This window comes from Ignavibacteria bacterium (assembly GCA_017302895.1).
Lineage (GTDB): Bacteria > Bacteroidota > Ignavibacteria > Ignavibacteriales > Ignavibacteriaceae > UTCHB3.
This window is the reverse complement of the sequence record JAFLBV010000004.1, coordinates 115,343-173,013: the sequence shown is the minus strand read 5'-3', so window position 1 is coordinate 173,013 and position 57,671 is coordinate 115,343. Positions and strand designations below refer to the sequence as shown.

The window sequence follows — 57,671 nt, the reverse complement described above, 5'->3', positions numbered from 1 at the left end:
GAGGGGTTTGCACCAGAGTTTACACAACAACTCCGAAGAAACCAAACTCGGCATTACGCAAAGTTGCGAGAGTTAGATTAACTAACCACATAGAAGTCACAGCCTATATACCCGGCGAAGGCCACAATTTGCAAGAGCACTCGATCGTTTTGATCAGGGGCGGCAGGGTTAAAGACCTTCCCGGTGTCAGGTATCACATCATTAGAGGAACGCTCGATTCCAATGGTGTATCTGACAGAAAACAGGGAAGATCCAAGTACGGAGCCAAGAGGCCCAAACAACAAAAAGGCAAGTAATCAGTTATGAGAAAAAAGAGAGCACCAAAAAGATATATAAAACCAGATCCAAGATTCGGTGATCATTCGCTGGCTAAATTCATAAATGCAATTATGGAAGATGGTCATAAAGAAACCGCAAGAACTCTGGTATATGATGCTTTTACAATAGTTGAAGAAAAAACTTCGAAACCGGGAATTGAAATCTTCAAAAAGGCAATTCAAAATTGCCAGCCCGTAATTGAAGTGCGCAGCCGCAGAGTCGGTGGAGCTACCTATCAGGTTCCGATGGAAGTCCGCCCTGAAAGAAGAATGGCTCTTGCTATCAGATGGATAAAAAAATATGCAACTGACAGAAAAGACAAATCGATGGCAACAAAGCTCGCAAACGAGTTTATTGATGCTTCGAACAATCAGGGCAACGCAATAAAGAAAAAAGATGATACCCACAGAATGGCCGAAGCCAACAAGGCTTTTGCTCACTTCAAGTGGTAGTGATTAAAAAGTAACAGAATAGATAATGAGCAAAAAGACACCTATAGATAGAGTTCGTAATATCGGGATCATGGCACACATTGATGCCGGTAAGACGACAACGACTGAAAGGATACTGTATTATACAGGCCGTTTGCACCGGATCGGCGAAGTACATGATGGTGCTGCGACTATGGACTGGATGGAACAGGAAAAGGAAAGAGGCATTACCATTACAAGTGCTGCAACCACATGTTTATGGAATGACCACCAAATAAATATTATTGATACTCCCGGGCATGTCGACTTCACAGTTGAAGTTGAGAGATCGCTCAGAGTACTGGATGGAGCAATAGCTCTGTTTTGTGCGGTAGGCGGAGTTGAACCACAGTCTGAGACTGTGTGGAGACAAGCCGATAAATATGGTGTTCCAAGAATTGCATTCATCAACAAGATGGACAGAATTGGCGCCGACTTTTATAACGCACTCGAAATGATTCGTGAACGGCTCGGAGCAAATGCCATTCCTTTGGCTTTGCCTATCGGTGCCGGAGATATCTTCGCAGGGGTAATTGATCTTATTGAATTCAAAGCCATCATGTATCATGATGATTCTCTTGGAAAAGAATTCGATATCATCGAGATTCCAAAAGACCTTACTGAGCTTGCACAGAAATACAGAACCGAGATGCTTGAAGCTGTCTCTGATGTCGATGATACCCTTCTGGTTAAATACCTGGATGGAGAAGAGATATCAGCCGCTGAAATAAGAACGGTTCTCAGAAAAGCTACAATTGAAAATGTTATTATACCGGTATTGTGCGGTGCCTCCTTCAAGAATAAAGGCATTCAGATGCTTCTTGATTCGGTAATCGACTTCCTGCCTTCTCCAATAGATGCAGCCAAGATTGAAGCCCACCACATCGGAATTAATGACCAGGTAACAAGAAATGTTACCGAAGATGAGAAGTTTACAGCGCTTGCATTTAAGATCATGAACGATCCTTATGTAGGAAAGCTGACCTTCTTCAGAGTTTATACAGGTAAACTTGAAGCCGGATCGTATGTTTACAACTCCGTATCCGGGAAGAAAGAAAGAATCAGCCGTTTGTTGCAGATGCATGCCAACCACCGTGAGGAAATTACACAGGTAAGGGCCGGCGACATTGGAGCAGCAGTAGGGCTTAAGTTTACAAGAACAGGTGATACCCTTTGTAGTGAAGACGATCCTGTGGTTCTTGAAAGAATGGTGTTTCCTGAACCTGTAATTCAGATTGCCATTGAGCCCAAAACTAAAGCTGATCAGGATAGACTTTCTGAATCTCTTTCAAAACTTGCTGATGAAGATCCGACATTCAGAGTCCATGTTGACGAAGAAACAGGACAGACCATCATCGCGGGCATGGGTGAGCTCCATTTGGAGATCATCGTTGACCGTCTGAGAAGAGAATTCAAAGTTGACGCAAATGTAGGCAAGCCACAAGTGGCTTACAGAGAGACAATTACTGAAAGTGTTGAAGCTGAAGGTAAATTTGTTAAACAGTCCGGTGGTAGAGGTAAATTCGGTCATGTATGGCTTGAAGTCAGCCCCAACGAACCCGGAAAAGGTTTCGAATTTATCAACGGTATCGTCGGTGGAGTTGTTCCTAAAGAGTATATACCTGCTGTATCAGCCGGTGTTCAGGAAGCAATGCGTAATGGTGTTGTAGCCGGATATCCAATGGTAGATATAAAAGTAAGACTTTTTGACGGCTCATATCACGATGTCGATTCCGATGAAATATCATTCAAGGTAGCCGGTTCAATGGGCTTCCAGATTGCAGCTAAAAAAGCCAAACCTGTTATATTGGAGCCAATAGTAGCGGTTGAAGTGGTTTCTCCGGAAGAATATCTCGGAGATGTCATGGGCGATCTGAACTCGAGAAGGGGAAGAATCGAAGGATTCTCAGCCAGAAAAGATGCTCAGGTGATCAAGGCTAAAGTTCCTCTTTCGGAAATGTTCGGCTATGCAACTGTTCTCAGGTCGATGACCCAGGGACGCGCAATATACACTATGCAGTTCTCGCACTATTCTGATGTGCCTAAATCAATTGCTGAAGAGATATCGGAAAAATCTTCCGGTAGAAGATCAGCTTCAACTGTCTGATAATTAAACCAAGCAGAAAAATTAATAGGAGATAAGCAGATGGCCAAAGAAAAATTTGACAGGTCTAAACCGCATGTCAACATTGGAACCATCGGTCATGTTGACCACGGAAAAACAACTTTGACAGCCGCCATTACGATGGCATTAGCAAACAAAGGCTTGTCGCAGGTTAGAACATTCGATTCTATCGACAACGCCCCGGAAGAAAAAGCAAGAGGTATAACAATCGCTACTGCGCATGTTGAGTACTCGACAGAGAACAGACACTATGCGCATGTTGACTGCCCTGGTCACGCGGATTATGTAAAGAACATGATCACCGGTGCTGCTCAGATGGACGGTGCTATCCTCGTAGTTGCTGCAACTGACGGACCGATGCCACAGACCAGAGAGCACATCCTTCTCGCAAGACAAGTAGGTGTTCCCCGTATCGTAGTGTTCCTCAATAAAGTTGACATGATGGAAGATGAAGAACTTCTCGAGCTCGTTGAAATGGAACTTAGAGAACTTCTCCAGAAGAATGAATTTGATGGTGACAACACACCTATCGTTAGAGGATCAGCTCTCCAGGCTCTCGAAGCCGGCGCAAGCAACGCTCCAACAGATGATGAAAGATACAACTGTATCTGGAATTTGATGGCAGCAGTTGACGAGTGGATTCTTCTCCCTGAAAGAAGTGTTGACAAACCATTCCTTATGCCGGTAGAGGATGTTTTCTCGATCACAGGTCGTGGAACAGTTGCTACAGGTAGAGTTGAAAGAGGCGAAATCGAGCTTGGAAAAGAAATCGAACTCGTAGGCCTTGGCCAGCACAAGAAAACCGTTATCACCGGTATCGAGATGTTCAGAAAAGAACTTGATAAAGCTCAGGCTGGTGACAATGCCGGTATCCTTATGCGCGGTGTTGGTAAAGATGAAATCGAGAGAGGTATGGTACTTGCCAAACCAGGATCGATCACTCCTCACACCGAATTCGAGTGCCAGGTTTATGTACTTTCGAAAGAAGAAGGTGGCCGTCACAAACCATTCTCGAATGGCTACAGACCACAGTTCTATTTCAGAACAACAGATGTTACCGGCGTTGTAACACTTGAAAACGCTGACGACATCGTAATGCCTGGTGACAACAGGTCAATGAGAGTTAAACTGATCTCCGAGATCGCTATGGAAGAAGGACTCAGATTCGCTATCCGTGAGGGTGGAAGAACTGTGGGTGCCGGAACCGTAACCAAGATCATCGAGTAAGAGAATCTTTATTGCATCACAGACGGGGAGGGTATCCCTCCCCTTTTGTGTCTTAAAAAACGAGGAAAATCAAAGTGGCCGGTAAGAAAATTAGAATTAAGTTAAAATCGTACGATCATATACTTATAGATAAATCGACCGAAAAAATAATTAAAACAGTTAAAAGTACGGGAGCTTCGGTTTCCGGTCCGATACCGTTGCCTACCCGTAAAACGATATACACGGTATTACGATCACCTCATGTCGACAAAAAATCGCGTGAACAATTTGAGACCCGTACACACAAAAGAATTATAGATATCCATAATTCTAGCGCTAAAACAATCGATTCTTTAGGTAAACTAGATATCCCTGCCGGAGTTGACATAGAGATTAAACTCTAAGGGATTGCGGAGAATATATGTTAGGAATACTTGGTAAAAAAATTGGAATGTCTGCTATATTTGACGATAATGGCAACAGAATACCTGTGACCATCATCGAGGCAGGCCCCTGCACCGTAACTGATGTAAAAAGTGTTGAAAGCAACGGCTACAACGCTATTCAGTTAGGCTTTGGTCAGGTTAAAGAGAAAAATTTGACCAAACCGGTCTTAGGTCACTTCAAAAAGAACAACCTTGAGCCGGTGCGTCATCTCAGAGAATTCCGCGTAGATTCCGTGGCAGAGTATAAAGTGGGTGACAGCATTGATCTCGGTATCTTTACTGTTGGAGAGAAAATAAAAGTCTCCGGCAAAAGTAAAGGTAAAGGATTTCAGGGCGTTATGAGAAGGCACGGTTTCGGTGGAGTCGGCGGAACGACACACGGTCAGTCTGACAGGTTAAGAGCACCCGGTTCTATTGGTGCATCATCTTATCCATCCAGGGTTTTCCCGGGTCAGAGAATGGCAGGAAGAATGGGAAATGATAATGTCTCAGTAAGAAATCTTCAGGTCATAAGAATCATTGCAGAGAAAAACATAATTTTAGTTAAGGGCGCTGTTCCGGGTGCCATAAATTCAATTGTAGAGTTATACAAAAAATAGTTCAGGTTAGAAATGTTAGTCGATGTTTATAAAACAGACGGTACAGTCTCCGGACAGGTAGAATTGAATGATGGAGTTTTCTCGGTAGAACCCAATCATCATGTACTCTACCTCGCTTCCAAGGTGTATCTTGCCAATCAAAGACAAGGTACTCATAAAAGCAAAGAAAGAGGCGAAATTAGAGGCGGCGGCAAGAAGCCTTGGAGACAAAAAGGAAGAGGCGGAGCGCGTGCCGGTACAACCAGATCACCATTGTGGGTGGGTGGCGGAAGAATCTTCGGTCCAAAACCAAGAGACTACCGGTTAAAAGTACCGCGCAAAGTTGCGATGCTCGCAAAGAGATCTGCTCTTTCGCTCAAGAATTCTGAAGAAAGATTGGTTGTTGTAGAAAACTTCACATATGAAGCACCCAGAACTAAAGACTTTGTTTCTTTGCTCCAGGCTTTAAAGCTTGATGGTAAAAAGGTTCTTGTTCTTACTTCTGAACACAATGAGAATGTTTACAAATCAGGTAGAAATATCGAGAGAGTAAAAGTTCTAAGTGTAAACAGTGTTTCTACATACGACATATTGAATAGCCAGGTATTGCTCCTTCAGTCAGGAGCGGTAGAATATTTTAACAATACTTATTCTAAAGAAAAGGCAGCGGCTGAGTAGATGAAAGAAGTATTAGTAAAGCCACTATACACTGAAAAAAGCGTTAAGATGCTTTCTGCCCGCAAATACGGGTTTGAAGTAAGCTGGAGCTCGAACAAAATTGAGATAGCAAACGCGATTGAAAAAAAGTTCGGTGTGAATGTAATATCGGTAAACACAATTAAAAACAGAGGCAAGGTAAAGACATCTTTCAGGAAAACCGGAAGGTTCACCGGAAAAACGCCTCGGTTCAAGAAAGCCTATGTTACTCTTAAACAGGGCGATAAGATTGAATTATTTGAACAAGCTTAGAAGCAGACCGGAGTTTGAGCAATGGCAATAAGAAAATATAAGCCCACTACACCCGGGACGAGATTTAGATCGGTTTCAGATTTTGCTGAAATTACTAAATCGACACCGGAGAAGTCTTTACTTCTTCCGTTGGACAAGTCGGGCGGTAGAAACAATCATGGCCGCGTGACTTCAAGACACAAAGGCGGTGGGCACAAAAGACAATATAGAATAATTGACTTCAAGAGGAACAAATTTGGTGTACCCGCAAAAGTCTTTTCTATTGAATACGATCCAAACCGTACCTGCAGAATAGCACTGCTCCACTATGAAGACGGTGAGAAAAGATACATTCTTGCTCCCGCCGGTATCAAAGTTGGTCAGAAAGTAACCTCTGGTCCGGGATCTGAAATTAAAGTTGGAAACGCCCTCCCTCTCAGAGAGATCCCTGTGGGAAGTTTTATTCACAATGTTGAATTAAAACCGGGTAAAGGCGGACAGCTTGCAAGAAGTGCCGGATCATCCATACAGCTAATCGCAAGAGAAAAAGAGATGGCCACATTGAAACTCCCTTCGGGTGAGGTGAGAGTGGTAAGAGTCGAATGTATGGCTACCTATGGTACAGTCGGAAATTCAGATCATGAAAATATAAGTTTAGGAAAAGCCGGCCGCAACAGATGGCTTGGCAGAAGACCGTTAAGCAGAGGCGTTGCCAAGAATCCGGTCGATCACCCGATGGGTGGTGGAGAAGGAAAGACTTCAGGCGGTGGTCACCCTGTTTCACCATGGGGTCAGGCTGCTAAAGGTCTGAAGACCCGTAAACGGAAAAATCCTTCCAACAGATATATTGTTAAACGCAGAAAGTAGTAGAGAGTAAGTATGCCAAGATCCATAAAAAAAGGCCCATTTATTCACTATAAGCTATTGAAAAAAGTACAGTTGCTTAATGAATCAGGACAGAAGAAGATCATTAAGACCTGGTCGAGAGCTTCGATGATAACACCGGACTTTATAGGACACACAGTTGCAGTGCACAACGGTAACAAAATGATTCCTGTATATGTCACTGAGAATATGATCGGGCACAAATTCGGTGAATTTGCTCCCACAAGAATTTTCAGGGGACACCCGGGTACCAAAGCAGAAAAAGCCTCAAGAGCTAGATAGGACGAAAGAAAATGGAAGCAAAAGCAACATATAGATTTATCCCATCCTCGCCAAGGAAAATGAGACTCGTTGTAGATCTCGTAAGAGGCATGAATGCAGTGAAGGCTATGGAGTCGTTACAGTTCCAGCCTAAACACGCTTCAAAAGATGCTTTGAAAGTTATCAAATCAGCAGTTTCGAACTTGATAAACAACAACGAAGAAGCCAGAATTCAACCGGAAAATGTTTACATAAAAGAAATATTTGTGAACAATGGTCCTGCAATGAAGAGGGTACTACCGGCACCAATGGGTAGAGCTTACCGCGTAAGAAAAAGAATGTGCCACCTTACGGTAGTAGTATCATCAATCAATATTAAAGGACAGGAGGCTTAAATTGGGTCAGAAAACTCATCCAATTGGAATCAGAGTTGGAATTATCAGAGGTTGGGAATCGAACTGGTTTGAAAACAAGAGTTATGCTGTAAAGCTTAAAGAGGATGATCAGTTAAGAAGTTATGTTAGAAGAAGACTGAAATCAGCCTCTGTTTCACGCATCGTGATCGACAGAACCACAAAGAATGTTATCGTTACGATACATACTGCAAAACCCGGTCTCGTTATCGGTAAGAGCGGTTCTGAAATTCAGAAGCTTGAAGAAGAATTGAAGCAGATTACCAATAAAGAAGTTAAAGTACAAGTATCCGAAATCAAAAAACCGGAACTCGATGCTTATCTCGTGGCAGAAAATGTTGCCCGTCAGCTTGAAGGAAGAATATCTTTCAGAAGAGCGATGAAGACAGCACTTTCATCCACTATGAAAGCAGGCGGTGAAGGGATAAAGATAATGTGCGCGGGTCGTCTTGGCGGAGCTGAGATGGCAAGAACAGAGCAGTACAAAGAAGGAAGAACTCCACTTCATACTCTCAGATCGGATATTGATTACGCCAACGGCAGAGCCGAAACCATTTATGGTTCCATCGGCATCAAGGTATGGATATGCCGCGGCGAGATTTTAGGTAAAAGAGTATCAGACTAAAATTCGGAGAATGCTGTCATGTTAATGCCAAAAAGAGTTAAATTTAGAAGAGCCCAACGAGGACGAATGACCGGTAAAGCCTATCGTGGCTCCTCGGTTTCGTTCGGAGATTTTGGTCTGAAAGCACTTGAACCGGCCTGGATTACCAGCCGTCAGATAGAAGCATGCCGTATCACTCTTTCAAGAAAAATGAAAAGAGACGGTAAAGTATGGATCAGAATATTTCCCGATAAGCCGGTATCCAAAAAACCTTTGGAAACTCGTATGGGTAAAGGTAAAGGCGCACCTGAGTTTTGGGTAGCAGTTATCAAACCGGGAAGAATTATGTTTGAAGTAGCAGGAGTAAGTGAAGCGATAGCCAAAGAAGCTTTGGGTACTTGCTCTTATAAACTCCCCATTAAAACCAAGGTCGTAGCCAGACCCGATTTCGAACAGGAGTAGAGAAATGAAGTTGAAAGAGATCAGAGAACTGACATCTGAAGAACTTAAAACCGCACTTGCTGAAAATTATGAAGCTTTGAACAACTTAAAGTTCAGAAATGCGCTGAAGCAAGAAGCAAATCCTGCTGCAATAAGCAACACAAGAAAAACTATTGCACGCCTTCTTACCATTAAGAAAGAGCGTGAATTAAAAGCTCAGAATAATTAATCACCAGGAGCTTCTTAGAGAATGGAAAGAAATAACAGAAAAACCAGAATCGGAAAAGTAGTCAGTAACAAGATGGACAAGACTGTGGTCGTGGCTATCGAGAGAAGGGTTGCTCATCCGATCTACAAAAAGTACTATAAAAGTACAACCAAACTGATGGCGCACGATGACCTTAACGGTTGCCAGATTGGCGATATCGTTAAGATTATGGAAACCCGCCCTCTCAGCAAAAATAAAAGATGGCGTTTAGTTGAAACTTTGATCAAAGCAAAGTAGCTTTTACCGGAGAAAAAAATGATTCAGGAAGAAACAAATTTAGTAGCTGCCGATAATTCCGGCGCTAAAAGATTGAAATGTATTAGAGTGCTTGGTGGCAGCAATAGAAGATACGCCAGCGTAGGAGACCTTATTGTGGTTTCCGTGAAGGCTGCCATACCTAACGCCGGGGTTAAAAAAGGTGATGTATCAAAGGCTGTTATCGTTCGCACAAAGAAGGAAGTAAGACGCAAAGACGGTTCTTACATTCGCTTTGATGAGAATGCTGCCGTACTTCTTAATAACCAGGGCGAACCTAAAGGTACCCGTATCTTTGGACCCGTTGCAAGAGAACTTAGAGAAAGAAACTACATGAAAATAGTTTCTTTGGCTCCTGAAGTTTTGTAGAGGATAAAATGGCTAAAATAAATCTTAAAAAAAATGATAAAGTTGTAGTTATTGCCGGAAACGACAAAGGTGCCAAAGGCAGAATTCTGAAAATCTTCAAGAAAACTGACCGCGTCATCGTTGAAGGTGTTAACTTAAGAAAAAGACATACAAAACCCAATCAGGCTAACCCTCAGGGTGGCATTATTGAAAAAGAAGCTCCCATCCATGTTTCGAATGTGATGATTATCGATACGAAAACTGGTGAACCTTCAAGATTGGGCGGAAAGCTGATAGTGGACGAAAAAACCGGTAAAGAGAAAGTAGTCCGCGTCAGTGTTAAAAGCGGTGAAATGATATAAACAAGGACCAAGGTTTCAGAAAATGGCAGAAAAAACAAAACAAAAACCTGAAGTTAAAGAAAAAAAGGCCGCAAAGGAAACTGCTGAACCGGCAGTAAAGATCCCCTGCAGACTTTTTGAATTTTACAAAAAAGATGTGATGCCTGCGCTCACGACCAAATTTCAGTATAAAAATGTAATGCAGGTTCCAAAGCTGGAGAAAATAGTTGTAAACATGGGTGTTGGTGATGCTATTGCCGATCCCAAAATCCTTGAAGAAGCCGTAAAAAATCTTGAGGCTTTCACAGGACAGAAACCAACCATCAGAAAAGCCAAACAGGCTATTTCGAACTTCAAGCTTAGAGCCGGTATGAATATCGGGGTAAAAGTTACCTTAAGAAGAGACAGAATGTATGAGTTCTTCGACAGGCTTGTAAACATCGCCCTCCCAAGGGTAAGAGATTTCAAGGGCTTGTCTGACAAATCATTCGATGGCAGAGGAAACTACACCTTCGGAGTGAAAGAACAGATTATATTCCCTGAAATTGATGTTGACAAGGTAACACGCATTTTAGGTATGGATATTACAATTGTGACCAACGCAAAAACCGATGCCGAAGCTTTCGAATTATTGGCTGCGTTTGGATTCCCCTTCAGAAAAAAAGGTAACTAACAGTTAAACTGAGGTTTTATTAATGGCAAGAAAAAGTCTTATAGCCAGAGAAGCAAAAAGAGAAAGATTATACGAACAGTATAAGAAAATCAGAGAAGAATTGAAAGCAGCCGGCGATTATGAGGGTCTGCAGAAGCTTCCTAAAAATTCCTCTTCTGTCCGTCTTCACAACAGATGCATGATGACAGGAAGAGCGAGAAGTTATTACAGAAAATTTGGCGTGTCCAGATTGGTCTTCAGAGAAAAAGCTTTGCGTGGTGAAATACCCGGCGTGAAGAAATCAAGTTGGTAAAAGGAGATTCTTAAAAAATGACAATGTCTGACCCAATAGCCGATTTCTTGACCAGATTGAGAAATGCAATCAAGGCTAACAAGAGAAGAGTTGAGATTCCTTCATCGAATATGAAAGTAGCTATCGCCGGGCTTCTTAAAAAATATGGCTATATCTACGATTTTGAAGTAATTCCTGACAATAAACAGAATGTTTTGAGAGTCCTCTTAAGATATTCGCAAGGCAAGCCTGCAATTAACGGCTTGAAAAAAGTAAGCACCCCCGGTCTTCGGGTTTACAAATCCGTGGATGAACTCCCAAGAGTACTCAACGGTTACGGAATAGCAATTTTATCCACATCCAGTGGAATAATGACAGATAAGCAGGCAAAGCGCGCCAATGTTGGCGGCGAAGTCCTCTGCTATATTTGGTAAAATCATAAACGGAGCAATAAAGTGTCACGAATAGGTAAAAAACCGGTAGAAATACCAAATGGCGTTACTGTTACCATTAATGGTAATACTGTGACCGTAAAAGGGCCGAAAGGACAGCTCGAGAGGTCTTTCAGAGATGCTGTCGAAATCAAGCATGAGAATGACACTCTGGTTGTTACCAGAAAAGATGATCAGAAAGAAAGCAGAGCCCTGCACGGATTGACCAGATCACTGATTCAGAACATGGTAACCGGCGTAAGCGCGGGTTATTCCAAAACTTTGGATATAGTGGGTGTTGGTTACAAGGTGGAAGCAAGAGAAAAAAACCTTCTTCTGTCACTCGGATATTCACATCCTATTTACTTCATCCCTCCAGATGACATCACTTTGCAGGTGACCACACCTACACAGATAATCATCAGCGGAATAAACAAAGAAGCCGTCGGTCTTGTAGCGGCAAAAATAAGATCGTTTAGGAAGCCTGAACCTTACAAAGGAAAAGGTATTAAATACTCCAATGAAACAATCAGAAGAAAAGCCGGAAAAACAGCCGGTAAAAAATAAGCGGAGCTGAAGTAATGAGTAAAAAGAATTCAAGATTAAAAATAAAAACCAAAATCAGAGCGAAAGTTTCGGGAACTCCTGAAAGTCCAAGACTGACAGTAACCCGCAGCCTCAATCAGATTTATGCACAACTGATAGACGACAGTGCCAGTGCAACAGTGCTTGCTGCTTCCTCTCTTACTAAAGAGTTGCAGGAAGACATTAAAAACGCTAAAGGAAAAACCGCAAAATCGAAAGTTGTTGGCCTCTTTCTTGCTAAAAAAGCACAGGAAAAGAACATCACTTCGATAGTCTTCGACAGGAATGGCTACAGATATCACGGCCGTGTGAAAGCCCTTGCCGACGGACTTAGAGAAGGCGGATTACAATTCTAAACGATTGCCGAGTCGTCTAACGGCAGGACAGCGGCCTTTGGAGCCGTATGTGGAGGTTCGAATCCTCCCTCGGCAGCAGAGATAATTAGAGAAACGGAGTTAAAAATTTGAAGAGCAATAGAAATACGAGCAATGACGGCTTTAAAGAAAAAGTTGTTCATATAAACCGTGTTGCCAAGGTTGTAAAAGGCGGTAGAAGATTTGGTTTTAACGCCATTGTTGTTGTTGGAAACGGAAACGGGCTTGTCGGTATCGGACTTGGTAAAGCCAATGAAGTTACAGATGCCATCCAAAAAGGAATTGATGATGCAAGAAAGAACCTGAAACAGGTACTTATTGGATCACACACATTACCGCATGAAATCATCGGCAAATTCGGCGCAGGAAAAGTTATGCTTAAACCTGCGACACCCGGAACCGGTCTTATCGCTGGTGGTGGAGTTCGTGCTGTTCTCGAAGCAGCCGGTGTTCAGGATGTCCTTACCAAATCACTTGGTTCAAGTAATCCCCATAATCAGGTAAAAGCTACTTTAGCAGGCTTAATGGAACTTAGAAGCGCAAAAGACATTGCTGCTCTCAGAGGTCTTTCTGTTAAAGAGATGTTTACCTTATAGATCGGAGAGAAAAATGAAATTAAAAATAACTCAAACGAAAAGTGTTATCGACAGACCCAAAGATCAGAAAGCTACTATTGAGGCTCTTGGGCTGAGCAGACCTAACAGGTTTGTTGAACACAACGATACGCCTCAGATCAGAGGAATGATAAGAAAAGTAGCACATCTTGTTAAAGTGGAAGAAATTCAGGACTAAAGAAAAATGAGTTATCTTAGCAATTTGAAGCCTGCAAAAGGCGCAGTAAAGAAAAGAAAAAGAGTTGCCCGCGGATCGGGATCGGGACACGGTAAAACAGCAACCAGAGGATCGAACGGTCAGATGTCGAGATCCGGTGCAAATCACAGAGCATGGTTTGAGGGTGGTCAGATGCCAATCCAGCGCCGTGTTCCAAAATTCGGTTTTACACCTCCGTTCAAAATCTATTATCAGGCAGTTAATTTGTATGATATTCAGAAGCTCGCTGATGCCGGCAAGCTTGTTGAAAATACCGTTACAATCGAGATTCTTCTTCAGGCAGGAATTATTTCCACCCCCAACCGCCCAATAAAGGTTTTGGGAACAGGAGATCTTAGTGCAGCAGTTACAGTAAACGGACATCAATTCAGTAAATCGGCAATCGAAAAAATCGAAGCAGCCGGTGGCAAAACAGTAACAATCTAGACTGAGTATCAATGCAGCGTTTTATCGAAGTTATCACAAATATATTTAAGATCGAAGAACTAAGGAAGAGAGTTTTATACACTCTTCTTATTCTTTTGATCGTAAGAGTGGGTGCACACATAGCACTTCCCGGGGTTGACAGCAGCCTCCTTAAGGAAGCTATGCAAAGACAAAACAGTGATTCACTCTTTGGTCTCTACGATCTTTTTGTTGGCGGCGCTTTTAAAAACGCAGCCATCTTTGCATTGGGTATTATGCCCTACATCTCTGCGTCAATTATTTTACAGTTGGCAGCAGCAGTTCTTCCTTCAATCGCCAAACTTCAACAGGAAGGTGAAGAAGGAAGGAAAAAAATTAACCAGATGACGAGAGTCGGAACTGTTCTCATCGCAGGTCTTCAAGCCTGGGGAACAGCTTTCACCCTTAACAGTACAGCCAGTGGTGGCGGTATTGTCGCTCCCGGAATCGATCATACAATGTGGCTGATACAGTCAGTTCTGATTCTAACCGCCGGCACCATCTTTATGATGTGGATGGGTGAGCAGATTACAGAACGGGGTATCGGAAACGGTATATCTCTTATTATCTTTATCGGAATTATCGACAGACTGCCCTATGCATTTCTTGCTGAATATCAGTCAGTACAGGCGGGTGGCAACCTTATCATTTCATTGATCCTGATAATCTTCCTCGTTTTCGTGATAGCAGGTGTAATACTTGTGACACAGGGAACAAGAAGAATACCGGTGGAATATGCTAAAAGAGTGGTTGGAAGAAAAGTTTACGGCGGCGTAACTCAGTATATCCCTCTAAGGGTTAACACTGCAGGTGTAATGCCGATCATCTTCGCTCAGGCGATCATGTTTATTCCAAACACACTGCTTTCATTTTTCCCTGACAGTGAGTTCATACAGTCGATTGCCGGATATTTCAACTATACATCATTTGTATATTCATTTTTCTATGCAATTGTTATTATCTTCTTTACCTACTTCTACACAGCAATCGCTTTCAATCCGAAGGAAGTTGCTGACAACATGAAGAGGCAGGGTGGATTTATTCCGGGTATCAGACCTGGAAAACAGACTGCTGAATTTATTGACAATATTCTTACAAAGATCACCCTCCCGGGTTCAATTTTCCTCGCTGCGGTTGCCATATTGCCTGCATTTATTTCCAGGTTCAATATTGCTCCAACATTCGCACAGTTTTACGGAGGAACAAGTTTGCTCATCGTAGTTGGTGTTGCACTTGATACAATGAATCAGATAAACTCCATGATGGTCATGAGACACTATGACGGATTCATGAAGGGCGGGAAGCTGGTAAGAAAAAGATCGTACTGATAGAGTGATTCATATTAAAAATGCCAGAGAGATCGATGCCATCCGCGAGAGTTGCCGGATAGTGGCAGAGACACTGAATCTGGTGAAGAAAAATGTAAAGGTCGGGGTTACCACAGAAGAGCTGGACAAAATGGCTGAAGATCACATCAAAAGTCGTGGAGGTATTCCGGCATTCAAAGGGTATCGCCAGACAGGGACCCCCCCGTTTCCGGGTACTTTATGTATCTCAATTAACGATGTTGTTGTCCACGGTATACCGGGCAGCAGAACAGTTACGGAAGGGGATCTGGTTTCGATCGATGTGGGTGTAAAGAAAAACGGTTTCTACGGAGATGCCGCACTTAGTGTTCTCATTGGTGAGGATACGAAAAAGCAACATCTCATGGATGTAACTGAAAAGTCTTTATATCTGGGGATTGAGCAGGCCGTAGAAGGCAACCGTGTTCACGATATTTCTTACGCAGTTCAGCAGTATGTCGAAGCCAACGGCTATTCTGTAGTAAGAGCTTTATGCGGGCATGGTGTCGGCAGGTATCTTCACGAAGACCCTTCAATTCCGAATTACGGAATAAAGGGGACCGGGAAGAAACTGAAAAGCGGCATGACACTGGCTATAGAGCCAATGGTTAACACAGGTAAATATGAGGTATACGAATTGAGTGATGGCTGGACAATAAAAACAATTGATGGATTGCCATCTGCTCATTTTGAGCATACCATTTTGGTAAACGGAACAAAACCGGAAATCTTAACCATAGAGTAAATGGCAAAACAAGGACCAATAAAAGTTGACGGAGTAATAACCGAGACTCTACCTAACGCAAGTTTTAAGGTAAAGTTAGAGAACGGGCACGAAATCCTGGCTCACATCTCCGGTAAGATGCGTATGCATTTTATCAAGATTCTGGTAGGCGATCGTGTATCGATAGAGTTATCCCCGTATGATTTGACTAAAGGAAGAATAACTTACCGGTATAAATAACGGAGTATTAGATGAAAGTAAGAGCTTCAGTAAAAAAAATATGCGAGCATTGCAAAATAATCAAGAGAAAAGGGACTCTCAGGGTTATCTGCAAGAACCCAAAGCATAAACAACGACAAGGATAGAAATTTTTTTAAGGAGAAATTTAATTGGCACGTATAGCTGGTGTAGATTTACCAAAGAATAAGAAGATTTATTACGGCCTGCAGTACATTTTTGGTATAGGTCCGTCAATCGCTGACGAGATACTGCAAAAAGCAGAAATCGACCCTGACAGAAAAGTCGGTTCACTTACAGAAGATGAAGTAGGTAACATTAGATCCGTTATTCAGGCAGATTTTAAGGTTGAAGGTGCGCTGCGCTCTGAAGTTCAGCTCAACATCAAACGCTTAATAGATATCGGTACTTACAGAGGTTTGAGGCACAGAAGAGGTCTTCCTGCAAGAGGACAAAGAACAAGAACCAATTCCCGTACGAGAAAAGGCAAGAGAAAAACGGTTGCAGGCAAGAAAAAAGCTGCTGCTAAGAAGTAATTGAAAATCGGAGGATTATTAATTGGCTAAAACTACCAAAAAAGTTAAGAAAAAACATGTAGTCGATGCGAACGGCATCGCTCATATAAAAGCATCCTTCAACAATGTGTTGGTCACTCTGACTGATATATACGGAAACACCATTTCATGGTCGACCGCAGGAAGGAACAGTTTCAAAGGTTCGCGTAAGAATACACCATTCGCTGCGCAGGTTACCAGTGAAGCTGCAGCCAAAGAAGCCTATGACATGGGCTTGAGAAGAGTAGAAGTAAGAGTAAAGGGCCCCGGTGCAGGTAGAGAATCTGCTATAAGAGCTTTAGTAAATGTTGGTTTCGAGATCACATCGATTAAAGATATTACACCGATACCACACAACGGTTGCAGGCCACCCAAAAGACGAAGAGTTTAATTTTATTATTGGAGAGTTATTAAATGGCAAGATACACCGGTTCGGTTTGTAAATTGTGTAGAAGGGAGAAGCAAAAGCTTTTCTTGAAAGGAAGCAAATGCTTCACCGAAAAGTGTCCGCTGGAAAAGAAAAACTACCCTCCGGGTCAGCACGGCACCTCAAGAAAATCCAAAGTTTCCGAGTATGGTATTCAGTTAAGAGAAAAACAGAAAATCAAAAGAATTTATGGTGTCCTCGAAACCCAGTTTAGAAACCTTTTCGAAAAGGCTTCAAGACAAAAAGGTATTACAGGTACCAACATGCTTCAGCTTCTTGAAAGAAGACTGGATAATGTAGTTTTCAGATTGGGTTTTGCTCCTTCGCGTAAGGCTGCCCGTCAGCTCGTTCGCCACAGACACATCCTTATAAACGGATTTATCGTAGATATTCCTTCTTATACCCTGATGCCGGGTGATGTGATCAAGGTAAAAGACAAGAGCAAACAATTGGACATCGTCCACAATTCTCTAAAGAGAGTAAAAGACAATGTGCATCCATGGTTAACAGTGGACAAAGCAACCCTGAGCGGTACTTTTGTTAATGTTCCCGAAAGAGAAGACATACAACTTAATGTGAACGAACAGTTCGTTGTAGAGTTGTACTCTAAATAACAAAAAAGAAATTTTTAGAGGTTTAAATGAGTGGATCATATCTAAAGATACCGGAAGCTGTAATTTGCGAAGAGTCGTCGTACAGCAATACTTTTGGCAGGTTTTTCCTGCAGCCGCTTGAGAGGGGCTACGGTGTAACCGTTGGTAACTCTCTAAGAAGAATATTGATTTCTTCTCTACCGGGTGCAGCGTTTACAGCAGTAAAGTTTGGTGGAGTACTTCATGAATTCAGTACAATCCCCGGTGTTGTAGAAGATGTAACTGAAATTATCCTTAATCTGAAGCAGGTCAGATTAAAATTATTGAATAAAAAACCGGCGAAGATCGAGTTTACGGTTCAGGGACCGAAAGTGATAACAGCCGCTGACATTCAAAAATATACCGCAGATCTGGAAGTATTGAATCCTGAATTGCACATCGCAACTCTGCAGGAAAATGCAAAGTTCGAGATTGAACTTCGTGTTGGCAAAGGTAAAGGATATGTTCCGGCTGTAGAAAACAAGTCAGCCGAGTATCCTCTTGGCACTATTGCAATCGATTCAATTTATTCGCCAATCGTGAATGCCACATACGAGATTGAAAATGTCCGTATCGGCGACAGAAACGATTACGAAAAATTGATCATCAATGTTGCAACCGATGGATCGATAACACCGGATGACGCTTTAACACAAGCAGCTAAAATAATGAGAGATCACTTGCAGCTCTTTATCAACTTTGATATTGAACAGGAAGAGAGCCATGAAGAAGTAAAGAAAGATTCCGAAAGAGAAAGAATCAAGAAAATACTTCTGACCAATGTGGATGATCTTGAATTAAGTGTGCGCGCTCATAATTGCCTTAAAGCTGCGAATATCAAAACCATCTCTGATCTTGTGGCAAAAGACGAAGCTGAAATGCTTAAATTCAGAAATTTCGGCAGAAAGTCACTCGCAGAATTGATGGAAATCGTTGAAACACTGGGCCTCGAGTTCGGTATGAATATCGACGATTATATTAAAGAAGACAGCAGTTCAAACTAATCCGGATGAAGGTTTAAGAAATGAGACATCAAGTTAAAGGCAGAAAATTAAAAAGAACTCACAGCCATAGAAATGCGTTGTTGAAAAATCTTGCAGCTTCCCTCTTTTTACACAAGAGGATTGAGACCACTATCGCTAAAGCAAAGGAATTAAGATCTTTTGCTGAACCTCTTATCACAAGAGCCCGCAAGGGAACCCTTCACGATATGAGAATAGTGATGAGCGCTCTCAGACATAAAGAAGCTGCGAAGGAACTTTTCAATAATGTCGTTCCTGCCGTGGGCGACAGAAAAGGTGGTTATACCCGCATCGTTAGAACTGCAGTAAGACTTGGTGATGCCGCACAGATGGCTATCATCGAGCTGGTTGACTATAACGAAGCAGCAAACCAAATGGCTCAGCAGAGACAGGAAGCCCGTGAAGCTGCTGCTGCCACTAAAAAAGAAAAGGAAGCTGAAAAAGCATCAGCGGAGTCTTGATCTTTTTCCTAAATTATTTTACAAGAGTAATCCGGGTTCGGATTACTCTTTTTTTATATGTTTGAATCAGTACAATTTACCGGATCATACAACGATATCTCAAGCCTTAAAGAGAGGCTGCCCGAGATAGTTATAGCCGGAAGGTCAAATGCAGGAAAGTCTTCCTTCATAAACCACCTTACCGGGAAGCCGGGACTTGCTAGAGTGAGCTCGACTCCGGGGAAAACCCAGACCCTGAACTACATCAAGATAGACAATTCCTTCTATTTTGTAGATCTTCCCGGATACGGATATGCAAAGGTGAGCAAAAAAGAGCGGGATGCTTGGGGAAGGTTCATTTTAAAGTTTTTCAATGAATCTGACATGATCAAACTTGTGATTCATCTGGTTGACAGCAGGGTCACAAAAAGTGAACATGATATCGATTTTCACAATTTCTGCAAAAGTCTGAATGCTGCTTATGTTATACTGCTGACAAAGACTGACAAACTGAATCAGAGCGAATTAAGCCGGTCGATGAAGCAGGTATCCGAGACTTTCCCCGGACTTAAAATGGGAGAAAGCATTTTTCCTTACACAATTAAGTCGGGAAAATTCAAAAAAAATGTTATTTCAGCAATAAAAGATCATCTGAACAGATAAAAATAATCTAAAATTTGATTATCTCACCGATCAGGATTATTTTTGAAGGTCAAAGAGTTTTATAATTTCGATGAATAAAAAACCGCTCATAAAAATAGCCTTGATCGCACTCGCTCCGGTGCTTTTTTTGTTACTGTTCATTATTGGTGACACAGTTACCAGAATAGTAATGGGCGTAATTCTGGTTGTAAATCTTCTCCTTCTTTTTGCTGTGTTAAAAAAGGAAAAGGAGCAGAAAACTTTTGATCAGATTCTTAATGACACTCCCAAACATGAGCCTGAAATTGATGACTTTGACGGTGGAGCGGTAAAGGTCACGGGCATTTTTAAACCCGATGCACCAAAAAAAGAATCGGCTTTCAAACAGAATACTGCCACGGCAAAAGACCCCCCAAAAAGATCCAATATCATCACACTCAGTGATGAAGAACCAACGGATATCAGTGAAAAATATTTCGAGATTACCAACGAAGCTGCTCCGGGGGTGGAGAACAACAAGGCAACGATCAGCTTTTTTCTCGATAAAACCATTAAATTGATCCGTGAGAATCTTCTTTCACACAGTGCCGTCTTTTTCTGGCTCAATCCCTCAACCCGAAAATTGAATCCTGCCGCCTATGTGGTCGGAGTCAACGATTTCAGGGCAATGTCAATCCCGGTGGAGAGTGATCTTTTAAGTCAGGTGGTTAGCTACGAAAAGCCTGTTTATCTCAACGGAATCAAAGATGAAGATGAGCAGAATCTTATAAAATACTACAATTCGAAACATGGAATCAAGAGTTTTGCAGCGGTACCCGTGTTTTTCGACCGTAAAATAATTGCTGTTCTCGCAATAGACTCGAAAGACCCCGAAGCATTTGGAACTGAAACACTGTTCGCACTTGGAAGGTATGTTAGAATAATTACTCACATGCTCTCAATCGTACAAACAGGGTTTCTTGAAGGTCTTGCGGAAAAACGACTGAAAGTATTGAATGCCATCATCGACCAGTTGCTGGTCTCCACTTCAGTGGATGATATTCTGGCAGTTTTTGAGCAAAGATTGCGTGAACTGATACCGGCAAAGGTGATTTATTTCCTCGATTTTTCGGGTTACTCGAAAACGCTGAAAATATCGAGGGTGTTTAGTACCGATGGAGTTCCCCATTTTGCCGAAGGAACTGAAGTTGAAATTTCAAATACCCTGGCTGGAATACAACTCTCGAATCAAGGGCCTTTATATTATAAAAATCTTGGTGAAGAAGAGATCCCCCGCTTTTCAGTTAACGAAGAGAGGGCTGAACAAGGGTCGTTTTTTACAGTGCCTTTGAATGTGAACGGTCAGTTGCTCGGTATCCTTTGTTTGGAATCTCCCGAGAATAATGCCTTCAGTTCGGCTGAGACTCGATTTGTTGCCAGGATCAACTCTCTGCTTTCCTATGTGTTCTATAACCATTCCCTTCAGATGATGTTAAGGAATGATGTGTTGTATGATGCAGAGACAAAAACTCTGAATAAAAAATTCTTTATGGAGAGAGTGGATCAGGACCTTTACAGACTTCAGCAGTTTAAGCTACCGGGTTCGCTCGCACTTATTGCGGTGGATAAATTCCCGGAGCAGATGGAACTCTTTGGTGGCGATATATCCTCAAAACCATTGATAAGGCTCTCTGAGTTCATTAAACTTGATGTGAATCAAACATCAGTTATAGGTAAACTTGACAAAGATGTTTTTGGGGTTTTCTTTTTCGGGAAAGACGCCAAGACATCATTTATGTGGGCTGAAAGGCTTAAGACTAAAGTGGCAAAGCAGTCTGCATCATCACCGGGAGCATCCGGTGGATTTACAATTTCTATCGGGATAGCTCCGGCAGACAACAAAAACAGTTTCGAGGAAATTTTCCAGCCCGCTCTTCTGGCCCTTCAAAAGGCACAGGACGGGAACGGCGGGAAAGTTTGCTCATCAATTTAGGAGAAAGAGATCAGAAATTTTATCTTTATAGTGCTCGATGGTGTTGGTATCGGTGAATTACCCGATGCTCCCAACTACAATGACCAGGGGAGCAACACCTTGATAAATACAGCGATAAAAAACGGCGGACTGAATATCCCGAATCTCCGTTCACTCGGACTCGGCAATATTGCTCCGGTACCCGGTGGTGCTCCCGCCGGTGCTCCCGTGGGAGCATTTGGCAAGATGCTTGAAGTATCAAAAGGGAAGGACTCCACATCAGGACACTGGGAGCTCGCAGGGATCATCTGTCCAAAGGATTTCGATTACTTTCATGGTGGTTTTCCACCTGAGATTGTGAATCATTTCCTGGAAGCCACAGGATGCAAAGGTATCCTCGGAAATAAAGCAGCATCAGGTACGGAAATTATAAAGGAACTGGGCGAGGAGCACATTAGAACGGGTTTCCCCATTGTCTATACTTCGGCAGATTCGGTCTTTCAAATTGCTGCACATGAGGAACATTTCGGATTGCAGAGACTTTATGAGATTTGTGAGATATCAAGGAATGAAGTTCTAAAAGACTATTTTGTCGGCCGGGTAATCGCACGCCCGTTTGTCGGAGAATCCGCGGAAACATTCAAACGGACAACCAACAGAAGAGATTATTCCCTTGATCCGCCGTCGGAGACGATGCTTGATTATCTTGTGAAAAATGGAATAAAGACAACTGGAATCGGGAAAATCGGTGACCTTTACAACGAGAAAGGGCTGACAAATATAATCCACACGAAATCCAACAGTGAAGGATGTGCTGCCACTCTTAAAGCGATGAAAGAAAACAGCAACAGTTTTATCATGACCAATCTGGTTGATTTTGATGTCTATTATGGTCACAGACTCGATCCCGCTGGTTTTGCAAATGCGCTTGAGGATTTTGACAAGTTTCTCCCTGAAATTTTGAGAAATATGGATGAATCGGATATTCTGCTTTTAACTGCCGATCACGGAAACGACCCCACGGTCACTTCAACCGATCATACCAGGGAATATGTTCCGGTGATTATTACCGGAAAGGGTGTGATACCCGGTGAGCTAGGTGTAAGGAGCACTTTCGCAGATGCAGGCAAGACGGTGTTGGACTGGTTCGGAATCGATGCTCCGATAGCCGGTACGAGTTTTTTACCAGGCGGCGGAACGAACAGTTAGCCGTTTCGTCTAATCTGTTTGAATCATTTGCGGGCAGGAATTAAAATCCCGTAAAAATTGTTACATAAGACAACCTGTAAAACCCGAAATTCGAGGTTAAATTGATTATTGGAAGAGTAATTGGAACGATCTGGTCAACGAAAAAGGACGAAAACCTCGTTGGTGCAAAATTTCTGATCGTCCGTGAACTTGATTTGGAATTAAAAGATAAAACGAATTTTGTAATAGCCGTTGACAGCGTAGGAGCCGGAGAAGGTGAAGTGGTGCTTGTGGCTACTGGAAGCAGTGCCAGACAGACCAATATAACAAAGAACAAACCGGTTGATGCTGTAATAATGGCAATAATCGACAAACTCGATAAGACGGATTAGATGTTCCTCGCAAAAGTGATCGGGAATTTATGGGCTACCAGAAAGTATGAGAGTCTTGAAAGCTCCTCTTTTAGAATTATTCAGCCGATTAATGCAGATTATGAAGATACAGGAAGCCCGTTTATCGCAGTTGATACAGTGGGGGCAGGTCCCGGTGAAATAGTGGTTTATATTACCGCCTCTGAGGCAGTAATACCCCTCCCGGTGGACATGGCACCTGTGGATGCGTCAATTGTGGCAATAGTTGACTCATTATACACGAATAAGAATTTATAACTTTTGATTAACCTTTAAAAAAGAGAGGTGGTATCGGTGAGAATTACGAAGCAATATACGAACCGTGAGAGCCAGTCGCTTGATAAATATTTACAAGAGATAGGCAAAGTAGATTTGCTTACTCCTGATCAGGAAATAGAACTTGCCATCCGTATCAAAAACGGAGACCAGAATGCATTGGAGACCCTTACAAAAGCCAACTTAAGGTTCGTTGTATCGGTAGCGAAACAATATCAAAACCAGGGACTGTCGCTTGGTGACCTTATCAACGAGGGAAACCTTGGCTTGATTAAGGCAGCAAGAAGATTCGATGAGACCCGTGGCTTCAAGTTTATTTCGTATGCAGTGTGGTGGATTCGTCAGTCAATTCTTCAGGCACTTGCTGAGCAGTCGAGAATCGTCAGACTCCCTCTGAACAGAGTTGGAGCTCTCAACAAAATCACAAAGGCATACAGCCAGCTCGAGCAGGAATATGAGAGAGAGCCAAGAGCTTCCGAGATAGCCATCGAAGTTGACATGGATGTCAATGAAGTGGCGGATACACTTAAAATTTCGGGAAGACATGTATCTGTTGATGCACCTTTTGCACAGGGTGAAGACAACAGACTTCTTGATGTGTTGCAGAACGACCAGCATCCGCAGCCTGACTATACTCTCATGTCTGAATCCCTCAAAAAAGAGATCAGCAGGGCGCTTTCAGCTTTAACAGAAAGAGAAGCGGAAGTGATTAGGCTTTATTTTGGTTTGAACAAAGAACACTCCCTCACTCTTGAAGAGATTGGTGAGAAATTCAGTCTCACTCGTGAGCGGGTAAGACAGATCAAAGAAAAAGCCATCAGGCGTTTACAAAGAAACCCGAAAACTAAAAATTTAAAGGCTTATCTTGGTGCATAATTTGCGCTTATTCGTTTTATTATTAACAGCCGGCGGGGTATTTCTCCTGACCGGCTGTTCCGCTTTATCTTCTGCTCCCGGAAGGGGAAAAGATGTTGAGGTAAACAAACCCTCCGGCGATCCGGTACAGGATGCCTCAAAAAGAGATGCTGATACAATAGTCACCAGCCCTCTCCCCGATAACAGTGAAAACAAACGGATCCCCGATAAAACAGATCCCCAACCTGATGACACATATTACTATCTTCCCGAGAATGAAAATATCTCGATGGAAGAGATTATTATGCATAATGTTGAGAACCTCTCGGAAAAACAGAAGCAGAACAGCGACAAGCTGATAATGAATATTATCAAATATTTCGGTACCCCTTATGTTTGGGGTGGGAATACCCGTAACGGGCTCGACTGTTCAGGGTTTACAAAACTCGTGTTTCAGGAGGCATTTGGTCTTTCCCTTTTTCGCGTTGCCCGTGACCAGTTCACTCAGGGTGAGGCTGTCCCCACGATGGAAGCCCTCCAGCTTGGTGATCTTGTCTTCTTTGATACCCGCCCCTCCTCAAGACCGGGACATGTTGGCATCTACCTCGGTAACCGTATGTTCGCTCACGCCAGCACAAAGCAGGGTGTTATAGTTTCTTCATTTGATACAAAGTATTACAACGACAAGTTCATGGGCGGGAGACGATTCAAGGAGTTGTTCGATTCAGAATAAAGATCTTTCATATTAAAAACATTTCATACCACTAAATCGAAACATCACAATGTGGATGTTTCGCCGCCCGCCATTGGAACTTATCCTCGAGCCATTAGTACAATAAAAATAACCTTCCCCAAACCTCTATCAAAGAAATTTGAAAATTTGATTTGGGACACATCCCTCAAAACTGTGTTAGCAAATACACACTTCTGAATTCTTTCTTTTTAGATTAAACCATGAAATAATTTAATTTGTCATAAAACTGATCTTAAGAAAAAAACAAAAAACAATGGAGAATAAAATGTTTAAATCAATCACTAAAACAGTGTTGTTTCTTTTCACTCTTGCCCTGATAGCAGGATTCAACGGATGCAAGAGCAGCGACAATCCTGTTCAACCAACAGATGTAAATGTCGAAGCGATGCAGAGCATTGCAGCGGAAGACAGTACTGTACTGAATTTTGAAGCCAACTGGCAGGATGATGTTTCCGGGGAAGTGGCAAAAATTGCTTCCGGTTGGATCACCCTGGATGTTAAGAGAAAAATCAATTCTGTTACAAGAAGTTTTCAGATTCGTGTAGTTGGTGATTCCGCTTTGGGAATAGCTACTTTCACATTTAACAACACTTTAATCATCAGGGCAAAAAAAGACAGTAACAGCATTTCGGATACACTTCTGAGGAAAAATTATACTGCTGTTGTGAAGAGAAATCTTGTTTTTGAGAAAGTGAACAGCTCCAGTAACCCAAGAAACAACTGGAAACTGGTTGCATGGTCTGCAGTCCAGGGTGGAACAGCAACCAGCATCTCGAAAATTCAATCTCTTCAGATTACAGCTCCGGGAATTGTTCCGATAGATGTAACTTCACCTAACGGTCTTTATCTCGCCCGTGGGATCGCCAGATTCAAACAGTTGCCTGTATTCGACAAGAATTCAGAGGTCACTCTTACTCTTAAAGTACTCTCGACCACCGATGACCCTGACTATGTGATCCTGAATTACGGAGCAGACAACAGAGGAATAAACAAAAACAAACAGGTTTTCGAATTGGTCTCTACGGTCTCGAGTGGGACAAGTTTCACAAAAACCTACCGTGCCGTACTCAACACCACCAACTATGCCGGCTATTTCCACATGGTTATGGATGTTTTGACGAAAAGAACGGTGCAGGATGATTCCACTCCTGTTGAGAGCGATGTCTGGTCACTTCCGTATGGTGTTAAGAATCTGTAAGAGTTAAATCCCACAACAATCTCCACAGAGATCATAACGGGAAGATATTAAAAAAGGCTGCCTCAAACGGGGCAGCCTTTTTTTGTTTAATTTGAAATATTAAGCTACTTCGCCATTTCAATCATCATATCCAGCTCTTTGAGCAACAATTCCTCGTTGTCTTCAAATCCGATGGATTCGAATTTTACCCTGCCGCTTTTATTGATTATGAATTTTGTCGGGATTCCCGACACTTCGAAATCGGTGATTACTTTGTCTTTTTCATCCATAAGCACGTGGAACGGGTAGTTGTTCTTTGTGATAAAATCAGCGGCATTTTTCTTTTTATCCTTCACATTCTCCCATGCATTCACAAAGAGGAAAACGACATCAGGATTTGAAGCGTTCTTTTCGACCGCTTTTTTCATCACAGGGAATGAAGCGAGGCAAGGACCGCACCATGTTGCCCAAAAATCGAGAACGATGGTTTTCCCTTTCAACTTGGAGAGCGACACTTCCTGACCGTTCAAATCAAGAAGGGTAAAGTCGGAAGCGGGGTAGTCAAGCAACTCTTTTTTAAGTTTACCGGAGATAACTTCGTCAGCCTTTTTGTTGAGTGTGGTCATCAAATCTTTCAGTCCGATCTCTCCACTATTCTCAGCGATATAAAATGCAGTCAGCAGGCTGTCGAGTTTTGGATTCGATTTAGCTTCCGCTTTCAGATTTTTCGCAATTTCAAGGGCATCTTTTCTTTTTCCAGAGCCGGCAAGAGCATCCAGATATTCGGGGATAACCGACATATCCTCCATTTTTGAGGCATCAACAGCAAGTTTGAACATCTCAAGAGCATCGGCACTTTTACCGAGTTTTTTGAACGCCAGTCCTCTCGTGAATGCGATCATCGCAAGTGTGGAATTCAGCCCGTCCCTGTAAGATGATTCGGATATTGAAAGGGGTTTGTTTTTAAAATCTTTTTGTTCCTTAACCACTTTATCAAAAGCCACTTTGCTGATCAGAAGCGACAGATCGGGTTTTGCATCCTTTTCATTCAAGTATTTTTTTGCGAATTTGTTGTAGAAAAATGCAGAAGGCTCAAAACCTGATGAAACGATCTCTTTCTCCACTTTTGCCCATTCGAGGTCTTTGGAGAAAGCATTGAGGTATGCATCGGTAACAGCTGTTGCAAACTTGCTGTCAGGCATATCTTTCAGAAACTGCAATACCTGTTGTTTTTGTGCTTTTAAGTCAGTTTCCTTCCTTATTTTCTGCACTCTCGCCTGAACCACGAGGTCATTTTTGGGGAATTTTGAAGAAAGAATCTCTCTGTACTTTGTGGCGGTTTCGGCATCCTTTAAAATTTCATGACCTCTGACAAGTGCGACAAGATGTGATTCATCAAGATCCTTCTGCGTCGAGAATTCTGCCATGTCCATTCTGACCAGACTGTCGGAAATATCGGATTTAACCCTTCTCAGGAGGCTGACATAAACGGGATAGTATTGAACTTTCAATCCGGGATTTATAACAAAATCGTTGTTTATGAGTTTGAACAGCTCATTGTTTTTCAGGCTCATTTCAGCCAGATCGCCGAAATTTCTCATGAAATCCACATAAGCTGCATCAGAGCCTTTCACTTCATCGCCATTCTTTTCGTAGAGCGGAATCCGGAAACCTCTTTTTTCATTGTTCTCGAGTGATTTTGAACCTTTAAAGACGACAACAAGTGATTTGGTACCTGTTTCGGATTTGAATTTCCCTTTGTATGAACTACCGTCCTTGGTCATCACCACTTCTTTGGCAACGGGTTCTTTTGATGAGTGTTCGAAAACGAGCAGAGTTATCGATGCTTCCTTTTCGACATGACTTCCGTTCGCGTCAAATGTTACGGTTACTTCTCCACCTGCGACGGGTTTCGATGGTTCGTATGAGAAATTGGTTGAGACCGGTCTGTTTGTTGTGCATGACAAAGTAAGAATAAAGCTTAACAGAGCCGGTAACAGGATAAATTTGAATTTCATTGAATCTCCAAAAAATGATCTTTAAAATTAATACTTAATGACGGAAAAATCGAGGTATAAATTAAATGTTAAACAGCAACAGTAGAAACAAACCGCAAAGAACGGTATTAGTTATTAATTGTGATTTATTAGTTATGAATTCTGTAAACTTAATTCAGGACAAGACAAATAATACCTAATACCTACTCCCTGATAACTAAGAAAGCCCTTGTGGCGACATGTGGGTAGAAAAGGAAGTATGAAGGCAGAGGTATGAAGTATGAGCCCTTGTGGCGACATGTGGGTAGAAAAACATCCCCAATCATGAGTGAGCCCTTGTGGCGACATGTGGGTAGAAAAATTTAAGAAAAAATATTGAGAAATTTCAATTAGTAGAACTATTGAATTAATTAGTAAAACTACTAAAATAGTTAGTAATACTACTAAATAAATTAATAAAAATATTGACCAATGACCAAACAAATTTTAGCAAATGTATTTCATAATAAAAAAAAATTTTACAACTATTAGGAAATTTCCAAAAATGTAATTAATTTAACGCAGGTCAAAAAGATATTTTACTCTATTTATATTGTTTGGCACTGAAGTGATTGAAAATTCACTTTTAAAAGGCTCAAAACAAGGATGGGTTCTCAAAGGAATGAAAGATAAAATGAGAAACCACTTATTATGAACATAATGAATACCAAGCTATAAACTGAACTAACAACAATAATCTACAAATTAACAGGTTATTCTATGAAAACGAATTATTATCAAAAACTGGTTCTAATATCATTTTTGATTTATTTTGCAGGGTGCAATGGAGAAGAAAAGTCAAAAGCTTGGGAGGGATTTAATCCTTACTCCAGTTTTGGCGAAAGTATAGTACAGTACCATCGAGCAACACAAAACTATTCGATAGAAAAACCTTCCGACAATCCGAAAGTCTACATAGATTTCTCAGACGGGCTTGTCCAGGCTTACACAAGCAATCCTGCCAACAAAGAGATCATTCAAGCGATTACAAATAAATTAGTCAGTACTGATGCTGAATGGTTCTCACTTGGTAACTCCAAAATTGAAAAATTAAATTATTCAAGTAATGAGTTGTTCAATAAAGTTACAAATCCTTCTGCTTATAAAGATAATATGGCCCCCATTCAAGAAGCTTTAAAACAGATTGTTGAACTCAAGAATGATGCTTTGCTCGTAACAGATTTTGAAGAGTATACATCAGATGGTAAAGAACAGTTCGAAAATTACCCTAAGAAATATTTTATTGAATGGTTGAAGGCAGGAAATTCGATAACATTCTTCTATACTGATTTTGACGAGAAAAATGCTAAATCAGGTATAAACACAAAAAAACACCTTTTCTTCACCGTTTTTACTTACGGACTCTCAACGGACAAAAGTCTTGTGAAAAAAGTTGAAGATGCACTGGCGGGCAGGAATGCTACCAAAAAATTTGAATTGGGAGGCACCCCATTCATTCTGAAAAATAAGTACGACGGTAATGAGAGTTCAGGAATTGCAAACAAAGAGTTTAAGAAGTGGGTAAATTACAACTTTAATGGACTTAAAGAGAATGGTGACCGGTTCGAAGTAATTGGTATTAATAAAGTATGGAACGACGATCTCGAAGAATATGTGAAGAATATAATAGAAAAAGAGAACGGTGTTTTTCTGTCGAATCTTATGCTAAATGCAGAGGACAAGTCCTATTATAGCCTTAAGAGTTTAATTGTAAATGTTTATGACATTACAGAGAATTTCGAAAAATTTACAAAATACAGTAAAATAAAACAGACAGTACCTCAGTTTACGACTGATGAAGGGAAAAACAAGGTCTGGGATAAAAGCAGTCAGACTAATACTCTTATTACTGAATGTTACGAGAAAAACAGCGATAAAATAAAGAGTGATTGGGTTTTCACCCCTGCTAAATTAACTGATCTGTTATGGAATGAAATATTTGAACTGGACGGTCAAATATTCAAGGACCATCTTAAGAACGATCCCGGTAACATTGAATTGAAGACCAAGTTTCATAAGAATTATAAGAAAAAAAATGTAAAGAAGGAAAATGCTCTATTAAGAGTGGATATTGTCTATGACGATATTGAATTTAACTCCACAAATGAAAAACTTAAAGATTTCGAGTGGCAATCCGCCACCCAAAAAGACAAAGTCAACAATTCACTCCTCGAAGCGATCAGAAATACATTGCAAGACCCTGAGATAAATCCAAAAGGGAAAGCTCTCTATACCTATTATATAAAATTCGGTGCCACCCAAAAAAAAGACTAATTTAGAAAAAAATTAAAAAGGACAGAACCATGACAACTTATATTATTTCAGCAATCTTCGCAGCATTAATGATCTTAATCGCTTCAGGAATTTCGGTCGCCATCAAATTTGAAAGCGGATCAAATCCAAAAGATGTGAAGAAAAGAAAAATCGTATTTTGGATAATTGCCATCCTCACTCCGGTTATATTCTATCTTCTTGGACTCTTTTTATTGGCACCTAATGCAGCAGATGATCAAATGATATTTGACAATTTTATGAAGACGCTTCCAATTGCCACAGTTTGCAGTTTGGTCGTTTATCTGATCTTGGGTTTTATTCTTAGCAAAATCTTTAAAACCGGTAAAATCGGTAATTGGTTCTAAAAAGAGGGATGAAAAAATGAATGATAAGCTATTCGTAATAGCAGTCGGAGGTACAGGTATGAGGTGTTTGGAATCCTTCACACATCTTTGTGCAATCGGCATGTTTGACAATCAAGAAATCGAGATATTAACTCTTGATACAGATCAAACAAATGGAAATAAAGCCAGGGCAGAACAACTCATAGATTTGTACAATAGAATTAAAAAAGCCGGTAATATTGAAGGCGGGACACCAAATGCAAATACTTTTTTCTCAGCAAAATTAAATCTTTACAAATTCTATACTGATTACTCTGATACCAAAAGGAAAAATTTTAAAAACATTTCTAATTTAACCCATGGTGATCGAGAACAACAGAGAAACAATAAGTTAATAGCAGATTTATTCCTCGATGCAGAAACAGTCCAACAATTTGACTTGGCTCACGGATATAGATCTCAGACACATTTGGGGTCATACCTTATGTATCATGGTATAGTTGAAGCTGCAAGGAATCTACTTTCAGGTGAAAGTGCAAAGACCCAGGAAAAAGAGCTTGGGAGTTTTATGGATAAGCTCCAACAAACAAGTACGAATGCAAGAGTTTTTATTTTTGGTTCAGTTTTTGGCGGTACGGGTGCATCTTCAATTCCTATACTCCCCAAAGCTTTTCAAGATTTCATTAAGATTAGGTCCAAAGGATCATCGAGTTTGGATTTCGATAAAACAAAGTTTGGGTCAACTCTTTTGACAGAATATTTTACTTTCAAGAAACCTGACCAAAAGCAAATGTCAAGTAAAGAGGATAGTGTAATCGCTGACTCTACTTTTTTCCCACTCAACAGTCAGGCGGCTCTTCAATTCTACATCCAAGACCCAACAGTACAAAATTGCTATAAAATTTTGTACCACATAGGTTGGCCGATTGAGAGCAAATCTTTTGATCAAGTTAATGGTGGTGAAAAAACTATTACCGGAGGCAGTAATCAAAAAAATCCATGTCATATCACAGAACTTTTATGTGCTTGTGCTGCCTATGATTTTTTCACTCGTACACAGGGGTTGGACTCTCAAAAAGCCGAATATGTCTACAAGGCTGTTGAGTATCATAACAACAGTTTCAACTTTTCCTTTAATGATTTTGTAGGTAGTGAAAATAATTCCGGAGATTTGTTTGCGAACCGATTAGGTGCGTTTTTCTCTTTGGCTCATATTTCATTGTCACTTAATGAGGCAGCATCAGATGGTCCCGGAATTTCGGGATTCATCGATCGTTTTGAAAAAATGAAAATAAACGAGTATTCGACAATTACTTCTGAGGAACGAAAAGAAATAAATCAGTATTTCAAGCATTTTGGTTACTCAATTGACGGTCAAATTTTCAATCCTGGTTGGATATATCAGATTCGTTCAACGATCGGGGCTGGTACTTTTATGTTTGATAATAAAGCTTTTACAACTAATTATAAGGAACTAAGAAGCATTGATGTTGGAGCTTTGTTTTCTGACCCGGGAAATCATTGGCCAAAAGGCTCTTTTATTTCGAGCAGATATGATGAATTTGTGAAAACACTTATTAATGTACAACCTACTACAGAGCAAAAAGTGTCGTCAACAAAAGAAAGATTTCTTGCACATATCTATAATGCAATTACCAAGTCACAGAATTTTATTAAAGTTTAGGTGAAAAATGTCTGAGAAAACAATACAATCATTAACAATCAGATCGACAGAACACCAACCCGGTGTTGAATATAAGTGGTCAAAACTTTCGGCACCAGAATTTTTCATAAAAAACATAGAGATTCCTGAGTTAAACTCTGATAAAGAGGGAGCAACCAGTATCAATTTAGGTTCTATTGTGTCGGGTATGCCCTCAGTTTTTGCAAGGGCTAATTTATTTAAAATTGCATTGGAAAGTTTATCAGACACCAATATTAAAGCAAAGGGGATGTTGTCGTTTTACAATCAGTTAATAAGTGAATGGAGAGGGTTCTTAAGTTGTATTGCTCTCAATTATTCTGATTTGTCCATTGATAGAGTATTTCTAAAATATAGTGATGGCAAAAGCTTAGGTGAGACTGAAAATATTTATGAACCATTAGGAGCTTTTGGGAATGTCCTCTTTGATCGGAAAAAATTGTGGATAGACCAAACCCGGTCAGAGAATCAACCTGATAATTTCCCATTTATTGATGTCATCAGCTATAAAGGAAGTGTTGTGGGAGGGACATCCCCCGAAAGTTTTATTTTTACTTCGGTATCCTATCACTTGGATGAAAAGCAGGTTTTCCTTAGAAATGGGAAATTCGTTGACCCACTTGAATCTGATTTAAATCCAAAAGAACTTAATATATTATATGGCTATTGTAAGCATCTACTGAAGAAAATATCTGGTTTTCGCAAGCATTTTTCTAATCTACAAGAATCTGACACGCCAAATTATTCAAACCTGATAAATAATTTAGAAGACTGGGCGAATGGAATGTTGAACTATTCTCGTCAGAAGGGTTGGCAAAATCCTGTGGAAAAGACCCCAGAGATAGCGTTATTCGAAAGCCCGTTCAACATAATCTTCAATTATTCAACCCAATTATTTGGTCTAAATGGTGTAATCTCTGATGATGAGAACCAAGAGGGGGCAATTGCCTTTAACCCTGAAGAACTTTTACTCCCCGAATCATCCCAGATATTACAGATCGGACTTCCAAACGGTGAAAGTAATCCTGACTTTTTAAAGAATCATCCGATTCTTTTTCTGAAAGCAGAACGAACTGACAGATCAGGTTTTTACGCTTATTTTGGGTTACCGTTGTCTACGGTGGCTCTCAGCGTTTTTGATAATCACATGGATGCAATTTGCGGATTAAAAGACGATTCTCATGTCAAATCCAGAATCATCGCCTTTTATGATCCAAGTGGTGAAGTGGAAAAACTAAATGTTACTCTGAAGATTGTTGATCGTTTAGGGAAGGATACCGAAATAAAGAGAACTTACTCAATTGGAGGTGAAATCACTGGAAAAGATTTGGTTTTATGGCCCGATTTTATTTCTAAACAATGGCAACGGTATTTTCTGTATAGTGAACTTCCTCACAATGGTGTTCAATTTCAAGCAACACCATTTGTTGGCGATAAGGATGATCCATTTTTCAGGATAATAAGAGATAATAATGGTTTGCCTGAATACATTGTAGAAAATGGAAGAGTAGCAAATCTTCCCGAAAACAATAAAGCTCAATTATTGATCGAATCAAATTATAAAGTAGCTAATTCATACAAATATGAAGTTTATGAGAGTAATCAGCCTTACAAAGGCATTAAATTTTCAATTGGCAAGAGTGAGAATATATGTGGGTTTGCACTTGTCAGATATGATGAACTTGGAACTATCAACGGACTTCCAAAGAATTGGCTCACAAATAATGACAGAGACCTCGTACCGGCAAATTTAGGCGTGGATTTTGGCAGCACAAACTCTTCGATAGCTTATTGGTCAGAATCCGACCCTTCCAGAATTAATAGACCGTTTAGGTTAAAAAATCGAAGGGTTTCTCTTCTCACCGATCAAAAGAGCAAAAATTATGATACCCCATCTGAAGAAAAAGAGTTGTTTTTCTTTCAGGGAGAAGAAGTGCCGACTAACGCAATTAAGTCAGTTTTAACACTTCATGATTATAAAAGAATTGCGAACTCTGCCAGTTTGGTTGATAATCAATTAATGGAGAAAGATATTGTCGGAGGATTTCCTTGTTTTTCTCGAAATCTACCAATAGAAACCTCAAACGAAAACCGTCATATCTTAAATCTTGTTGGGGGTGCTGGAATTACGGAATTGGTACACAACATGAAATGGTCAAACAAGAGCATCGACAAAAGCCATAAAACAGCCTACTTGCGAACTTTAATACTACATGTCTATGCACAACTCTTCGAAGAGAATCATGAACCAGTATCAATCAAATGGTCATATCCATCATCAATGCCAAAAGCCTTATTACATGATTATTTTGGAATATATAAAAATCTTGAGGATGTTAGTCCAATTGTCAATGGTAAAAAAATGGAAATTTACAGGCCATCAGACTTGGAAATTGAAAATGACAAAGGCGAAACTCCATGGGGAACTGCTGAAGATAACGAAATAAACTCGAATGCATATCCAAATAATGATTCTGTTAGTACTTGGAATCTTCCTACTAATAATGATACATCCACTTCATGGGACAGCGAGGTCTCTTCGGAATGGGAAAGATCTGAACGCTCATCGGAAACTTCAGGGTGGGGTAGTAATCGAAAAGCTACAAAAAAACAATTTATGGACATTAAAACGGATACTGGCCCATTAAATTTTCAATTTAAGGAATTGGGGAATAATGAATCTCTTACTGAAGCGTGTGCAGTTGCAAATTATTTCCTTTTAGATTATCCTGTTAGACCAGGTGAACTGCTTCTGATTTTTGATATCGGTGGCAGTACTACGGATATTAGTGTGATTTGCCCATTGGATGGTGGTTCGAAGGCGATGATTAAGCAGAATTCTATAAGATTTGCTGCTCAAAGAATAGCTCAAGCAACAGGATATTCAAAAAATTTCCAATCTGTCTTACTTCGAGTCTGTGAGAAAAAGAAATTCAAATTATCCGGTCTTCATACATCACCCTACAAATATAATAAGGAAACTGCACCTTTTTACTTTGAACAGATTGTTGACAGATTGGATGATTCCGATTATGGCGATTTCTATAAGTTGATTGCTGCCGAATGTAAGGAGTTGATGATTGTAAATCTATATGTAACTGGTCTGATAATGTACTATGCAGGACAGTTAACTTTTAAACTTAGAAATGAGATTATGAGATCTGAGGACTTTCCTCATAAGATGAAAAATTACCAACCAAAGATTAATATTGCTTTTGCTGGAAAAGGGGCTAGAATATTCGATTGGCTGGAGGCAGGTGTAAATGCAAAAACAGCCCGGGATTATTTTACTCAAATGTTTATTAGAGGAATAGGTGGAGAGAACATTGCCAGGAGCACTATTTCTCCAATAGATTATACAAGAGGCATTATTATAAATATTAATCATCTAAAAAAAGATAACAATTCAGATGTAAAGTATGAAGTTTCGAAGGGATTAGCTATACCCACTTTTAATACACGAATGTTGGTTCCCGAGAATAAACAAGCAATTGAAATCTTGGGAGAAGAAGGGTTTTGTGTATACACATCGGAGGGGGACAAAAAGTATCTTGGCTACGGAAATTCAGTTACAAGTGAAATGATGGAATTTATTGGAGATTCATTTGTTTGTTCACCACCCGACCCTCGTCGTCCATGTCCAAAGTTTATGGATTTTGCGTATTTATTCAATAAAGTATCTCATTCTCTTTTTGGTTTAGATGTGAAAGAAAACCAATTTCTCGAGGCTTTCGCAAATATGAATATTGAATCGTACATAAAGCAAGATCCAGATTATATTGAGGCTAAGAAAAATAGAGCTAATGAGAAAAAATTTGATTATGTCGCACCAATAATTATTCTGGAGGGGATGAAGTTCTACGAAAAATACTTGCTGGAATGGATGAAGAAGTAACCTCGATGAGTTATTCAATTCTAATCAAGGTATCTCGCAATAAACTAACTTTTTGGTATCAGAAAGAGGGTAGAAGGTATTTACCTCTTAAATCCGATGAAGGGAATGAAATACCACTCTTTTTTTATTCCAATGGAAGTGATTTCATAATGGGAGGTAGTGCAAAAATTAGAGTCGATCAAAACGATCCCCATGCCTTTTCGGATTATTTTGACATCATCAGAAAACCTCTTTTTTATTCAAGAATGGGTGAATCCAGACAAGCTAAACAACTGCTATATGATGGAATTGAAAAATATCTTTTTGACCATTTCTTGAGTGGAATTTTATTCACTCAGGAATCAATCGAAAAGTACAGATCATCACTTTGTCTTAGATTTTGGTTTGACATAGACATAGAGGAACATGAGCAGATTTTAGTGCAAGGTTTGTTTACTGAAGCTGGATATAGCAATGTTGCAAAAATAGATTTTTATGAGTCACTACTTGCATATCTTCGAAATTGCAATCTTCTTGAAAATAAGAAAGATATAATAGTTCTGAATTCATTATTTAACAATTTGCACATTCAGTACATCACATTACCGGAAAAACAACTTAAGCATTCTGATTGTTTGCTAGGCTGTGGGTCTGATCCGAGGCTTTCAATTTTTGCTCAAACCATTATTGAATATATCAAAAACAATAGAAGAGATATAGATTCGGAAAATGAAATTAAATTCATAATCCCTACTATTAGTAAATTTCTTAAATCACCTAAAATTCTCATTGAGGGGGATGTTCAACTTTCATCTGGAGAAGTACATAAATTTCGAGTTAGACTCCATCAATTAGAACAAAATATGTTAGGCCATAATGGATTTGGAAAGATTTTCAACTCACTGGAAAACATTGTCGAGAGATTCAAGATATCGTTGAATAATCTGCTGGTTCTAGTAATTGATCCGGAAATAAACACCGAATATTTCATTCAAAAGTTAGGATCCAGATATAATGTTAAAGGGGTTGACGATGAAACATACGATCAAGTAATAGATCTAATATTTATGGATATCGAAGCCAGTGGTTATAGTCTTGCAAACGACAGTACAGCTCACTCGCCCTACAATCAATTTAATCTTCCAACTCCAAAACTCCCTTCTTCACCTGTTGCACCCCCGCTTCCAAAGCCGGTGAACAAACCAGTTCCACCTCCGCTTCCAAAACCTGTTGCACCCCCGATCCCGAAGCCGGTGAATAAACCAGTTCCACCTCCGCTTCCAAAACCTGTTGCACCCCCGATCCCGAAGCCGATGAATAAACCAGTTCCACCTCCGCTTCCAAAACCTGTTGCACCCCCGATCCCGAAGCCGATGAGTAAACCTGTTGCACCACCGATTCCAAAACCTGGGGCTCCTCCGGAATTGCCTCCAATACCGAAGGCAAAAAGATAATGATTGGAAGTCTAACAAGAGCAGAGGTAAATCTGATGAAGGATCACCAATAACTTTAAAGTAAAAAATTACAATAAAAAACAGAATAATTCATTAATTAATAGGAGCGAAATATTATGGCAATAAATCTTGAAAAAAAACAAAAAATCAACCTGTCGAAGGCTAAACCGGGATTGCAAAATGTGTTTGTGGGGCTTGGTTGGGATACAAAAAATGATGGTGGACCAGATATAGATTGTGATGTTGCAGTACTTATGCTGGGTGAGAATGGAAAGTTTCCTGATGATGAATATTTCGTTTTTTATAATAACAAAACCAGTCCGGATGGGGCGGTTATCCATTCAGGAGATAATCGTACGGGTGCAGGAGAAGGTGATGACGAAGCCATTCATATTGATCTAAATAGAGTCTCCTCAAAAGTCGTTCAGATCATTTTTTGTGTTGTAATACATGAAGCTGAGGAAAAAGGTCTCTCTTTTGATCAAGTCGAAAACTCATTCATTCGAGTTGTGGATAGAAATAGCAATTCGGAGATATGTCGTTATGTTTTAAGTGAACAATTTAGAGGTTACGACACAGTAAGCGTAGGTCGTCTCTACCGTTTTGGGTCAGAGTGGGAATTTGAGGCTTTGGATCAGCCATACAAAGGTGGTTTACAGACACTTGTTGATGCTTTTATTTAATAGAACATAACTGAGAATGATTAAAGATTTGAAGTTTAGAGAATAAATATGATTAATGAATAAGGAGTTGAATCATGGCGATTAATCTCGATAAAAAACAAAAATTCAATCTTTCCAAGGCTGCACCTGGTCTAAACAATGTTTTTGCAGGCTTGGGATGGGATACAAGTATAATAAATGGTAAAGCAGTCGATTGCGATGTCTCTGTTTTTATGCTTGGTGAATCCGGTAAAATTCCTTCAGAGGAGTATTTTGTTTTTTACAACAATCTACAGAGTCCGGATGGTGCTGTTAAGCACATGGGTGACAGTCGGGAAGGTGTTGGAGAAGGAGATGATGAAGTAATCCAATTGACTTTGGATCGGGTGTCACCTCATGTTGTTCAGATATTCTTTACGGTGACAATTTTCGAATCTGACACTCGAAGGCATTCATTTGGAAATGTTGATAATGCATTTATCAGGATTTGCAATCAAGCAAATGGAGCAGAGTTGTGTCGTTACACTTTGAGTGAAAATTACAGTGAGGCAGATTCCCTCATCATTGGCAGATTATACAGGTCTGGGAACGAGTGGGAATTTGAAGCCATGGGCGAACCATGTGCCGGTGGATTGGGAGCATTAGTAGATTTCTACGCTTAATAAAATTCTTAAAAAGAAAGAAAAGAGGACAGTATGAGTTTCAATCTAAAAAAAGGTGATAGATTTGACCTTGCTAAAGCAGCACCCGGACTAACAAGAGTAAGAGTTGGTTTGGGATGGGATCCAAATGAGGAGCCGGGCGGACCGGATTTCGATCTGGATGTATCCGCATTTTGCATAAACAGTAAATTCAAAATTCCATCAGACAGTTATTTCGTTTTCTACGGTCAAGTTGCAATGGGTAATTGTATAGAAGATGCGAATGAAAAGGGACTTTTTCGTCCCGCCACTGAAGATGGTGCCATTTACGGTGCAATAGATGACCCGGATGGAAGACGCAGTGATGGAGATGACGATGAAGATATGCTTATTACCCTTAACAAGGTGAGTAAAGAAATTGAACAGATAATTATTTGCGTAACGATATGTAAATACCCAAACGACAATAACAAAGATAAGAGAACATTGCAACAAAATTTCGGGATGGTAAATGATTGCTATGTTCGTATTGTCGATGATGCAACTGGCAAGGAGCTCTGCAAGTACGAACTCAAAGAGAAATTCAGTAACGAGGATGCTGTTGAGTTTGGTCGTTTGTTCAGAGTTGGTAATTCCTGGGAATTTGAAGCATTAGGAAGAGGAAACCAGGGAAGTCTTCAAACTTTTGTTAACATGTACACTTAAGAAGGAATTATTGTTATGGTCTCAGATAACTCTTCCGCAACTGGCAAAAATGAAGATAAAGGCAACCCAAAATTTAATTTATCAAAGAATAATGCAGCTGCTGAAAAACAATCAGGTGACAAATTCAACCTTTCGAAAAGCAATCCTGAACCTGCCGGTCAGGGGAACTCGAAACCTTTAAATTTATCAAAAAATACTTCGGGTAGTTCGAGGCAAGCAGGAGTAGCCGGATTTAATTTAAGCAAATCCGATAATGCACAGGGTTCTGGTATCGACCATGCAGAAGCTGGAGAGGTAAAGCCAAAAACGATCGATATAAAGAAACCTGAAGAAAAAGTGGATGACAAAAAGGAAGAAAAAGTTCCTTCAGGAGGGGCAAATCCCAAGCCAATTGACCTAAAAAAAACTTCCGAAAAAACCGCAGGGAAGGAAGTAAATGTAAAACCTTTTGAAGAGAAGGGAAAATCAAAAATCGCCTTTTGGGTATTGGGTGTGGCAGCGGTGATTGTTTTAGTTTTTCTGTTACTTCCAGGCAAGGATAAAAGCAAGGAAACAGTAAAACCGGGAAATCTGGCGGATACAGAATCAGCGACAAATAACCCCAACAATGATCAGGCTGGTAAGCAAGTGTCAGGTGACCCTGCACAAAGCACGACTTCGAGCAATCCTGAGAGTTCATCTGCAGATGGCAGCAAAAAAGCTGATAATGGAACAGGGCAAAAAACCGATTCTGAAACCAAATCCGGCGCCAAAAGCGGAGCAAATGATGCCAATCCAGCAGGAAAAGAAGGAAATACTCCGCAGTCTTCTCCAACAACCAATCCTAAACCTGCGGAAAAATTAACGCAGACAGCTCCCCGAGGAAAGGTGGTGTATAATTTCGGTTATAATGCGGCTGCAATTGTGTATCCAAATAAAGAACTGAATGACCTCGTTGAACAATTAAAGAAGAACCCTTCTTCGAAATTGACGATAGTTGGATTTACTGATAATACCGGCTTGGAAAAGTACAATCAAATTTTATCCGAACAGAGGGCAATGGCATTATATTATTATCTCCTTAATAATGGAATTGCTGCTAACAGAATGAAAACGCTTGGAATGGCGGATAAAAATCCCCTTTATGATAATTCAACAGAAGAAGGAAGAAATGGTAACCGTCGAGTCGAATTTACTATCGAATAAAGAGATGAGACTAATCTTTCTTCTTTCGTTTGTCTGAAACAATGTGTTAAAATAACAGGTGGTGGTTGTTGACGAGCTAATTGTTCAACCACCATCTAAAATTAAATAAAATTAAATTAGGCGAAATATATGGAACCCGAGAGTCACTCCAAGTATATTGGACTTTCTTCATTGCAAGTTGAAGAAAGCAGGAAAAAGTTTGGTGCGAATGTTATAACACCACCTGAAAAGGAACCCTGGTGGAAATTATATCTGGAAAAGTATGAAGATCCGGTTATACGGATTCTGATGATAGCTGCTGTGATTGCTATCTCTGCCGGAATTTTCGATGGTAAGTATTTGGAAGGCATAGGAATTATGATCGCCATTTTCCTTGCTACAACAATGGCTTTTCTAAATGAATACAAAGCAAACAAAGAATTTGATATACTCAACCAGGTTAACGATGATTTCCCTGTTAAAGTTATAAGGAATGGAGCCTACGATACCATCCCCAAAAGGGATGTCGTTGTGGGTGATATCATTCTATGTGAAACAGGTGAAGAAATTCCTGCTGATGGTGAGCTACTCGAAGTCGTTTCTCTCCAGATAGATGAAGGTAAATTGACCGGAGAAGCCGTTCCGGTCAACAAATTTCCAAAAAATCATCCTGAATTCAAAGCTGTCACTGACTCTCCATATCCTGAAAATCTTCTTTATAAAGGTACAATGGTCGCTGATGGTCACTGTATCATGTCAGTAACTGCTGTTGGTGATAAAAGTGAAATCGCAAATATTGCTTCGGCAGCTACCGAAGAAAATGAGAATAAGACCCCTCTAAATCAACAACTTGAAAAGTTAAGCAAGCAAATTGGAGTTGTAGGACTCGGTGTTGCAGCACTTACTTATGGCGCCTTAATACTAAAAGATTATCTTAATGGGATACTCTTATTAAACGGGAGTCAACTCTATGCATCAATTATCCTACATCTTTTCATATCGATAGCTCTGATAAAAGTTTGGCTGCCAATTTTCTACGACTTTCTGGAATGGATTGGATCATCCGCAAATCCACCGGCATTTCTTGACGAGGAAGGTCTGTCTCCATGGTTAAAGAATCTGGGTTATGGAGTGTTAACCCTGCTCATATTGGCCGGAGGAGGATTCATGATTAATATTTTACCGGGTGATATAAAGTCATGGATTCCGGCTTCAGTTCTTTCCCAATATTTAGAATATTTTATGATTGCAGTTACAATAATTGTCGTCGCTGTCCCGGAAGGACTGGCAATGAGCGTTACTTTGAGTCTTGCATACAGTATGAGAAAAATGACTGCAAGTAACAATCTTGTAAGGAAAATGGATGCTTGTGAAACGATTGGGGCTGCAACCTGTATTTGCTCAGATAAGACAGGAACTCTGACTAAGAATGAAATGAATGTCTACCATGCCAAATTCCCCGACTTTATGGGTAATGGAAATGGAAACGGGCTATCGCTGATAGCAGAGGCAATTGGATGTAATTCTACAGCAAACCTCGGAAACAATGAAAGTGGCACCAAAAAAGTCATTGGAAATCCTACAGAAGGAGCTCTCCTCCTCTGGTTGAATGAAAAGGGTTATGATTACCTTTCTGCCAGAGAAAATTTTGAAATAAAGCACCAGTGGACATTTTCTAATGAGACAAAAATGATGGGGACTTTGGGCCTCTCACCTTTGACCAAAAGAGAAGTGTTACATATAAAAGGTGCTCCCGAGATAGTATTGAACAAATGTTCAAATATTGTTACTCAAACCGGAGTCGAAAAACTTAATGGTAAGAAAAATGAGATTATCAGGGAAATGAGCGAATATCAAAAAAGGGGTATGCGTACAATAGGCGTTGCGTTTCAGGAAGAACCTAAAACAGATATTTTGCCAAAACTCAACGACCTGACCGATGACTTCGTCTGGCTTGGTTTTTTTGCTATTGCGGATCCGATTAGAGAGGAAGTCCCCGGGGCAATTCAGGCATGTAAAGAGGCCGGAATTGATGTGAAGATTGTTACAGGCGATAACGCTGACACTGCAGCGGAAATTGCTCGGCAGATAGGTTTGCATGAATATACTCGAAAGTCCTTTGTTCATTTATCAGGCACTCAATTCTCTCAGAAAACAGATGATGAATTAGTTCCAATCTTACCCAATCTTGCTGTTCTATCAAGAGCTAAACCAATGGATAAGCTAAGACTCATCCGACTTTTGAAGGCTAACGGTCATGTGGTAGCTGTCACCGGAGATGGAACAAATGATGCTCCTGCTCTCAATCAGGCAGATGTAGGTTTAGCGATGGGAAAAAGTGGTACTGCTCTTGCGAAACAGGTTAGTGATGTTATACTGCTTGATGATTCGTTTCGAAGTATTGTCAGTGCTGTCAAGTGGGGTCGCTCACTATATGAAAATATCCAAAGATTTATTTTATTCCAATTAACGATAAATGTGGCAGCTCTCGGAATTGCTCTATTGGGCCCGTTTTTGGGGGTTCAACTTCCATTGACTGTGACTCAGATGCTTTGGGTAAACTTGATTATGGATACTTTTGCAGCTCTTGCTTTGGCTACGGAACCTCCACATGATAATGTTCTTAAACGGGAACCCCGCTCCCCGGAAGATTTTATTGTAACAACTCCAATGGCAAAACAGATATTTGGCATAGGGGCTTTATTCCTGGTAATTCTGGCTTCTTTTCTGATTTATATCCAGAATGATGGAAAAGTTACTGATTATGAGTTATCTCTGTTTTTCTCCCTTTTCGTAATGCTGCAATTTTGGAATCTTTTTAATGCAAAATGTCTTAATGTCAGTAATTCGGCTTTTAAAGATATGTTCGCAAATAAAAGTTTTGTTGCAATAGCTACAAGTATTTTTTTCGGACAGATATTGATCATCCAATTCGGCGGACACATTTTCAGAACTGTTCCCCTCTCGTTCATTGATTGGTTTTATATAATTGGTTCAACTTCATTAGTACTTTGGGTTGGGGAGATAATTAGATTCTTTAAGCGTAAAAACGAAAATATGGGACTAACCTGAAATGAAAATAAAAAGCAAAAATTCTGATATATTCAGTAAACGAAGTTTAACTTCAATAAAAACATGAAATAAGGAAAAGCCGTTATGGATTGGTTAAATATAGCTGATATGGCAATTCAGGCCGGTAAATATATTTTCTCAGAGTTGAATAGCATGAAGCCTGGAAGTGCAGAACAACTCAGGCTTCAGCGTCTCCGGCAAGCTGAGGCTGAAAAAGCCAAGGGGCTCCATTTCTATAACAATAACAAATGGCAAGATGCCGTCTACAGCTTTGAATCAGCTAAAAGGTTAAATCCGGATATAAAAGGGATAGATGGTCAATTATCCTATGCTAAAATCAGATTAGCAAGGAGAAACACGATTTTCTTTTTGATTCGGCTGTGTTGTATAATCGCAGCCTTTTACGGTATCTTCTATCTACTAATTAAAAATGGATAATTATCGAGGGTATAAAGGACTTTTAATCCATTTGAATTGACGGTATGTAAGGTCAGAATCGATTATTAAAGTTGATAAATTAGCCTTAAGAAAATAGATGTTTTCTATGAAAACAAGATTTATTTTACTTTTCAATATTCTAACATAAGAGGTCTAAGATGAAATTTATTCTTAAACAAGTCGGTCTTATATTGTTTTATTATATAGTTTTTGGACTTATTGTGTCTATCTTCATTTATCCTTCTGCTGATTCACGATACGAAGGTTGGTTAGGCGCTATATTGGGTAGTGTTCATGGTAGTTTCGTGCTTCAGAATTGGGTAATTTCTATTTTTAACTCGACACGACTCGTTAAAGCTGTTGACCATGATACTTGGTATTTAGTCTCCTGGTGGTTTGGAATTTTAAGCACTGTGTATTATTTACTTAAAGAACCAGTAGTTCTATATTTGAAGGTTAAAGGGGTTCTTAATGAAGAAATATTTTGAATCATTGTTGATAACATTTAAAATAGCAACAAATTATGGAATGCCTTATGTTCAATTATAAAAGAATGTCTATTATAACAATCATGATACTTTCCTTGCTTACAGGCTGTTCTGGAAGTGAGGAACCAAAAGTTGATTACCGAGTTGCGAATAATTTTTTAAGAATGCAAATTAATGTATTAAAAATTCAGAAGTGGGCAAATTCGCCTCAATCCTATAACGAAGCACAGATTTTAGAAATCCTCGCCGACTTAAAATCGTATCTTATTCTGCTCAGTGCCAAAGAGCTGGAGGATTTTACTCCAGAGTTAAAAAAAGAGTACATGCGCGTTCTGAACGATGCGGATGTGGCAGCAAAAAAACTAGGTAAAGAAAACGCTGATTCATTGATCGATGCATATATACCATCAAGCATTTTTAAGACTAAATAATTTGGGGAGTTAAATATCATGAAAACAAATTCCTGTAAGTATATTTTGATTGTGCTGTTACCTTTTATAATGTCTTGTTCGCCTCTTGGAAACAGCAGTACAGTAAGCAGGGATAAAACAGAATATTATATTAATTTAATGGAAGTTTCAGTACTCAGCTTAGAGATTTGGAGTTTAGCACCCAATAATGTTAACCAAAACTTGGCTACCGAGTTGTTTACAAAATTAAACACCAGTGTCCTGGATGTGCAAAAGTTAGGAGAGAATGTACATAAAGCAGACCTCCAAAGAGTGTCAAAGCTTTACATACGAATGCAATTGGTTGCGCGAAAACTTGGGAAACAAAATATTGAAGAACTATCAGCAGCATATAATATTTCGAGCAAACAGAATTAGTTCGATGTATAACTGAGAAATATAAATTTAGTACAAGCAATTGTAAGCAAGAGTAGAGAGACTGCTGAGTCCAAAATATTAAATCAACCCTGTGATTAGTTGAAAAGGATCTTTTATACAGCAACTTGAATAGCTTGTAGTTACAGAATTTCATCAAGCTTGTAAATATATTTTGAACTCAATTTGGTATTATAGCTAAATTTGGTTTAGATATAAATTGAATTTCCGGAATCACCCCCAAATTGAACTTCGAAACCCTTTATCATCTTGATGCCGACCAGGTAGCATTCACTGTTTTGGATGTGGAGACCACGGGACTTGACCCCCGGCAGGAGAAGATTATCGAATTTGCCGGATACAGGGTTGAGAAGGGGGAGATTGTCGACAGTTTTTCGACTTTTCTCAATCCGCAGAGGAGGCTTGACCCTTATATAACGATGTTCACCGGCATCAGGGATGAGGATCTTGCGGGTGCTCCGTTGTTTGAAAATATTGCATCAAAGTTGATGGAGTTTTTGTCGGAGTCTGTGATAGTGGGGCATAATATTCAGTTTGATGTGAAGTTTTTAGAAGCAGAGTTTCTGAATGCCGGGTATGAGAAATTTAATCCTGTAACATTTTGTACTTTGAGGGCAGCAAGGAGGCTGTTTCCTCAATTAAAATCGAAGAAGCTGGAATCGGTGAGGGATCATCTTAATATTCCGCCGGGTGTGACTCACAGGGCGTATTCTGATGCAATGGCAACGGCGGGCATCTTTATTGAGGTAAAGAAAAAACTTGAGCGACAATTCCAACTGATTACTTTGAAAGATGTGCTGGGATTTCAGTACATCCCGCCAAGAGATATTGCCCGAAAATTTCCGCAGACACTTTCCGAAACAGAATTTGACATTCCTGCAATTCCCGACCTCCCCGGAAACTACTGGTTTGTAGATGGCTCCGGGACAGTGATCTACATCGGCAAGTCAAAATCACTTCGGAAACGGCTTTCCTCCCACCTTATGGACAATGCCGCCGGGAAGAGCAAACTCATTTTGGGAAGTGCAACCATCTTGAGGTATGAGACCACTTCAACCGAAGTGATGGCATTGGTGAAGGAAGCCCAACTCATCAAAAAAACAAAGCCAAAGCACAACATTCAGCTCACAAACTATGGAAATAAATATTTCATCCGGGTTTCTTTACGGCACCCCTATCCCAAACTTGAGTTGGTAAACAAGTTTGAACTTGACGGAAATGATTACTTCGGTTTGTTTGGGACGAGGAAAAAAGCCGAGGAAGTGATGGAAATTGCCGAGAAATCTTTCAGGTTGCGTACATGTGACCAGAAGGAGTTTTCCAAATCAAGAGCCTGTTTTATGGCGACAATCGACCGGTGTGTTGTTCCCTGCGAGAAAGATAATTACAGTGAATACAGGGAAGAACTCAGGAAGTTTTATGATTTTATGTCGGGCAGGAAAAGTGATCTGCTCGCAGAATTGATACAAAGGATGTCCGCATATTCAGCCGAACTGAAGTTTGAGCAGGCAGCGGAAGTGAAGAAAACCGTTGATTTGCTCCTGCAGCAGGTACATAAATCATCACTGTTGAGGGAGCCGGTTAACAAAGCGAATGTCTGGATATCAGTTTCGGGAGACGGGGGAGTAATGGATCATTTCCTTCTGCTTCAGGGGAAAGTTTATATCAGAAATTTTTCATCAGGGGGTTACGATAATTTCGAAAATGCTCTTGATGACTGGTTTGAAGGAAACGAAAGACTTGATTTGCAGCCAACCGATGAGGATTACGAAAGGATGCGAATTATTCTGAACTGGGCAGCTCAAAACCGTGACCGGGTAAAGATTTACTATCTCTCCGAGTATCAGACAAAAATTCAGCTTTTCAAAAAAATGTCAACTGTCGCGTTGAGCCAACCGGATTACCGCGAAATATCGGGAGAGATTGACATTACGAGGTTGAATCTCAATATATGAGTTACAAATCAGGAAATAATTGTTTTTAAATTTTTAAAACCGGTACGGCTGACAGGCAGCTCGCCACCATTCTTTAAAATTACCCTGTAGTTCTCATTTCCATCATTCAAAACTTTATCGAGAAAGTCCAGATTAAGAATAAAGGATCTGTGAATTCGTGAAAAAACCTTTCCATCCAGTTTTTCCTCCAGATTTCTCAGTGTCCCTTTTTTCAGAAATTTCTTATTTTTGGTATGAATTGAGACATAATCATCCATCGCCTCGAAAAAGAGAATATCCTCAACTTTAATGATTACGAAATCGCCTTTGTCTTTTACCGAGATAGTGGAGATGAATGGCGCTGTTTCCTTTCTGAGACTTTCAAGTGAGGCGGCGTATTCGGAATTTATGTTTTTAACGGCTATTCGTGAAATTAATTTGTTGACAGCATCAATAAACCTCTCGTACTCAACCGGTTTCAGGAGGTAATCGACGGCATTTTTCTCGAATGCTTTTACGGCAAATTCATCGTATGCAGTGACAAAGATAATAAACGGGGGATTCTCGAGGAGTTCAAGCAGACCGAGTCCTGAAATACCGGGCATTTGGATATCGAGAAAAACGACATCCGGCTGCAATTCATTGATGAGAGTCAGAGCCTCCATGCCGTTGCGTGCTTCGCCGGCAACTTCCACAATCCCCGAGTCGATGCAATATTTTTTTACAAGCGACCTTGCGAGAGATTCATCATCGACAACGAGAGCTTTTAATTTCATTTATTCTCCACGGGGATCAGGATTGTTGCAGTGTATGAATTTTCTTTTTTCGAGACTGAGAAAGAGCCATTCTCGGGAAAGTGGAGCCTGATTCTGTCCCGCACATTTTGCAACCCCACACCCAATCCGGTTTTTTTTACATCCTGCACAGTCTCAAGTCCGTTTCGTATCTCAATTTTCAACATTTCATTCATGATTTCAGAGGTGATATCTATCTCCACGGGTACGGTTGACGGTTGAACACCGTGTTTAATGGCATTCTCAAGAACCGGTACGAGAATATAAGATGGGACGGGCACCATTTCAGAATCTTTAGAAACTGATATCTTAACGATCATTTTCTCATCAAATCTGACCTGTTCGATATCGAGATAGCGCTTTATATTTTCGATTTCCTCATGAAGGGGTATTAGCTCCCTGTCGTGTGATGCGAGAGCGAGTCTGATAAACCCTGCAAGTTTTTCCGTCATGACCACCGAAAGTTTGGGATCGATGTGCGTCAGAGCCGAGATTGAGTTAAGGCTGTTGAAAATAAAGTGGGGGTTGATCTGGAGCTTCATCATGTTCAATTCCGACTCGAGAAGTTTTGTTTTCAGAGCCTCCTGATTTTTTATGTTCTCGATATTCTTGAAGTATGCCTGAATCAGATAGATGAATGCTGTAAAAGTAAAGTAAAGAATCAGTCCGATGAAGAAGCGGGTGATAAAATTCTTTTGGAAAAAGGACTGATAAAAAGTGTCGCTTATCAGAAGATTGAAAATAATCAGTTTGGAAGTAATCACCCAGAAAACGGAGACGATGATACCTGCAATCAGGTGGATCACGATAAATTTTATAAGCCCGTCAAGTTCAAATTTCACGAAACGGCAGAGTTGCAGCAACCCGCCTGAAAAACCGGTCAGGAGCATTGTCGAAATTACTGAATCGGTAATTGCCTGAAGTACAGTAATTCCGGTCGTATAGTGGAGGTAAAGGGTGGAGACTGCAGCGAGCGTGATCAGCAGTATTATGATGTTCAGGGCTTTTTTGGTCAAATTCTTTATGCCGGATTAAATAAATTGAACTCGTGAAATATAACTAAAAACAGGAGTTTTTCTGAAAAACAAAAGAGGCTGCCTTTTTGGGACAACCTCTATCTGCAATCAAACAACAATTCAAACCATCAATTTAGAAAACTTTCATTTCTCCGCCACCGAAAAGGACAAGTCCCTTGATAATGAGGGTTTTATTCTCATCGACATCGTCAAGTTTGGAATAGTTGTATTTTTTGCTTGAAAAACCGCCAAAAAGCGAAACCACATCAATTTTAACATTCCAGTTGCTCGGTACTGTGAGGTCGCAGCCCCCGAAAATGACAAAGAGATCGAGGACATTTTCTCCGTCAGAAAGTTCGCAGTCACGCATAAATAACTCGGAGCCACCAAAAATAATCGTTATATTGCCACCACGGAAGTTTTTACTGTTGATTATCCTTTTGCTTCCTCCGAAGACCGACACTTCCTCTATAACATCATATTCTGAAGTGTATTGTTTTCGGTAGTCATCAGTGCCGCCACCGAGTTCAGCTTCCCGCTGTTTCTCAACATGCCGGTAGATTATGTAAAAACCGAGTGCCAGCAGAATGACAGGGACGATAAAATCCGAGTAGTCGAGATTAAAACTTTTTATCACGATACCCGCTGCACCAAGACCCATAAGCAGCCATGAAAGTGATTTCCTGCGTGAGTTTACGAAGAGGATAATTCCTATGACCAGAACGATGGTCGGAAGTGAAAAGAGGATATCGTTGATTCGGTAGCTTATGATATCCACCTCTTTAAGGAAGTAAAGGATACCGAGCACTATGAGCCCGACACCGATAAAAACCCGGGCTGTTTGCGATTGTACTTTAGCCATGACAGTTCTCCTTCTGTTGTGTGTCCGGATAAATCTTAAAATTTTCTAACCGATTTTAGTGAAAAAATGAAAGAGTGCAAAAGGAAAATCGGTGAAGTGGTGGAAGAAGTCGGTGAAAGGAGGGGAGCGAAAAAAAATATCTTTCGATTTTGCATCAATTTCAAAAGTGGCAAAAATTTAATTTGTATAAGTCCCCAAAGAGGGTTAATTTTCGATACCAAAATCTGCCGGCTGACAGATAAAAGTTTCCCTACCGCCCGGGTCGCCCTGCGACAAGAGGCAAGTTTTCAATAGAAATTTCTAGATTAGTGATCACTAACCTGAGAAGGATGTTTTTTAAATTTTTATACAATTAGTTCAACTAATTAACAGGATTTACTTTTATTTATGAAGATTTCACGACTGTTTACCAAAAATGAGACAGATGTACAAAATTTAATTGAATATGTACCACGCAACTCGGAAATACGCAATCCCGACGGGAAAATGATATTTTCGATGCAGAACATACTGGTGCCTTCAACCTGGTCGCAGGTTGCGGTTGACATTCTCGCACAGAAGTATTTTAGAAAAGCCGGAGTGCCGAAACTGCTTAAGAAAGTTGAGGAGGCCGGGGTTCCTGAATGGTTGTTGCCATCAGAACCTGATACTGATAATCTTGCGAAATTGCCCCAAAATGAAAGATTTACATCTGAGTCAGACAGTCGTCAGGTATTTCACAGACTCGCCGGAAACTGGACTTACTGGGCTTGGAAAGCCGGCTACTTTAATACAGAAGAAGACGCCAAGACCTATTACGACGAGATGTTTTACATGCTCGCTACCCAGATGGCTGCACCCAATTCACCACAGTGGTTCAATACCGGTTTAAACTGGGCTTATGGAATTACAGGTCCCTCACAGGGGCACTATTATGTTGATTATCAGACGGGACAGCTAGTTTCCTCCGATGATGCTTACACCCACCCGCAGCCACATGCATGCTTCATTCAGTCAATCAGTGATGACCTTGTCAACGATGGCGGAATCATGGACTTATGGGTTCGCGAAGCCCGTCTGTTCAAATACGGATCGGGAACCGGAACCAATTTTAGTCAGATTCGCGGATCAGAAGAACCGCTCAGTGGAGGCGGCAGGTCTTCAGGTCTGATGTCATTTCTGAAGATAGGTGACAGGTCGGCAGGAGCGATAAAATCAGGCGGTACCACACGCAGAGCTGCCAAGATGGTGTGTCTCGATCTCGATCACCCTGACATCGAAGAATTTGTAAACTGGAAGGTTATCGAAGAGCAAAAAGTTGCTTCACTGGTAACCGGATCAAAGTTGAACAACCTTCACCTCAACAACATAATGAAAGCCTGCTACGCAGAGCATCCTGAGAATGACAGGTTTAATCCGAAATTAAACATAAAGTTGCAGAGAGCTGTAATAGAGGCAAAGAAGGCTCTTATTCCGAATAATTACATTGAGAGAGTGATACAACTCGCAAAGCTCGGTTACAAATCGATAGAATTCCCTATTTACGATACCGACTGGAATTCCGAGGCTTACACAACCGTTTCCGGACAGAATTCGAACAACTCCATCAGGGTTACCAACGAATTTATGAATTCCGTTCTCGAAGATGGACCATGGAACCTTTACTGGAGAGTTGAAAAGAAGAAAGCCAAAAAGGAAAACAGGAAACCGAAGCCGTCAAAAGTGCTTAAAGCGAGAGAGCTTTGGGAAGACATTTCGTTTGCCGCATGGAACTGTGCCGATCCCGGACTGCAATTCCACACAACAATAAACGAATGGCACACCTGTCCCGAGGATGGAGAGATTAATGCCTCCAATCCCTGCAGTGAGTATATGTTCCTCGACGATACAGCATGTAACCTGGCATCGTTGAATCTTTTGAGATTTTACAATCCTGAAACGAATAAATTTAATATTAAAGCATACAGGCACGCTGCCCGTTTGTGGACAATCACGCTTGAAACAAGTGTCCTGATGGCACAATTTCCGAGCAAGGAAATCGCACAGCTAAGTTACGAGTTTAGAACACTGGGACTCGGCTACGCCAATCTCGGAGCTCTTCTGATGCAGCAGGGCATTCCTTACGACAGTGAAGAAGCTGTAGCCATTACAGGAGCCTTGACGGCAATTATGCACTTCAGCGCCTATGCCACCAGTGCTGAAATGGCAAAGGGATTTGGTCCATTTGTAAAATATGAGAAAAACAAGGATCACATGCTCCGGGTAATGAGAAATCATCGCCGTGCCGCCTACAATGTACCCGTCGAGGAGTATGAAGGATTGACAATAAAGCCGATGGGAATCGACCCCACGAAATGTCCCTCTGACCTGCTTGAAGCTGCGAGAGAGGATGCTGATCGTGCTCTCGACCTCGGCACAAAACACGGATTCAGAAATGCTCAGGTGACAGTAATAGCTCCAACCGGTACAATCGGTATGCTAATGGATTGCGATACCACGGGAGTTGAACCTGATTTTGCGCTGGTGAAATTCAAAAAACTTGCCGGTGGCGGATATTTTAAGATTATAAACCAGTCGGTACCCCCGGCACTCAAGAAACTTGGCTACAACGAGCATCAGATAGATGAGATCATCAAATATGCTGTTGGTGCCGGATCCCTCACAGGATGTCCTTACATCAATGCAGAATCGCTGAAATCGAAAGGATTCACCGATGAGACCATCTCAATCATCGAGAAACAGATGCCCTCGGTTTTCGACATTTCCTTTGCATTCAACAAATACACCCTGGGAGTCGATTTCCTGAAGAAACTTGGTGTGACGGAAGAAGAGATGGATTCGATGGATTTCAATCTTCTGCGGAAACTTGGTTTTTCAAGACAGGAAATCTCATCCGCAAACGATTACATCTGCGGTACAATGACGGTTGAGGGTGCTCCCTATCTGAAATTCGAACACTATCCTGTTTTCGACACTGCAAACAAATGCGGTAAAAAGGGAACGAGATTCCTGAAAGCCATGGCTCACATCAAAATGATGGCTGCGGCTCAACCGTTCATTTCGGGTGCCATTTCAAAAACCATCAATCTGCCTTACCACTCGACGGTTGATGATGTTAAAGATGCCTATATGCAATCGTGGAACCTCTGTTTGAAGGCAAATGCTCTCTACAGAGACGGATCGAAACTTTCGCAGCCGCTAAATTCACTAATTGATGATGACTTCCAGGAAATTTACGAATCCCACGAAGAAAACAACATTGTAAAGGTAGCTGAAAGAATCATTCACCGTTACATCGCAAAAAGAAGAAGACTTCCCGATCGCAGAAAAGGATACACCCAAAAAGCAAAGATTAACGGGCAATCGCTCTATATCAGAACGGGTGAATATGACAATGGACAGATTGGTGAGATTTTCATAGATATGCACCGTGAGGGAGCCACTGTAAGAAGCCTTCTGAACAGTTTTGCCATAGCTATTTCACTCGGTTTGCAACATGGTGTGCCTCTCGAAGAGTTTGTGGATGCTTTTGTTTTCACAAGATTCGAACCATCGGGTGTGGTCACCGGAAACCAGAGAATCAAGTTCTCAACCTCCGTGATCGATTACATCTTCCGTGAACTGGCAGTCACTTATCTGAACAGATATGATCTTGCACATGTCAGTGCGGATGACCTCCTTTCATCCACGAAAGTAAGCAAGGCCAACGAGGATTTTGAGAGCGAGGAACTTGTCAGCGAGAGCATTTATGAACTCGAACCAAGGGATTCTCCCGGCTACAGTTCAAAACTTGCAACTTCAGAAACGAAGGACACTACTTCAAAATTTCTGAACAAACAGTCGACAGCGATTAAGCATCAGGTTCAGAGAGCCATAGAAAAAGGCTACACCGGTGACATTTGCACCGAATGTAACAGCATGACAATGGTAAGAAACGGTACCTGTCTGAAGTGCATGACCTGTGGTTCAACAAGCGGATGCAGTTAATGCAGTAATGCAATAATCCAATAATGCAGTAATATTTGGCTCCGGAGGCTTTGGTTTTCGGAGCCCTTTTTTTTAATGCAGTAATGCAGTAATCCAATAATGCAATAATGGGGGTCGATTAGGTTTTACGGGACAAATTTATAGCCGGCAGAATGGATTGTAACAAAGTGTTTTGGGTTTGAGGGGTCATCCTCGAACTTTTTCCTAAGGGAAAGTATAAAATTGTCTATTGTACGAGTGGTCGGGAAACTGTCGTATCCCCACACTTCATCCAGCAGTTTGTTTCGGGAGAAAATCTCATTAGGATGTTCGAAAAAGAATTTTATAAGTTTATACTCTATGGGAGAGAGAGGGAAAACCTCACCGTTTTTGCTCAATGTCATCTCTTTGTCGTTCAATATCAAGTCGCCTGATTGATTGGATTGAATCTGAGGTATTTTGTTTCCAGTCCTTCTTAAAACTGCTTTAATTCTTGCGAGAAGTTCATTGATGCTAAAAGGTTTCGTTATGTAGTCGTCGGCTCCAATCTCGAATGCCAGTACTTTGGTAACCTCGTCATTTTTACTGGTGAGCATTATAATGGGGGCATCAGAATTTTTTGCGCGGAGTTCTCTGCAAACATCAATACCGTTCATCGTCGGGAGCATCTGATCGAGCAGTACCAAATCAAAATATCCATCGATAGCCGTTTTTAACCCTTCATTCCCGTCCCTCGCGGTGGAAATTTCATAATGTTCAGATTCGAGTATATCGGTCAGGCTAAGGCTGATTGCCGGGTCATCTTCAATCAAGAGTATTTTTTTCATAAAATTTCCTTAAAATATAACTTAAATGCTGTTCCTTCACCCGGTTTGCTTTCGACCTCAATTTTCCCTCTATGAGAGTCAATTATATGTTTTACGATCGAGAGACCAAGCCCGGTCCCGGGAATCTTTTTAAAAGTTGAAGTGGCTGTTCTGTAGAAGGGGTTAAAAATTTCATTCATCTCCTCTTCCCGCATCCCGATTCCATGATCCCTTACGGTGACGCAAGCATCACCGCCTGCCTGTATAAGCGACACTTCGATTACATTGCCCGGTTTCCCAAATTTGAGGGCATTGGAGAGGAGATTAATCATGCATTCAACAAGGGCGTCGTGATTTCCGTTTATTTGAAAAATTTTCTCCGGAATAGAGGTTTTTAGCTTAAATCCTTCACTTTTTATCTGGTACTCCATCAAATCGAGAGAGTTCTGCAGCGTATCATTTAGCACCAGGGGCGCCATGACATATTGCCTCACACCTCTTTCCATCTGTGAAAAATGGAGTACATTGTCAATCAGTCTTGTGAGCCGTTCAGTTTCACCGGTAATTACATCGAGATAATGGTTCACCTTATCTTCCGGAATGTTTTTCTTCCTTTTCATCTGTTGAGCAAGGAGATTGATGGAAGTGAGGGGTGTCTTCAGATCATGGGAGACGGAAGAGACAAAGAGCGACTTCTGTGCATTCAGCTCGACGAGTTTCTCTGCTTCAAGTTCTTTCCTGATCAAAGATTCCTTTAGCGATGCAGCCTCGATGGCATCGATAGCTGATTTTGCAAGTGTCTCGATAAAATCGATATCGTCCCTCGAAGTCTTGAATTCCGATTTTTTCTCCCCGAGCAATACGACAGCATGGAAGTTTGCGGTGTGCGCATTTTCATTAATGATCACTTTTACTTCATCACTAAACGGCAGTGGACTCATATCTTCAAAATTAATGCCCTGTTCCAAAGCATCTCTACGGGCGTAGATTTTTTCTTCGAGTCTCACATTTTCGGGAAATATGAATGTAAACTCGCGATTTTGGTAGAGCAAGCGAGGGGATGAGTTTTCCTGAAGCAACGAAATCGCAAAAAATTTATAAGGGATATTTTTCAGGATAAAATCCCCGAGGCAAATTCCGATTTCCTTGACAGTGATTGCGGATTCCAGCAGATTGCGGAATTGTACCACCATTTCTTTGAAGTTATAACGCACCATAAAAAAATTTTTATCCACCACCACTTGTACTCTGGTCTTAAGCGGCTGGAAGAAGAATGCCAGTACAAGGGTTGTGATCGTCGCAAATTCGAGTTCAAAATCCCTGGTGATATAGGTGGAAGCCAGAAAGAGTGAGGCAAAATAGATTGCCGTAAGAATTGAAACAACCGTGGTATAAACAATGCTTCGATTTAAAATAAACTGGATATCAAGGAAATGGTATTTAACGATTGAGATAGTAAAACAGACAGGAATTGAGAGCATCAGTACTGAAACCACGGACTCGGGGATAATTCCACGCCCTGTTAACCCCTGAGGGATTACCCAAAGCAATACAAATGCAAATGGTCCGATAAAATATCCTGTAATCAGCCAGAGAAGCCGCTGTTTATCTTCCCGAGTAGTCGATTTCCTGTAGGAATTTATAAAAATCGATGTTGAGGCAATCACCAGTACCACGGTCGCAATTCTACTGATGTTAAACCAGTCGATATAGTCGGAAAGGCTTTCCTGGGTCAGGGAAGTTTTAACTGAAAGATAAGAGAAAAAGTTGCCAAAAGAAACCGCAAAAGCGAAGAAATAGAGCAGAAAAAGGACATATCCCGGGTCCTTCGTTCTGTTTACCGGATAGACCAGTGCGAAATGAATAAAAAATACCGGAGTGACAACATAAGAGAGGTGGAAAATTGCTCTTGTTAAATCAGCCAAAAGGGGAATGTCAACCTATACAGACCCCCAGGTTGTAATCACGATTGCCGCTACTCCGAAGCAGCACAAAAAGAAGAGTTGTGCGTGCAGGTTACCCGGTTTTTTAATCACCACAAAATTGCCGATAAGTATAAAGACGAGTGCAATAATTACCTGTACAACAACATGGAACAGAGAGTAGAACGGCACCAAAACAAAGTCTTTTGTTGTGATTTTATCTCCTGAAAGAAGAGTAAGGGAAATGTGGTCTCCCGGTTTGAAAAAGTCGCAAACAATTTCAACTTCCTCTCTCTCGTGAACATGGGTACTATTAACTGCAAGAACGGTGGTTGTCTTTTCGAAAGCAGGGTCTTCAATCACCAGTTTCCCTGTATTATTTAGAAGCGTAACGGGAAGATCAGCTTTTGAAAGCATTTGATTTGTTGCCGGTATAAAGAGAGAAAGGACGATCAATTGGGCAAAGATACCTGCCACGACGAGCGTCCTGTTATCAGTCATTAAAGTCTCGATTAAGTCTTCCCCAAATTATAATATTTTTC

Annotated in this window: 65 protein-coding genes and 1 tRNA gene (1 of these 66 cut by a window edge); 59 read left to right on the top strand and 7 right to left on the bottom strand. The window is 40.7% G+C overall.

From position 1 onward, the window contains the following. From J0L60_15075 to J0L60_14865, 43 genes are all read left to right on the top strand, one after another. Nucleotides 1-296, top strand: partial view of a 30S ribosomal protein S12 gene (locus tag J0L60_15075; GenBank protein ID MBN8547454.1) — the 3' portion only. Its footprint begins 91 nt before the window's first position; the window shows 296 of its 387 coding nt (coding positions 92-387); its start codon lies beyond the left edge, outside the window; it ends in the stop codon at nt 294-296. Nucleotides 297-302: 6 nt separating this feature from the next. Next, nucleotides 303-770 (top strand): 30S ribosomal protein S7, encoded by a 468-nt coding sequence (gene rpsG / locus J0L60_15070; protein MBN8547453.1) that lies wholly within the window; start codon nt 303-305, stop codon nt 768-770. Nucleotides 771-795: 25 nt separating this feature from the next. Further along, nucleotides 796-2,895, top strand: coding sequence for an elongation factor G (gene fusA / locus J0L60_15065; GenBank protein ID MBN8547452.1), 2,100 nt, complete (start codon nt 796-798; stop codon nt 2,893-2,895). A gap of 39 nt (nt 2,896-2,934) precedes the next feature. Next, a complete protein-coding gene (tuf, locus tag J0L60_15060) occupies nt 2,935-4,140 on the top strand; it encodes an elongation factor Tu (GenBank protein MBN8547451.1) in 1,206 nt (401 codons plus the stop codon). Nucleotides 4,141-4,214: 74 nt separating this feature from the next. After that, nucleotides 4,215-4,523, top strand: a complete 309-nt coding sequence (gene rpsJ / locus J0L60_15055) for a 30S ribosomal protein S10 (protein ID MBN8547450.1) — start codon at nt 4,215-4,217, stop codon at nt 4,521-4,523. A 17-nt stretch (nt 4,524-4,540) separates the two neighbouring features. Then, a complete protein-coding gene (gene rplC, locus J0L60_15050) occupies nt 4,541-5,164 on the top strand; it encodes a 50S ribosomal protein L3 (GenBank protein ID MBN8547449.1) in 624 nt (207 codons plus the stop codon). A gap of 12 nt (nt 5,165-5,176) precedes the next feature. Beyond that, nucleotides 5,177-5,821: a 50S ribosomal protein L4 gene (gene rplD, locus J0L60_15045; GenBank protein ID MBN8547448.1), complete on the top strand. Its 645-nt coding sequence runs from the start codon at nt 5,177-5,179 to the stop codon at nt 5,819-5,821. Then, nucleotides 5,822-6,112, top strand: a complete 291-nt coding sequence (gene rplW / locus J0L60_15040) for a 50S ribosomal protein L23 (protein ID MBN8547447.1) — start codon at nt 5,822-5,824, stop codon at nt 6,110-6,112. It begins immediately after the preceding gene. Between the two features lie 21 nt (nt 6,113-6,133). Beyond that, on the top strand, nt 6,134-6,958 hold the full coding sequence (rplB, locus tag J0L60_15035; GenBank protein ID MBN8547446.1) for a 50S ribosomal protein L2: 825 nt from the start codon (nt 6,134-6,136) through the stop codon (nt 6,956-6,958). Between the two features lie 12 nt (nt 6,959-6,970). Next, nucleotides 6,971-7,258, top strand: a complete 288-nt coding sequence (gene rpsS / locus J0L60_15030; protein ID MBN8547445.1) for a 30S ribosomal protein S19 — start codon at nt 6,971-6,973, stop codon at nt 7,256-7,258. An 11-nt stretch (nt 7,259-7,269) separates the two neighbouring features. Further along, nucleotides 7,270-7,632, top strand: coding sequence for a 50S ribosomal protein L22 (gene rplV / locus J0L60_15025; protein MBN8547444.1), 363 nt, complete (start codon nt 7,270-7,272; stop codon nt 7,630-7,632). 1 nt (nt 7,633) lies between these two features. Further along, nucleotides 7,634-8,275 (top strand): 30S ribosomal protein S3, encoded by a 642-nt coding sequence (gene rpsC / locus J0L60_15020; GenBank protein MBN8547443.1) that lies wholly within the window; start codon nt 7,634-7,636, stop codon nt 8,273-8,275. A gap of 18 nt (nt 8,276-8,293) precedes the next feature. Further along, the gene (rplP, locus tag J0L60_15015; protein ID MBN8547442.1) at nt 8,294-8,716 is read left to right on the top strand and encodes a 50S ribosomal protein L16; all 423 of its coding nucleotides are present in this window, start codon (nt 8,294-8,296) and stop codon (nt 8,714-8,716) included. 4 nt (nt 8,717-8,720) lie between these two features. Then, on the top strand, nt 8,721-8,924 hold the full coding sequence (gene rpmC, locus J0L60_15010) for a 50S ribosomal protein L29 (protein MBN8547441.1): 204 nt from the start codon (nt 8,721-8,723) through the stop codon (nt 8,922-8,924). 21 nt (nt 8,925-8,945) lie between these two features. Then, a complete protein-coding gene (gene rpsQ, locus J0L60_15005; protein MBN8547440.1) occupies nt 8,946-9,200 on the top strand; it encodes a 30S ribosomal protein S17 in 255 nt (84 codons plus the stop codon). An 18-nt stretch (nt 9,201-9,218) separates the two neighbouring features. Beyond that, on the top strand, nt 9,219-9,587 hold the full coding sequence (rplN, locus tag J0L60_15000) for a 50S ribosomal protein L14 (protein ID MBN8547439.1): 369 nt from the start codon (nt 9,219-9,221) through the stop codon (nt 9,585-9,587). 17 nt (nt 9,588-9,604) lie between these two features. Then, nucleotides 9,605-9,928, top strand: a complete 324-nt coding sequence (gene rplX / locus J0L60_14995; protein MBN8547438.1) for a 50S ribosomal protein L24 — start codon at nt 9,605-9,607, stop codon at nt 9,926-9,928. A 22-nt stretch (nt 9,929-9,950) separates the two neighbouring features. Next, nucleotides 9,951-10,580, top strand: coding sequence for a 50S ribosomal protein L5 (rplE, locus tag J0L60_14990; protein ID MBN8547437.1), 630 nt, complete (start codon nt 9,951-9,953; stop codon nt 10,578-10,580). Between the two features lie 22 nt (nt 10,581-10,602). After that, the gene (rpsN, locus tag J0L60_14985; protein ID MBN8547436.1) at nt 10,603-10,872 is read left to right on the top strand and encodes a 30S ribosomal protein S14; all 270 of its coding nucleotides are present in this window, start codon (nt 10,603-10,605) and stop codon (nt 10,870-10,872) included. Between the two features lie 17 nt (nt 10,873-10,889). Beyond that, nucleotides 10,890-11,285, top strand: coding sequence for a 30S ribosomal protein S8 (rpsH, locus tag J0L60_14980; protein ID MBN8547435.1), 396 nt, complete (start codon nt 10,890-10,892; stop codon nt 11,283-11,285). A gap of 21 nt (nt 11,286-11,306) precedes the next feature. Beyond that, nucleotides 11,307-11,849 (top strand): 50S ribosomal protein L6, encoded by a 543-nt coding sequence (rplF, locus tag J0L60_14975; GenBank protein MBN8547434.1) that lies wholly within the window; start codon nt 11,307-11,309, stop codon nt 11,847-11,849. Nucleotides 11,850-11,863: 14 nt separating this feature from the next. Continuing rightward, nucleotides 11,864-12,223, top strand: a complete 360-nt coding sequence (locus J0L60_14970) for a 50S ribosomal protein L18 (GenBank protein MBN8547433.1) — start codon at nt 11,864-11,866, stop codon at nt 12,221-12,223. A 5-nt stretch (nt 12,224-12,228) separates the two neighbouring features. Then, nucleotides 12,229-12,299, top strand: a tRNA-Gln gene (locus tag J0L60_14965). Between the two features lie 31 nt (nt 12,300-12,330). Then, nucleotides 12,331-12,837: a 30S ribosomal protein S5 gene (rpsE, locus tag J0L60_14960; protein ID MBN8547432.1), complete on the top strand. Its 507-nt coding sequence runs from the start codon at nt 12,331-12,333 to the stop codon at nt 12,835-12,837. A gap of 13 nt (nt 12,838-12,850) precedes the next feature. Next, on the top strand, nt 12,851-13,033 hold the full coding sequence (rpmD, locus tag J0L60_14955; GenBank protein MBN8547431.1) for a 50S ribosomal protein L30: 183 nt from the start codon (nt 12,851-12,853) through the stop codon (nt 13,031-13,033). Between the two features lie 6 nt (nt 13,034-13,039). Continuing rightward, nucleotides 13,040-13,498 (top strand): 50S ribosomal protein L15, encoded by a 459-nt coding sequence (rplO, locus tag J0L60_14950; GenBank protein MBN8547430.1) that lies wholly within the window; start codon nt 13,040-13,042, stop codon nt 13,496-13,498. 11 nt (nt 13,499-13,509) lie between these two features. Further along, the gene (gene secY / locus J0L60_14945; GenBank protein ID MBN8547429.1) at nt 13,510-14,844 is read left to right on the top strand and encodes a preprotein translocase subunit SecY; all 1,335 of its coding nucleotides are present in this window, start codon (nt 13,510-13,512) and stop codon (nt 14,842-14,844) included. 4 nt (nt 14,845-14,848) lie between these two features. Beyond that, complete coding sequence (map, locus tag J0L60_14940; protein MBN8547428.1) at nt 14,849-15,607, top strand: type I methionyl aminopeptidase; 759 nt, start codon at nt 14,849-14,851, stop codon at nt 15,605-15,607. Further along, nucleotides 15,608-15,826 carry a translation initiation factor IF-1 gene (gene infA / locus J0L60_14935; GenBank protein ID MBN8547427.1) on the top strand — a complete coding sequence of 73 codons (219 nt, stop codon included), beginning with the start codon at nt 15,608-15,610 and terminating at the stop codon, nt 15,824-15,826. It abuts the gene before it with no gap. A gap of 11 nt (nt 15,827-15,837) precedes the next feature. Beyond that, entirely contained in the window at nt 15,838-15,951 is a 114-nt protein-coding gene (rpmJ, locus tag J0L60_14930) for a 50S ribosomal protein L36 (protein MBN8547426.1), read from the top strand. A gap of 24 nt (nt 15,952-15,975) precedes the next feature. After that, complete coding sequence (rpsM, locus tag J0L60_14925; protein ID MBN8547425.1) at nt 15,976-16,359, top strand: 30S ribosomal protein S13; 384 nt, start codon at nt 15,976-15,978, stop codon at nt 16,357-16,359. A gap of 22 nt (nt 16,360-16,381) precedes the next feature. Beyond that, nucleotides 16,382-16,768, top strand: coding sequence for a 30S ribosomal protein S11 (gene rpsK, locus J0L60_14920; protein ID MBN8547424.1), 387 nt, complete (start codon nt 16,382-16,384; stop codon nt 16,766-16,768). 23 nt (nt 16,769-16,791) lie between these two features. Continuing rightward, the gene (rpsD, locus tag J0L60_14915) at nt 16,792-17,418 is read left to right on the top strand and encodes a 30S ribosomal protein S4 (GenBank protein ID MBN8547423.1); all 627 of its coding nucleotides are present in this window, start codon (nt 16,792-16,794) and stop codon (nt 17,416-17,418) included. 26 nt (nt 17,419-17,444) lie between these two features. Continuing rightward, a complete protein-coding gene (locus J0L60_14910; GenBank protein ID MBN8547422.1) occupies nt 17,445-18,440 on the top strand; it encodes a DNA-directed RNA polymerase subunit alpha in 996 nt (331 codons plus the stop codon). Between the two features lie 20 nt (nt 18,441-18,460). Continuing rightward, nucleotides 18,461-18,919: a 50S ribosomal protein L17 gene (gene rplQ / locus J0L60_14905; GenBank protein ID MBN8547421.1), complete on the top strand. Its 459-nt coding sequence runs from the start codon at nt 18,461-18,463 to the stop codon at nt 18,917-18,919. Nucleotides 18,920-18,976: 57 nt separating this feature from the next. Further along, nucleotides 18,977-19,561, top strand: a complete 585-nt coding sequence (locus J0L60_14900; protein MBN8547420.1) for a YihA family ribosome biogenesis GTP-binding protein — start codon at nt 18,977-18,979, stop codon at nt 19,559-19,561. A 70-nt stretch (nt 19,562-19,631) separates the two neighbouring features. Further along, the gene (locus J0L60_14895) at nt 19,632-21,512 is read left to right on the top strand and encodes a GAF domain-containing protein (protein MBN8547419.1); all 1,881 of its coding nucleotides are present in this window, start codon (nt 19,632-19,634) and stop codon (nt 21,510-21,512) included. A gap of 9 nt (nt 21,513-21,521) precedes the next feature. Next, nucleotides 21,522-22,700: a phosphopentomutase gene (locus J0L60_14890; GenBank protein ID MBN8547418.1), complete on the top strand. Its 1,179-nt coding sequence runs from the start codon at nt 21,522-21,524 to the stop codon at nt 22,698-22,700. Nucleotides 22,701-22,801: 101 nt separating this feature from the next. After that, nucleotides 22,802-23,071, top strand: a complete 270-nt coding sequence (locus J0L60_14885; protein MBN8547417.1) for a EutN/CcmL family microcompartment protein — start codon at nt 22,802-22,804, stop codon at nt 23,069-23,071. Beyond that, nucleotides 23,072-23,347, top strand: a complete 276-nt coding sequence (locus J0L60_14880) for a EutN/CcmL family microcompartment protein (protein MBN8547416.1) — start codon at nt 23,072-23,074, stop codon at nt 23,345-23,347. A gap of 27 nt (nt 23,348-23,374) precedes the next feature. Continuing rightward, nucleotides 23,375-24,241: an RNA polymerase sigma factor RpoD/SigA gene (locus J0L60_14875; GenBank protein ID MBN8547415.1), complete on the top strand. Its 867-nt coding sequence runs from the start codon at nt 23,375-23,377 to the stop codon at nt 24,239-24,241. Between the two features lies 1 nt (nt 24,242). Further along, nucleotides 24,243-24,953: a C40 family peptidase gene (locus J0L60_14870; protein MBN8547414.1), complete on the top strand. Its 711-nt coding sequence runs from the start codon at nt 24,243-24,245 to the stop codon at nt 24,951-24,953. Nucleotides 24,954-25,239: 286 nt separating this feature from the next. Then, nucleotides 25,240-26,172: a hypothetical protein gene (locus tag J0L60_14865; protein ID MBN8547413.1), complete on the top strand. Its 933-nt coding sequence runs from the start codon at nt 25,240-25,242 to the stop codon at nt 26,170-26,172. Nucleotides 26,173-26,276: 104 nt separating this feature from the next. On the opposite strand, the gene J0L60_14860 is transcribed toward J0L60_14865, so the two are convergent. After that, nucleotides 26,277-28,169 (bottom strand): TlpA family protein disulfide reductase, encoded by a 1,893-nt coding sequence (locus tag J0L60_14860; protein ID MBN8547412.1) that lies wholly within the window; start codon nt 28,167-28,169, stop codon nt 26,277-26,279. A 738-nt stretch (nt 28,170-28,907) separates the two neighbouring features. Here J0L60_14860 and J0L60_14855 point away from each other — a divergent pair. The 15 genes from J0L60_14855 (at nt 28,908) to J0L60_14785 (ending at nt 47,805) form a co-directional block, all read left to right on the top strand. Continuing rightward, a complete protein-coding gene (locus tag J0L60_14855) occupies nt 28,908-30,461 on the top strand; it encodes a hypothetical protein (protein ID MBN8547411.1) in 1,554 nt (517 codons plus the stop codon). Nucleotides 30,462-30,490: 29 nt separating this feature from the next. Then, nucleotides 30,491-30,826, top strand: coding sequence for a hypothetical protein (locus tag J0L60_14850; GenBank protein ID MBN8547410.1), 336 nt, complete (start codon nt 30,491-30,493; stop codon nt 30,824-30,826). Between the two features lie 16 nt (nt 30,827-30,842). Beyond that, entirely contained in the window at nt 30,843-32,489 is a 1,647-nt protein-coding gene (locus J0L60_14845) for a hypothetical protein (protein MBN8547409.1), read from the top strand. Nucleotides 32,490-32,496: 7 nt separating this feature from the next. Further along, nucleotides 32,497-36,402, top strand: coding sequence for a hypothetical protein (locus tag J0L60_14840; protein ID MBN8547408.1), 3,906 nt, complete (start codon nt 32,497-32,499; stop codon nt 36,400-36,402). Continuing rightward, nucleotides 36,387-37,835: a hypothetical protein gene (locus J0L60_14835; GenBank protein ID MBN8547407.1), complete on the top strand. Its 1,449-nt coding sequence runs from the start codon at nt 36,387-36,389 to the stop codon at nt 37,833-37,835. Before J0L60_14840 ends, J0L60_14835 begins: the two co-directional genes overlap by 16 nt. 116 nt (nt 37,836-37,951) lie before the next feature. Beyond that, nucleotides 37,952-38,518 carry a TerD family protein gene (locus J0L60_14830; protein ID MBN8547406.1) on the top strand — a complete coding sequence of 189 codons (567 nt, stop codon included), beginning with the start codon at nt 37,952-37,954 and terminating at the stop codon, nt 38,516-38,518. A gap of 74 nt (nt 38,519-38,592) precedes the next feature. Continuing rightward, complete coding sequence (locus J0L60_14825) at nt 38,593-39,159, top strand: TerD family protein (GenBank protein MBN8547405.1); 567 nt, start codon at nt 38,593-38,595, stop codon at nt 39,157-39,159. Nucleotides 39,160-39,192: 33 nt separating this feature from the next. Beyond that, nucleotides 39,193-39,843: a TerD family protein gene (locus J0L60_14820; protein MBN8547404.1), complete on the top strand. Its 651-nt coding sequence runs from the start codon at nt 39,193-39,195 to the stop codon at nt 39,841-39,843. Between the two features lie 15 nt (nt 39,844-39,858). After that, nucleotides 39,859-41,028: an OmpA family protein gene (locus J0L60_14815; protein MBN8547403.1), complete on the top strand. Its 1,170-nt coding sequence runs from the start codon at nt 39,859-39,861 to the stop codon at nt 41,026-41,028. 129 nt (nt 41,029-41,157) lie between these two features. Next, a complete protein-coding gene (locus J0L60_14810; protein ID MBN8547402.1) occupies nt 41,158-44,079 on the top strand; it encodes a calcium-translocating P-type ATPase, PMCA-type in 2,922 nt (973 codons plus the stop codon). An 84-nt stretch (nt 44,080-44,163) separates the two neighbouring features. Further along, entirely contained in the window at nt 44,164-44,517 is a 354-nt protein-coding gene (locus J0L60_14805; protein MBN8547401.1) for a hypothetical protein, read from the top strand. A gap of 158 nt (nt 44,518-44,675) precedes the next feature. Next, nucleotides 44,676-45,005 (top strand): hypothetical protein, encoded by a 330-nt coding sequence (locus tag J0L60_14800; protein ID MBN8547400.1) that lies wholly within the window; start codon nt 44,676-44,678, stop codon nt 45,003-45,005. 47 nt (nt 45,006-45,052) lie between these two features. After that, nucleotides 45,053-45,436, top strand: coding sequence for a hypothetical protein (locus J0L60_14795; protein MBN8547399.1), 384 nt, complete (start codon nt 45,053-45,055; stop codon nt 45,434-45,436). An 18-nt stretch (nt 45,437-45,454) separates the two neighbouring features. Next, nucleotides 45,455-45,832 carry a hypothetical protein gene (locus tag J0L60_14790; protein ID MBN8547398.1) on the top strand — a complete coding sequence of 126 codons (378 nt, stop codon included), beginning with the start codon at nt 45,455-45,457 and terminating at the stop codon, nt 45,830-45,832. 242 nt (nt 45,833-46,074) lie between these two features. After that, complete coding sequence (locus J0L60_14785) at nt 46,075-47,805, top strand: GIY-YIG nuclease family protein (GenBank protein ID MBN8547397.1); 1,731 nt, start codon at nt 46,075-46,077, stop codon at nt 47,803-47,805. Nucleotides 47,806-47,813: 8 nt separating this feature from the next. Here J0L60_14785 and J0L60_14780 read toward each other — a convergent pair whose 3' ends face one another. From J0L60_14780 to J0L60_14770, 3 genes are all read right to left on the bottom strand, one after another. Continuing rightward, nucleotides 47,814-48,560, bottom strand: a complete 747-nt coding sequence (locus tag J0L60_14780) for a response regulator transcription factor (GenBank protein ID MBN8547396.1) — start codon at nt 48,558-48,560, stop codon at nt 47,814-47,816. Continuing rightward, entirely contained in the window at nt 48,557-49,594 is a 1,038-nt protein-coding gene (locus J0L60_14775; GenBank protein MBN8547395.1) for a histidine kinase, read from the bottom strand. Before J0L60_14775 ends, J0L60_14780 begins: the two co-directional genes overlap by 4 nt. A 133-nt stretch (nt 49,595-49,727) precedes the next feature. After that, nucleotides 49,728-50,456 (bottom strand): hypothetical protein, encoded by a 729-nt coding sequence (locus J0L60_14770; GenBank protein ID MBN8547394.1) that lies wholly within the window; start codon nt 50,454-50,456, stop codon nt 49,728-49,730. Between the two features lie 387 nt (nt 50,457-50,843). Between J0L60_14770 and J0L60_14765 the strand changes: the two genes are divergently transcribed. Next, the gene (locus J0L60_14765; GenBank protein MBN8547393.1) at nt 50,844-54,422 is read left to right on the top strand and encodes a vitamin B12-dependent ribonucleotide reductase; all 3,579 of its coding nucleotides are present in this window, start codon (nt 50,844-50,846) and stop codon (nt 54,420-54,422) included. Between the two features lie 125 nt (nt 54,423-54,547). On the opposite strand, the gene J0L60_14760 is transcribed toward J0L60_14765, so the two are convergent. From J0L60_14760 to J0L60_14750, 3 genes are read right to left on the bottom strand one after another with little or no spacing between them, the layout of a single operon-like run. After that, nucleotides 54,548-55,228 carry a response regulator transcription factor gene (locus J0L60_14760; GenBank protein MBN8547392.1) on the bottom strand — a complete coding sequence of 227 codons (681 nt, stop codon included), beginning with the start codon at nt 55,226-55,228 and terminating at the stop codon, nt 54,548-54,550. Beyond that, on the bottom strand, nt 55,225-57,132 hold the full coding sequence (locus J0L60_14755; GenBank protein MBN8547391.1) for a hypothetical protein: 1,908 nt from the start codon (nt 57,130-57,132) through the stop codon (nt 55,225-55,227). The genes J0L60_14760 and J0L60_14755 overlap by 4 nt, the downstream gene beginning before the upstream one ends. Nucleotides 57,133-57,147: 15 nt before the next feature. Next, nucleotides 57,148-57,630 carry a hypothetical protein gene (locus J0L60_14750; protein ID MBN8547390.1) on the bottom strand — a complete coding sequence of 161 codons (483 nt, stop codon included), beginning with the start codon at nt 57,628-57,630 and terminating at the stop codon, nt 57,148-57,150. Between the last annotated feature and the right edge of the window lie 41 nt (nt 57,631-57,671).

Bases quoted from the DNA above. Each gene is read 5' to 3' on its own strand.
- J0L60_14800 (MBN8547400.1), top strand. From the start codon at position 44,676: ATGAAATTTATTCTTAAACAAGTCGGTCTTATATTGTTTTATTATATA.
- rplB (MBN8547446.1), top strand. From the start codon at position 6,134: ATGGCAATAAGAAAATATAAGCCCACTACACCCGGGACGAGATTTAGA.
- rpmC (MBN8547441.1), top strand. From the start codon at position 8,721: ATGAAGTTGAAAGAGATCAGAGAACTGACATCTGAAGAACTTAAAACC.
- J0L60_14805 (MBN8547401.1), top strand. From the start codon at position 44,164: ATGGATTGGTTAAATATAGCTGATATGGCAATTCAGGCCGGTAAATAT.
- rplC (MBN8547449.1), top strand. From the start codon at position 4,541: ATGTTAGGAATACTTGGTAAAAAAATTGGAATGTCTGCTATATTTGAC.
- rpsS (MBN8547445.1), top strand. From the start codon at position 6,971: ATGCCAAGATCCATAAAAAAAGGCCCATTTATTCACTATAAGCTATTG.
- J0L60_14900 (MBN8547420.1), top strand. From the start codon at position 18,977: ATGTTTGAATCAGTACAATTTACCGGATCATACAACGATATCTCAAGC.
- J0L60_14895 (MBN8547419.1), top strand. From the start codon at position 19,632: ATGAATAAAAAACCGCTCATAAAAATAGCCTTGATCGCACTCGCTCCG.
- J0L60_14845 (MBN8547409.1), top strand. From the start codon at position 30,843: ATGAATGATAAGCTATTCGTAATAGCAGTCGGAGGTACAGGTATGAGG.
- rpsD (MBN8547423.1), top strand. From the start codon at position 16,792: ATGGCAAGATACACCGGTTCGGTTTGTAAATTGTGTAGAAGGGAGAAG.
- J0L60_14760 (MBN8547392.1), bottom strand. From the start codon at position 55,228: ATGAAAAAAATACTCTTGATTGAAGATGACCCGGCAATCAGCCTTAGC.
- J0L60_14880 (MBN8547416.1), top strand. From the start codon at position 23,072: ATGTTCCTCGCAAAAGTGATCGGGAATTTATGGGCTACCAGAAAGTAT.
- rplE (MBN8547437.1), top strand. From the start codon at position 9,951: ATGGCAGAAAAAACAAAACAAAAACCTGAAGTTAAAGAAAAAAAGGCC.
- rpmJ (MBN8547426.1), top strand. From the start codon at position 15,838: ATGAAAGTAAGAGCTTCAGTAAAAAAAATATGCGAGCATTGCAAAATA.
- J0L60_14765 (MBN8547393.1), top strand. From the start codon at position 50,844: ATGAAGATTTCACGACTGTTTACCAAAAATGAGACAGATGTACAAAAT.
- J0L60_14790 (MBN8547398.1), top strand. From the start codon at position 45,455: ATGAAAACAAATTCCTGTAAGTATATTTTGATTGTGCTGTTACCTTTT.
- rplO (MBN8547430.1), top strand. From the start codon at position 13,040: ATGAGTTATCTTAGCAATTTGAAGCCTGCAAAAGGCGCAGTAAAGAAA.
- J0L60_14815 (MBN8547403.1), top strand. From the start codon at position 39,859: ATGGTCTCAGATAACTCTTCCGCAACTGGCAAAAATGAAGATAAAGGC.
- J0L60_14810 (MBN8547402.1), top strand. From the start codon at position 41,158: ATGGAACCCGAGAGTCACTCCAAGTATATTGGACTTTCTTCATTGCAA.
- J0L60_14840 (MBN8547408.1), top strand. From the start codon at position 32,497: ATGTCTGAGAAAACAATACAATCATTAACAATCAGATCGACAGAACAC.
- fusA (MBN8547452.1), top strand. From the start codon at position 796: ATGAGCAAAAAGACACCTATAGATAGAGTTCGTAATATCGGGATCATG.
- J0L60_14865 (MBN8547413.1), top strand. From the start codon at position 25,240: ATGTTTAAATCAATCACTAAAACAGTGTTGTTTCTTTTCACTCTTGCC.
- rpsN (MBN8547436.1), top strand. From the start codon at position 10,603: ATGGCAAGAAAAAGTCTTATAGCCAGAGAAGCAAAAAGAGAAAGATTA.
- J0L60_14835 (MBN8547407.1), top strand. From the start codon at position 36,387: ATGGATGAAGAAGTAACCTCGATGAGTTATTCAATTCTAATCAAGGTA.
- rplW (MBN8547447.1), top strand. From the start codon at position 5,822: ATGAAAGAAGTATTAGTAAAGCCACTATACACTGAAAAAAGCGTTAAG.
- rpsG (MBN8547453.1), top strand. From the start codon at position 303: ATGAGAAAAAAGAGAGCACCAAAAAGATATATAAAACCAGATCCAAGA.
- rplQ (MBN8547421.1), top strand. From the start codon at position 18,461: ATGAGACATCAAGTTAAAGGCAGAAAATTAAAAAGAACTCACAGCCAT.
- J0L60_14770 (MBN8547394.1), bottom strand. From the start codon at position 50,456: ATGGCTAAAGTACAATCGCAAACAGCCCGGGTTTTTATCGGTGTCGGG.
- J0L60_14780 (MBN8547396.1), bottom strand. From the start codon at position 48,560: ATGAAATTAAAAGCTCTCGTTGTCGATGATGAATCTCTCGCAAGGTCG.
- tuf (MBN8547451.1), top strand. From the start codon at position 2,935: ATGGCCAAAGAAAAATTTGACAGGTCTAAACCGCATGTCAACATTGGA.
- rpsQ (MBN8547440.1), top strand. From the start codon at position 8,946: ATGGAAAGAAATAACAGAAAAACCAGAATCGGAAAAGTAGTCAGTAAC.
- infA (MBN8547427.1), top strand. From the start codon at position 15,608: ATGGCAAAACAAGGACCAATAAAAGTTGACGGAGTAATAACCGAGACT.
- J0L60_14860 (MBN8547412.1), bottom strand. From the start codon at position 28,169: ATGAAATTCAAATTTATCCTGTTACCGGCTCTGTTAAGCTTTATTCTT.
- J0L60_14825 (MBN8547405.1), top strand. From the start codon at position 38,593: ATGGCGATTAATCTCGATAAAAAACAAAAATTCAATCTTTCCAAGGCT.
- rplV (MBN8547444.1), top strand. From the start codon at position 7,270: ATGGAAGCAAAAGCAACATATAGATTTATCCCATCCTCGCCAAGGAAA.
- J0L60_14970 (MBN8547433.1), top strand. From the start codon at position 11,864: ATGAGTAAAAAGAATTCAAGATTAAAAATAAAAACCAAAATCAGAGCG.
- J0L60_14795 (MBN8547399.1), top strand. From the start codon at position 45,053: ATGTTCAATTATAAAAGAATGTCTATTATAACAATCATGATACTTTCC.
- J0L60_14750 (MBN8547390.1), bottom strand. From the start codon at position 57,630: ATGACTGATAACAGGACGCTCGTCGTGGCAGGTATCTTTGCCCAATTG.
- secY (MBN8547429.1), top strand. From the start codon at position 13,510: ATGCAGCGTTTTATCGAAGTTATCACAAATATATTTAAGATCGAAGAA.
- rplN (MBN8547439.1), top strand. From the start codon at position 9,219: ATGATTCAGGAAGAAACAAATTTAGTAGCTGCCGATAATTCCGGCGCT.
- rpmD (MBN8547431.1), top strand. From the start codon at position 12,851: ATGAAATTAAAAATAACTCAAACGAAAAGTGTTATCGACAGACCCAAA.
- J0L60_14830 (MBN8547406.1), top strand. From the start codon at position 37,952: ATGGCAATAAATCTTGAAAAAAAACAAAAAATCAACCTGTCGAAGGCT.
- rplP (MBN8547442.1), top strand. From the start codon at position 8,294: ATGTTAATGCCAAAAAGAGTTAAATTTAGAAGAGCCCAACGAGGACGA.
- J0L60_14850 (MBN8547410.1), top strand. From the start codon at position 30,491: ATGACAACTTATATTATTTCAGCAATCTTCGCAGCATTAATGATCTTA.
- J0L60_14910 (MBN8547422.1), top strand. From the start codon at position 17,445: ATGAGTGGATCATATCTAAAGATACCGGAAGCTGTAATTTGCGAAGAG.
- J0L60_14820 (MBN8547404.1), top strand. From the start codon at position 39,193: ATGAGTTTCAATCTAAAAAAAGGTGATAGATTTGACCTTGCTAAAGCA.
- rplD (MBN8547448.1), top strand. From the start codon at position 5,177: ATGTTAGTCGATGTTTATAAAACAGACGGTACAGTCTCCGGACAGGTA.
- rpsH (MBN8547435.1), top strand. From the start codon at position 10,890: ATGACAATGTCTGACCCAATAGCCGATTTCTTGACCAGATTGAGAAAT.
- J0L60_14855 (MBN8547411.1), top strand. From the start codon at position 28,908: ATGAAAACGAATTATTATCAAAAACTGGTTCTAATATCATTTTTGATT.